The sequence below is a fragment of the Polynucleobacter sp. 31A-FELB genome (assembly GCF_018882405.1).
In the GTDB taxonomy this organism is placed as follows: Bacteria; Pseudomonadota; Gammaproteobacteria; order Burkholderiales; family Burkholderiaceae; genus Polynucleobacter.
In genome coordinates this window covers 57,071-112,612 of record NZ_JACVOO010000007.1, presented here as the reverse complement: position 1 = coordinate 112,612, position 55,542 = coordinate 57,071, and the positions used below count along the sequence as shown (strand labels likewise).

Sequence of the window (55,542 nt, the reverse complement as noted above, 5' to 3'; positions counted from 1 at the left end):
CCTGCTCGCGCACCGTGTTGATGATGTTGCTGTCGCTGGCAAAGCTGTCGATGTTGATAACCAAAATTTGCAGCGAATTGGATGCCGCAAAGTTGCGTAGGCCATTACGGTTCTTGCTGTCCCAAACCGTGTAATTGGCTGGGACTCCATATTGAGCCTTCATGTCCTTGGCGGTGATTTCCAAGTTTTTCAGAGTGCCCTCACGAATGGCGACACTGGGCACCACAATGACAAATTTGCAAAAACCATAGACACGATGAAGTTCATAAATCGTGCGAATATAGGTGTAGGTCTTGCCTGTGCCCGTCTCCATCTCAATGGATAAATTCAGGTCAACGGCTGAGGAAGCATCATTGGCTTCATCGTTGGCTTCATTGGTGGCTTCGCTGGTGGCCCTTGGCACAAGTGCCGCGGACACCTCCAATTCATTCTCTTTTTGAACCTCTTGGATATTGGCTAAAAACTGCTCTTTGGACAACCCTAAACGGTTGCCAATGCCTTTGTCACCAAACTCTACAGAACCGACTTCACCACGGGTATTTTCAAAAGCGGTGCCCGCCTGTGGCTGGCCTTTGAATACCTTCACTACGGCATTCAGGGCCGCCATTTGGTGCGGTGCGTGGTGGTCAAACTTGAATTCCATCATCAAGTCGCCCCTTACAGCACTTCAAGCGCAATGTCTGCGTCTTGAAGTTGTAGGCTGAAATTGGTCAAAGCCTGGCTATCCACAAAACACTTATTCAAACACAACACCTTCACAGGCTTGGCTTTCAGAATGAAGGCCAGAACATCTCCCGCATGGTTTGCGGGGGCCTCAAAGAACATCGCCACATGCTTGCCGCTGTCGGGTTTTGCCATATAGACCGTGGCCGCAGTCGCAGCATCGCCCACTTTGTGGCTTTCAATAGGTGTGGTGATCGGCAAAGCCAACTTCAACAACAACTCATATACCATGCCGCCCGCTTCGCTGTCGGGCTTGGCGCTGTCAACGTGGTATTCCAATTGCGCCAATAAATCAGCTTCATTATCAACATCAGTGCGCCACTCTTTAAAGTTCGATGGGGCAAGTTTGAAGGCGTTAAATCCTAGCGCTTGCTTTTGCATATCGTCTTTTGTAAGAACCCCCTGCGCCGAACCCTCTAAGCGCTTGGACTCAATTTTTTCAATTACCTTGGAAATGCGGGCACGGCCAATGTCGGCGATGGTGCGATAACCCACCTTATATGCCTCACTTGATTCATCCAATACCTCGGGCATTTGAACGCAAATGAACTGGCGATTACCGCCGTCTTCTTCGTTAAGATCGAGAACGGCTTGGGCGGTTGTGCCGCTGCCTGAGAAAAAGTCAAAGATTAAGTCATTGCTTTGAGTTGCCGCATTGACTAAAAAACTTATTGTTTTAGATGGTTTTGAATGGACAAAAATTTTTGCCATATCGAAAAGCTCAGTCAATTCTGCCGTTCCGTCTTCGTTTAAACCATGCTTATCCCACCAGCTCTCAATTTTCAATCTTTTAGATTTTCGTTCATTTAGGAAAACTTTTTGAACGGGTCTAGCATCACCACTTTTTCCAAAAATTATTCGACCATCTTTAATTCTTTTTAAAGTCTCCGTTTCATTAAAAACCCAATACCGCCCTCTGGAAGGAAGAAAACTTTCCTTTGTTTTAGGATTGACAATCGGATAATATGGACCCTCATGATTTGCAGATAAATCCATTGTTGTCCATAGCCCTCGTTCGTCACCATCAGGATTTGAATAATTTTTTGAAATGAACTCTTCACTCAATGGAAGTCCAAAATTGTCCTCGGGAATGCTTTTTGCATTTTTTGCATAGGCAAAAATAAAATCATGAACGGGAGGGATTAGACCCATATTATTTCCGTTTGTTTTCTTCTTCCATACAATCTTTCCAATAAAATTTTCTTCTCCAAAAATTTCATCCATCAACAGCTTCAAATCAGCCGCTTCGTTATCGTCAATAGAGACAAAAATCACGCCATCATCACGCAATAAATTACGGGCCAGAAATAGGCGGGGATACATCATGGACAACCAAACGCTGTGGAATTGGCCATTCTCTTTGGTGTTCTTTTTCCAAAGCGTCTGCTTATTTACAAAGCCTGCTTCGTCGGTTTGACCTGTGCGGGCTTGGTATTCTTTCAGCGTCTCGGTGTAATCGTCTGGATACACAAAGCTGTCATTGCCCGTGTTGTAGGGCGGGTCAATGTAAATCATCTTGACCTTGCCAAAGTAAGCTTTTTGAAGGGTGCGCAGCACCTCCAAGTTCTCACCCTCAATATTGAGGTTTTGCGTGGCATCCCAATTCACGCTGTTCGCCGTATCAGGCCGCAAGGTGGCCGTGGTGCGCTTTTGGATTTCAGCCCTAGCATCGGCTTTGCCTGCCCACGAAAGTTCATAGTTCTCTCGGCCAGTGGCTACGTTCTCGCCCAGAGTTGCAGTCAAACGCTTAATGTCAATCTTGCCTTCGGTGAAAATCTCGGGGAAAAGTTGGCGCAATTGCTCCATCTTTAAGTTGGCCACATCGAGACTTTGAGATAGATCCCCAACTTTGGAGGTCTGATTAGATTCTGAGTTGTTCATTTTTTGCACTTAAGGTTGCACGTCACGTTTGACTCCCAATTATGCCGTAGCGCATGGGGCACCTGTGGCATATCTACCTCCTACCTAGACCAATTACAAGGCACTTGCCAGCCCAGTAGGCTTACCTCTAGATAATTGGCCCCTTGCAAATATGCCGGATTTAGTTGGTCATAGGGCCAATGAAAGGCTGGGGGCTGACCACTTCTTGGCCATCAAATCTTCTCAACTAATTTAAATCGGTTGTAAAGATAGAGAACATTACTTACATAGGCTTGCGTCTCAGCATATGGCGGGATTCCCCCGTATTTCTTGACTGCTCCAGGACCGGCATTGTATGCAGCGATGGCCAGCGGCCAGCTTCTAAACGTGTACCATTGAGCAGCTAAGTAATAAGCCCCTGTAGCAAGGCTTTGGCGGGAGTCCCACATTGCATCAGGGTGTTGACCTAGAGAAACAGCGGTGCTGGGGATTACTTGAGTAAGCCCTCTGGCCCCAGCTTTACTGACAGCATTCGGGTTATAGGCCGACTCAACCGCCACCAGGGATTTTAATAATGCAGGTTCCAAGCCCTGCTGTTTAGCGACCTGATTGATTAGAGGCTCGATAGCCCAGTAGCGGCCAACAACAGCGTTACAGCTATTGCCCCGGTACCTAGCGTCCGCTTGCAAACAACGTACCAAGCCTTCAATACCCGAGGATTGGGCTTGAGCATGAGCGGGTATGAGGATAATTAGGATAAAACAAGCGCTTACCAGTAGAGCCCTGAGGCCACAGTAGCATGAAAGTAAATTAATCCTCATGCGGTCTTAATTTAAACGCCTACCCTTGGCAGTATTGAGCCACCAGAAGGTTCGTAGCGAACGCGGAGCGCCGCCAATAGGGCTAAGGTAAAAAGAATGCCGAGTAGATCAAATAAAAATTGATTTGTCGTAGAGCCTTTAGAAAAGGCAAGTCCAATATTGAATTCCCAACAAAAACTAAAAACCAAATATGCTAACGGCACTAACAACATAATGGCTCTAAGGATGTAATTACAAGCCTTAACTGGGTCCTTCTTCCCTTTGATTAGCAAAACAGAAGAAAGTGCACCAATCACAAAAAGGCAACAGCCAATGGCTGTTATGAAATGCTCTAAATTTACAATCCAGTCGCGATTGATGAATCCTAAGCTTTGCAAAGGGATCCCAGAGAACTCTAGGCCACGGACTACTCTTAAGGAAAAGGCTGAGAGAGTCAAGGCTGACCCCCAGAATATTGAGGTGGGTACAAATTTAGAAAGTTTCATAATTAAAGGGTATAAAAATAGCTTCGATTAACTGGACCTAAGTAAGCTTAAGAGGTAGCCGGCCTAATTAAGTCATCAGCACTTCTAGTCGCTTGATATCTTTGTGATCGTGAAAGGCAATAAATACATCGCCACTTACTTCGATACCCGCCTGCAACCAAACGCATTTGATCGATATTTTTAGTCATCATGCAGGACGGGCAAAACTTTTGTGAAGTTCTTTGGGTGGTTATTTGATTCATCGGAACAAGTAGGAGCGTTTAATTAAAAGCGATAGCCTACACCCAATTGCAACACTGGCAATAAATTGTATTTTGAAAGAGTGCTGTTAATTGATTGCTGTTGAGCTGCAATGTCGGTAGCCAGTTGTGCGCAAGTTGATGCTGCGGTTCCCGCTGAGCAGTTAGCAGATAGCGTAACTTTCGGAGCCCCGCTAAATATTACGCCAACGTCTGACGTGAAATACAGCCCGCCATCCGTCGCGCTATTAAAGCCATCGTAACCAAGACCAAGGTAAGGCTTAACGCCACTATATTTAGCACTACCATCGAACGAGTTCACCTGAGAAGTTGAATAGGTATTGCCATTAATAGTGTAAGAACCAGCGCCTGTTGTGGCACCAGTCAAGTTCAATTGTGTACTTGGAATATAGGCTCCGGCACTCACTCGGAAACCATTGGCAAAGGGATGTGCATCAACCAATAGATCCCATCCACCTAGCCCCAGCTTGCCATTAAATTGGGAGCCATCATTGGTAAAGTTGCGGCTAAAGTCCATCTGACTATAACCACCGCGCAATTTGAAGTGCTCATTAATACTATAGGTCAAATCAATACCAAGACCCATCGTTCCCCCTTTGGCAGAGATGCCAAAGGGGGAAGCGGGAGAAGCTGTTGTTGCAATCCCCTGTGCAAATGTTGCATTTGATACCCCAATCGCTGCAATCAACGTTGCATAGGTTGCAGCTTTTCTAAAAAAATTAATGTCCTTCATGAATACTTCCTTTCTGTATAAAAAACTTTCGAACTAATAGGGCTTTGCTAATACATCTCTGCCCAGCTATATTTCCCAAAACGGCCAGAGGTCGCGCGGTAGCAACTACCTGGCGCAACAATTCCAAATGCATTTAAATAACCTGAGCCACCGTTCCAGTTACCTACGGAGTACTCAATAAGGACTCCATCTATGTACAAAGCAAGATCGCCCCAGCCTGGTGAAGGATTCGGGCCACCACTTATGCCTACAGCAATCGGATAAGTAAATCCATTGCAATAAGTCGTTCCGAAAGAGCGGGCAACGGCATGCCATGTCTCGCCACCTAGACCAAGACCCTTGGCGGATGCTGATTTCCAAGCGCCCCACCCAGCACCCGCGACTCCGGATTGCTGAACCCTTGTATAAGGAATGCCCACATTCGCGCCTGTCATGGCGTATGCGGTTTGTACAGCGTAAAAGTTGCCACTGTTCACATGGCGATAGGTATCAACAAAGTACCAATCCGCTGAAGGTGCATTACCCATGCCAGCACCATTAACGCAGCTCTTAGTTCCGGCTAATCCTTCAAGAACATTTAGATCGCCCGAATATTGTGGGCAAGCTATATTGCTTGTCCAAACATTGCTTTGGCACGTTAAAGCTAAGCCAGTGCCATTTTGAGCAATCGCTCCATTAGTTGCGCAAGCACCGCCAATGGTTTGAGTAGACGCCATAATGATGGGCGTATTCATCGTATTCAGGCTGGTATTGCCTACGTTATTGCGATAAAGATAATTGCTAACGAATTGACCGTTGCTAAAAGTAAGGAGCGAGGCAATATTGCCTCCAGCAATTCCAGTAAAACCTGCCGTAGGTAAGCTCCAGCCCGCATACGCACCTTGTGCTGTTGCGGTGCCAGTGGGCCATGTACCCGAATCATTTAATGGGATAAATCCTCCAGGGGCACCGATAAGGGCAGCCACTCGTGAAGCCACCTGATCAGTTAATTGGGTGCCTCCAGTACCTAGCGCTAACGCGTTAAGATTTCCGGCGGTAGGCTGCAACACTTGCGCTTGCCAAGTTTGGCCAAATGGGTTTGTGGCGCTAAAGGAGCTTGGTAGCAATCCTACGGCAGGCGCTTGGAGCATAGCTACTGTAATAGTCGCCGGTGTTGAAGCCGTGGCTACCGCAGAGATATTGCTACTGTATTGCGTGATGTAGGATTGAACCGCAGTATTAAATTGCGTGGCTTGCTGCGCTGTGGCGGCAACCTGCATATTTAAATTACCTTGTTTTTGATAATTCATAAACAAGATGACAAATGCCACCGTCAATACTCCAGCCAAAAGCGACCCTAGTAGATCTCTCATTTAAATTCTCTTAAGTGTTTTCATTACAAATCGAACCCAATAACCGAAACAATGTTTCCGCTCGCAATTGGTGTGGCCAGCGGCATTGCAGCAGTTGAAGCGCCCACTGCCGCGCTCGTCCAGGTAGTTCCATTGGAGATTCCAAAGGAGGCATCGTTATTGGCAGCGATCGAGGCTTGCTCAGCTACGCTTTGGGTAAAAGGCGCATAACAAATCACCACCCTGGCATTACCCACTCCGGTCGCAATGACAATGTTATTGACCTGCCCTAAAAAGCTGCTGGAAAAAGCACCGCCAATAGCGATAATTTGCGCCACCGGTATCACGCCGGCAAAGCTAGGATTATTCTGCTGATAAGTCATCACCGCATTGCGGTAAGCCAAAAAGGATTGACCATTACTTTGTATCTGAGCCGAAGTAGTGTTGATTGCAGCGACTTTGGACTCTTGGCCAAAGATGGCCAAAAATCCTAAAAACATGACTGAAAAAATTAGCGGTGCAAAAAATCCCATTTCCGCCCCTTAAGATCGACTCTGCAGCATGTGATTGCGCTGGCGCGAAATCTCTGAAGAAAGCATTGAAAAATTACCGCTACGAACGACGGATGCTAAGGCTGTGCCTTCAGGCCCCAGGAACCATAAAAAATCAATTGTGAGTTTTTTACTTTTTCTAATGCTAGCGGGTGAGCCAGATCCCCGCCCATCGCTTAAGGGGCTTGCAGACTTTAGTGACAAAAGTTCTGTTTGATCTTTGGTCTCACACAGCTCCAAATAGGCCACTGCAGAAAGTGCATCGGCCAATAAATTGTTATCCCCAATAAAGCCTGCAAAACGGGCTAAGGCACCTACTAATGAATGGCCATGAAACGTGGTGATAACTAAATGGCCTGACAGGGCTGCCAGTACCGCTTCTTTGGCCACAAAAGCATCTCTGATTTCTCCAAGAAAAATAATATTGGGAGAGGTTCTCAGAAAATTGATCACCGCATTAGCCATCTCTTGATCGCTACCAACCTCATGCGAAAAACACATTCCATCACCATGGCGACCTGCAATTTGTAGCTCTACAGGATTTTCTGCGGTAACGCAAACACCACCTAAAGTAGTTAGACGCGCCACAATCATGCTATTGGCTAAAGTCGTTTTACCAGATCCTGCTTTGCCGCCCAGCATGCATAAACCCTGCGTTAATGTTGGGCTTAAAAGGCGTTCAATGATCGGCTTAGGTACCCCCAAATCTGCTAAGGTGGCCACTCCCTGTCGATAGCGCCGAATATAAAAAACAGTCTGGTCATTACTGCCAACTAAATTAGTCACCCGAAGACGCATAGCGCTTTGTGTGGCAGCGGGCCATAAGGCCGTCATGCTCCCCGGCGCACTATCATCACACTGCTCACCAAGATAACGGTAGAGTCTTGAGAGCTCTTCGTGCAATGGCGCTTCGAATTCACGCAAACGCAGTGAATCGCTTGACTCTTTGTAGCGGCAGTCCCTGGGATTCGCAAGTAAATAAATGTCTGAGAACACCAGGTCTAAGAGGGTTTTAGGCATACGAATTTGACTCTTGAAAATAAAAGCAAAATTAATGGCCGAAAGTAAATACGAGTGAGTTGGAATTGCCTGTGCAGGTACCTGCAACCACACTAGGGTCTGCTGGTAGAGTCACGCTGGTACCGTTAATAGAAAGAGCGCCTAAGTTGCTAATGGCGGTCGCCATTTTTACGCAGGCATCATTGGGAACTGAAGGTTCGGTAACGGTAAAAAAGCTCGTGTTGGCCGCAGGAGCAACGGTCACATTACCGCCCCAGGGGTTAATGAGCGCTGCGCCAGAGATCATCGTAGCTGGTGCTAAATTGCCGTTGACAACAACAGTCGCTGAGAGATTGGTGTAGGACGGATGACTAATATAAGTCGCTTGAATTGACCCAACCATAGAGGTTAGATCCGTTAACGCTTGACTGGACTTATTGCTACTGGTGACGTTGTTGTAAAGAGCGATTAAAGCCACAATACCAATGATGGTTACTAAAGCGGCAAAAAGACCGCCAATAAGATCACGCATTTTGATTCTCCTAAAGGGTTGTTACTGCCAACTACTGATTAAAAGGTTGAACTGCTTTTTTATAACTACACTGCCGCACTACTTCACTACGGTGCCAACTTGATTTGATAGATCTTGAACTGCCAAAATTAATATCGCCATTCCAAACATCATTGAATACTCAAAAAATTTGGAGGTGGTATTGGCCAAGGCCAATGTACGAGCCTCAATTTGAGAAGCCCACGTCGCTACAAGTTTGGTAATGCGCTCCGGAAAATTAGCAAATCCATAAAGAGCAATAATTGATTCATTAATTTCTGGCGATGGGAAATTCATCGATAGTCCACCCTGTCGTGTTGGTGAAATTAAGGCTTCTGGCAAGCTCATGCCGCCACTACGCAAGCGATGAAATAAGAGTGAAAGACGCTCTGAAAGATAGGGGCTTGCACCTTTAGCCTGCATTTGCAAAATTTGCATATCAGAAATCCCGGAGGCCAAAAGAGTAGCGAAAACCATTAGCCATTGGTAGCCCACCAAATCACGGTAGTAGCTATACGGAAAGTGGCGTTCGGCAACGAGGCGTGTTGGCCCAGTCCACCGGGGTAGCGACCACAGCAAGGCCGCTAATGCAGAGCCAATGAAAACGGGGATTAGGAAAATCCAGGCCGAATTAACAAAGCCACTAATAGCGTACAAAAAATGGACTAATCCTTGGGCTTTTGCTCTTGGTACGGCAGACTCTAAGCCTGGTATCACAGCACTTGCCAGATACCACAACACCGCGCAAGCAATGAGTAAATGCCCCACAGTGCTTGAGAGTCCTTGTCGTAACGTCTGCTTTAACCGAACACTGCGCTCACGCTGCTCCAATATGAGCGATAGAGCAAAAGGCAACTTACCGCCAAGCTCACCCGCACTGATGATTGCGAGTTCTTCGCTACCTACTAATCCCTCTAAGCTTTCTGAGAATTTTTTACCATTTTGTAGCTTTTGAATAATCAGCAAAATGATTCTGGCATATGCATGCTTTTTGGTACGCAGCATGCGATCTCTAAAATGCACTAAGGCTTTTTCTAAAGCAATCTCATTGCCCACCTGGTCAACTAAGTGCTGATAAAAGGGGCCCCTAATTTTCCAATCTAATTTACTTTTCCGGCTAAATGCCCCCTGCAGTTGCAAAGGCAGTAGCCCTCTTAAACCTTCGAAATACTCAGATGCAAGAGACTGTGTTAGGCGGGCTTGACTGCGTTTTAAAAAACCCATTTGTGAGTTTTCCATCACACAACCAATCCGTAAGGCATGGAGCTGGCAGGGTTAGAGCTAATTAAGTCAACGGTTTTTTCCACCGCCCGAGGGTCAACCTCACCAGCAAAAACTAAGTGCAGCGCTTGCTCCAATAAGGGTCGATCCGAATCAACTCTTGCGCGATAATTTTTCCGCGCAACGCTTGTGCCATGATTCACAAAATCATCCATCAAGACCTCATCACATAGAACCACTTCCGCAATCGCCACCCTTTTGGATTTGCCGGTGTAATTGCAATGCTGGCATCCACCCTCTTTTTCCAGATAAACCTGATTAACATCACACCAAGTTCCCAAAGCGGATAAAAGACGCGCATCCAATGACAAGCCCGAAGCTGCGCTATCACTCAACGAAACCTTGCAGTGGGGACAAGCTCTTGGGATTAATCGCTGCGCAATCAACCCGCGAATGATGGTGTGATCGCAAAAGCGTTTACGCGGCAATAGAACGGGGTCCATTGTTTCGATACGATCAATCGCTGCAAACGGGTCAGGAGTATGCAAAGTAGACCATGCCTGGTGACCTGTTAAGGCTGCTTCAATGACGGATGCGGCAACTGCTGGCCCTCGAATTTCTCCTAAAAATAAAATCTTAGGGGCCATACGCAACGCCCCGCGAACCAAGTTGGCGTACTCGATGCCCACTTCTTCATCGTTTTTGGCGTTGGTGATCACCATTTGCACCGCCCAGGGCATCGGGTTTTCAACTGGATCTTCAACAGTGACCTGGCGGTTATAGGGCTTGATTCTGGCTAGGTGTTGCAAGATCTGAAACAAAGTAGTGGTTTTACCGGAACCAGTAGGCCCAGTAAAAAGAACAACCCCCGCCGGGGTATTCATCAAAATGTCTATTTTTGCAATTTGTGCTGCAGAGTAACCCATCTCCGCCAATGCAAAGTGTCCGGCGGGACGTTCTGGATAGAACAAGGGGTCAAGCCCATCTTCTTTTTTATGTCCTGCCAAATATTGCAAACGGATTGTCATAAATCCGCCGCCTTGTGCGCCTAAAGAAAAAGCTGGCCCTCTAAAAATACGGCAAGAAGATAGTTTGCATTCTGGCGGAAACTCCGAGCCGGAAATTTGCGCATTTTGATATGCAAGCTCTTCATACATTGCAGCCTTAGTTTGGGCAATGCCTTGAAAAATCGCTCTGGCAATAGCGCCACCTTCATTGTGAAATACTGTCAGAAAGTGATATAGATCGCCACCAATTTCAAACTGCACATCCGCATGGGTACCACGCATCATGATATGAATATCAGATGCACCATACTTGCTAGCCTGGGCAATCAGATCGAGCGCATAGTTACGCACCAATAGCTCACTTTTGTCGCCACCAATCGCTTTTTGAGCAAATCCTTGTTCGTGCAATTGAGCGATCTGGGCGATTTCGCGAAGCTCTACCGTTATTGAGCCATCATTACGCTTTGTCTTATTTAGCCAAGTCATAAAGTGTGGGTTGCCTGAGGTGCGTAGATCTGTAAAGACCGTTTTAGTCTTCACGTCTAGCGCAACTTTATCCAAAAGACGAAGCGGTAATAACTCAAACTTAAAACCCATGGAAGGTCTTGAACCATTAAAAGAATTTAAAACAGATTTTCTAGTATCCATAAACCATGCCCTCTAATTTGTACCCTGCACTATCGACCAAACTGCTAGAAAGATGAGTCATTCGCATTCCCGGTACGCTCGAAAAATCAATTGAAAATGGAGCTGTTGAGCTAACCAAAGTGAAACTTTGTTTTTGCAACGGCTTGACTTGAGAGGCGGCGTTATTGACTTGTTGCGCCATTTGATTAATCTGGCCTGGTAAGGCGTTTGCGGCAGTATCAGTCGGCGTTGTTAGCTCCAAGCTCATGCCGGTGCTTTGCGCAATAAAGCGCAAAGCCAGAAGATTGCTTTGCAAAGTGCCTGGTGGCTCGATAGAGGGGCTATTCTGGCCAGCGCTCACCCCAAAAGATAGGGGCAGTAGTTGTGAAATATTTGCGCCATCGTTACTGAGCGCCCCTTCTGGTCGATTTTTTACCGTTGCACCAGGCGCTAATTTCCACTGAGCCAGCGCTTCATTATTCTGACAATCTATTCCCACTAACTTCCAGCCAGATTTAGTCAGGGGTAGTGCATACACCACTGCTTTACAGGCAGTAAGCCAACTATTGGGCATGGGCGCATTCAAAGGCGCTAATGCTTGGTCAGCCATCTTTTGCTGTTGCGCTGCTAGCACCTGAGCAGCATGAATGCGTGCCTGCTCTTCTTTTTGCAAGGCATGCCAATAAAACCCACCCCCTACCAGTCCGGCGCAAACCAATCCAATCGTGACGCCCTTCCAGGGCAACGCTTTGCTTGCCCCAATGGCATTGACTGTAACAAGCTTACTTTTAGCAACAATCCCAGTAGCCTCGCGCTGGGCAATATTGGCAAGTAACTCATTTAAGGCACTTAAATCCCCTTCAACACTTTTCCAATCTTTAAACCCTGCATGCGCTGAGCGCACTTCATCAATCTCTTGTGCAGTGCCAATAATGTCGCCATCCGGGAGAATGGAATACCCATCTCGAACGGCAATGTACCAATACACACCATCGCCTAGCTGAAATATGCCAAACCAAGGCTCAGCAACGGCGCTTGCTAAGCGGGCTGCAAGCGAATAGGTCTTATTGGACTTTTTAGTAAGCGCTCCATCGCTATCGTAAGCAAACCCTGCTTGAACTGCGAGTTCGCTAACCCGCAATGCGTAAAGATTGGCTCCATAATGCTGCGCTTCTGTTTTGATTTCGCTAAAGTTGGGCGCTGTATCAAAGGCATTCCAATGCATGCCAAGATACCAACGAGTTTTGCCAAGCTGAAGAATCATTTGGCTAAATCCTCACCCGTCTTTTGGCTCTCTACTTTGAGGGCCGAAGTTGTCTTATCAGGGCAGCAACATGGGTTAAGCTCCCTCCTATTGCCAACCTCAACTTCAGCATTAACGGCATTAAACACGATGCCAGCCATGTGTAGTGCCTCAGTCATATCCGGCACCAGCGTAACGGTTCCGGATGAGTCATCGACGACGTAGTTGTGAGGCTCCCCAATGCAAAAGGTAAAGGAGCCTTCAGCGCCATCAAGAAATTCCATAACCAGCCATTCCGCACCAGAATATCGGTAAGCCCAAAGGCGGGCTTTAACCCTCTGGCCATTAGATTGCTTTTGCAAAAGCGCGACAACTGTTTTGGCCCAGTCGTAAACAGGGCTTAATGTATTGCTAGCCCCACTAGGGGGAAGATGACAACGCTCCGCATCTTCTATGCGGGGTTGATTGGCGTATTCTTTTTCCATAAATGCCTGCTCTTCAGGCGAAAAGTCCTGAGATTCTGGTTGGCAAATTTCTTGGTTCATTTTTCCCTTGTTGATAAGAAAATAAAAGTTAGTGAAAGATTGAGGGTTGCTCAAGAGCTGCTTTAGGGTTAACTTCCTGATGCACTTTTGCCGATATTTCGACTAAAGAACCATTCGCTTTTTTTATAGACCCCAATTTATAGGTGCTATCTAGAGCAACAACCATGTTTGAAATATGATGAAATGTTTCAACATCTGGCAATTGAATTACCCCATCGCCCCCATGAAATTCACCCAAGCTTTTTAATTCTGAAAGCGTGTAGTCAACATCCAGAACCATGAATTGAGATGGAGAAGTGCTTGCGGGTCCAAGGCTAAGCAAAACCCGATCCCCAAGAAAAACTTTTTGGGCAATAGCATCATTTTGGATGCTACCGTCAGGCCTAATGGTTGTGGTAGAGCCCGTAAGGTAATGCGGGGTGGTGCCATTTTCAACGAGGCTGGCACGTCCATCTGCAAGCCTTGTCTCTGAATAAGCTATTCGCTCTTTTCCATCCTGATGGATGGAAAAGCCAACGGTATAAATATCAATGCTTTCCTCTGATGAAGAATTGGCATAGGAATGTCCAGCAAACAAAGCGCTAAAAATAATGCCGATACAAAAATGTTCTAAGCGTAATTTTTTAATCATTCTTATTGCCCCATGACAAAATCAGAGTTGGCGCTATTACCAACCAAGGGTATAGATCGTTTGGCCTTACCCGAGCCAAACAGCACTTCATTTGGTGTGATGGCGCTAACTACGCCATAGCCAGCAATAACAGTTCCTACTGATGCTGTAATAGTCTGGCCATTTGGCATCGATACATTGGCACGGTAATTATTCTCGCCACCGGCAATCATTAGAACGCGAGGTCCTCTCGCTGAGTTAGTGGGGCCTGGGCTTTGCGCTGCGTTGGGATTGGGTGCCCCAGGGATGCCTGGGACACTACCTTCTTTAGCAATTTTTGTTTTGAGCTCGGCATTTTTTAGTTGCTCGGCAAGCATGGCATTTTCAGAACGCAGTTTTTCTAGATCACCTAAAGTTGGGGCAGCCCAATCGGCAGGCGTAGAGGATTTAGCGTCTGGAGAACCTATAGCAGCAGAGGCTTTTTTATTCGCCACAGTCCCCACTCCGTCCTGGCCCGGCTGTGTAGCGGTCTTCACCACTTCTTCATTCTTGGCTAAACCTGATGCTTCAGGCTTGCTTGTAGCCGGGACATTAGCCGAGGTTTCTGGGCTTAAATCCATGGCCGCCTTTGCATCAGTTTGGACTTGAGTAAGGACAAGCCCTCCTGACTGTACTACGCTCTGCGGCCTCTTTTGAGTCGGCTTGTCAACACTACTATACAAATATATGGCAGCAGCAAGAATGGAGCAAATCACTATAACTAGCGCGAAGCCAATAATTTTGTTTTTTGGAATAAGAGAGAGTTTCATTAAAGTACTTTCGCTGTAACAACGATGGCCATAATTTGCTTGCCTGCAGTCGAGTCAAATCCACCTCCGAGCAAATAGAAGAAAGGAGAAAAGATTCCTGAGTTTTGGTTTGAGCCAGTCTCTTTGGTAAGGCTGGTGAGAAGCAAAGCATCGCCAGGCGTTAAAGTCACCGTATTTTGGAAAGTGCTGGTATCAATGTCGGGTGTTTGAATAGAGGCTTGCGAAGAACCTGAGCCACTGGTGACCGTCTTAAGGGAGACTAATGCGCTATTGGTCATCGTCATGGCCAGCACAATCTTGCCGTTTATGATGCGCGGCACAAACATCGCCGTGAAACCAACTGTGAAGGTCCCTGGCGTAAGTGACGTTGTAGTGCCCACGTTGGCAGACGTTGTTGAATTAGATGAGGCAAGGTAGCTTTGCTGTCTTGCCAATTGCACCGGTGTTGGTTGACCATTCATTGCAATTGCTTGCTGATGGAGTTTTTCAGTCACCTTACCAATTGTTGATAGCGCATTTAGAGCCGCGGTAGATCCAGCATAATTCGATGAATTAATGACTGATGCACCAATATTAAATGGCGTCATGCCGCCAATCACTGCTGGGGTTTGAACGCCGGTAACGTTAAAACCCAGATTGCCAGCTGATTTAAAAATCACACTAGGGTTCCAGCTGTAGTTTTCTTCACTATTAACCGCAACCGTATAGATGTTGACGTCAATCTGAACCTGTTGGGACAACTGGTCAGATAAGGTCTTTACCCATGTTTCCATATGACGAACTTCTGCGGGCGAACCAGTCACCGTAATGGAGCCAGCGGCAGCATTAATAGCTACTTCAGCACCCTTACCCACGACCTTGGCAGTGGTTTCAATATCCTTCCAAAGATCTACGTCATAACGGGAAGTGCTCTCAGCACCAGAAGAGCTGCTTGCTCCCCCTGAGACATTGGCACCACCAGAGCCTGATGATCCTGAAACTGAAGCTGAGGTAGTTGTGATGGTTGAGCTACCCTTAAAGCTACGGGCAATAGTTGGAAGATAAAAAGTTTTTGATTCGCTACGAAAGAACATGGCCTTACCATCTGCAAACTTCCACCACACCCCAGTCTTTTGCGCCAACTGATCTAAAAGACCGTTTAAGGTGCCCTCGTAATTCAGATTCATTGGAATCTGTAATGGCAGGCGCGCTAACTGCGTATTCGTTGGAGCTTGAAAAACGCCGCCGGTATTACTTGCGGGCGCAGAAACACCAAGCGGAGCCGGCAAGCCAGCGCCCCCCGATAGATTGGAAGCAAGCGCTGTAGCAGCGCTTGGCAATGCGCTGGTGTTAAGCGCTCCAGGCATAGATGTGCCGGTGGATTGGGTCGTCGTATTAACCTGCAATCCCGTTAAATCCACAACGATATTAAATTCTTCGCTAATCCAATGAGCAACGTCAGGCAACATTACGGAGCGACTCGGTTTGTAAACCACCTTCTTTTTAAGAAGCGGCGACAACTGCTCTGCAACTGTAATTTTCTCTCCAGCAAGGTAAGCCCCAGTTGATTTAATCACCACAGGTCTTGCGGGATCAACATTGCCCTGTTTTGCAATTTGCTCTTCATATTCAGCCTGACGCTGATTATTTTTGACCCCAATAAAGCCTGAGCAAGCAGTAATAAAGACACAGCCAACTAACAGCGAGGCCAATAGTACTGATTTTTTAGTTTTTGAAATGTAATTTCTCATTGTGGCGTGACTCCCGGGCCTGTAATTACTAAAGTTTTGTTTGCGCTATAGAAATTAGCGTGAATAAGAATTCCATTGGAGGAAAGTGTTTCAATCACTTTGGCGGCGGCGATATCAAAGCTGCCAGTAAATTCTGAGTTAGAAGGAATTACCCAGTCTTTATCGAACTGCCAAACCAGTGACCAATTCGAATCCTTCGCCCACTTGGTAAGCTCGGATCGAATGGTTTCTCCCTTTTTGAGCTGCCAAATCTGCTCAGGCTCTGGCGTTACTGGAATTACGATATTGGCCTTCGGGATTGTTGAGACAGCTGCAAGCCTCACCTGCACTTCAGCTGGCGAGTCCTCAAGAGTTAAATCAGGAACTTCCGTTGAAGGGATTGTGTTGATGGGTTCATTTATGGCGATCCGCGCTTGCCCATCAGGCAGTAAGACCGGTCTAGGACCGCTTGAGCAGCCGGCAATAGCTAAAACCGCCATGCTGGCAAAGCATAGTAATAGCAAACGCTCAATGACAATAGAAGCGAACTGCTTATAAAAAACAGACATGTTAATCCTATCAAGTTATGGTGCGCGCTAACGCATACACCTATTTTCACTCATAAAAAAATACTTGGCAATACCTACAGCTTTCCTATTAAAAATTTTTGTCAAATGTCGTTAATACGCCCATTAATGACCATAAGCCAACTCACGCTTCTTAAACGGATCAAAATGAATCTCGGTCATCACCCTTTTCTTCCCAATTAGCTGATCGCCTTTAAAAATAAATCGAGCTTGCACATGAGCTACAACATCGATCGTCATTAAAAATAATTTCGCGATTTCGGCTTGGGTATATGCAGCGGCTTCCTGGTGCTCCTTTGCCATGAAGACAAACCTTGGGATTGCTGTTGGGCAGCTTTCAGCATGGAATGAAGTCAATGAGCCACTATGGCCCGTGGTCAAGAGCTTAAGAAAGTCGTAACTCTCTGACCCGCGTAACTCAGCAAGAAGAACGCGATCGGGCTTCATGCGCATATTGCTACCAATCAAATCTGCGGGGGTAACGTTTGCCTTACCTTGACCACCTTTTGAGTAAAGTAAATTGACTTGATTTGCTTTATCTTCCATAAACAGCTCTCGAACATCTTCAATGGTGATCACCCTCTCCCAGCTCGGGATATATTGGCAGAGTGATTTCATAAAAGTGGTTTTGCCAGAGCCTGTATCGCCAACCACTGCAACGTTTAAGTGGTTTTCCACAGACGCCTTTAAGAATTCAGGAAAGCATTTGCTTTCAAGTAATTTCATTAGCTTCTGACTATTGGGGTCAAGCTTCTCAATGTTGCCCTCTGGCTTGCTCCAAAAAGTATCGTCAAAATATCCTCCATCAACATATGCTGACATGGGAATTACCTTCATTTGAGGGCGGCGAATTGTAAAACTAATGCAGTCTGGTGGAACCGCTGGCTCCATTACTATTTGTACGCGCTCTTGACCCGGGAGCGTGGCCGATAGAATTGGGTGTGATGAAGATATTTTTTGATCAGTGAAGGTAGCAATGCTTTGCGCAAGCTGTCTTAGATGGAGTAATGTCAGTCCAGGCACCGAATGGAACTCCCAACCATTATCTGATTCAGTAACTAACTCTCCAGGACGATTAATAACCATCTCCGTAACGCCATCCTTGAAATATGATTGCAGGGGTAGCATTAATTGCTTGACCATCGAATCTTTGCCAAGAGAATCAATTGGTTTAGAGGCATTGTTCATGGCTGACCTGTTGGAAGTTGTGTTTGAGAATTGGAACCCTGAGAGCCAGATCCGTTGTTTTGAGGTACAAAAAATTGCTGTGGCGCAGGCGCTTGCGCTCTATCGCAAGTTGGCCAAGGGCGTTTATTTCTTAGCGCATCATAAAGACGCTGCATAACCGGAACGCACTCAGGAACCGCTGTGGCTCCAGCTGGATTGGCCATGCATAGCGCAACTTGACAACCCCAGTCGTCAGCCTTTGCCAATTGCGGGAAAAGCGCTGACGCAGAGAGTAAAAAGGCTAATAGGCTTGATTTGAAATTAATGCTCATGACCAGCTCCTTCGTTTGAATATGAATTTCCCTGTAATTGAGGAAGATTTGGTAACGGTTCGTTCAGTTCCCAGATCCAGCTATCCATATCGCTATTGGCGATTAATTCGGTTTGCTCGTTGATGAAATTTGACTGATTAACTTCTGATGGCGTCAGGTAGAGTGCCGTTGGCTTTGGACCTGTGTCCGATAGAACTGCACTTGCTAGTGGCTTATGAATACTTAAGTTGTAACGCATTCCTTTTACAAAGGTGCGCTCCTGCTTTACCAGCAAGCTTGTTAATGCTGCATCGCCCATAGACTCAACTGGTAGCCAATTTTGGTCGACATACATTAACGCAAGTTCTTCAAATTTGGCCGTCAAGGAATCATTTATTCCAAAGGTGCCAATAACCATTAGGTGCCCCTCTGGAAACGCATTGCGTAGGGTCAGCTCTCTCTCAAAATGCTTCAAAAGCTTTCGATGCACATCTGCATCCATGTAAAAAGGAATGTGTGGAATTTGTTTAATCGCCATCGAGTATCCAAAACGAGACTCGGAAATATTTTTAACTTCTCCAATTAGAAGCAATAATTCCTTTTGATTAGAATCAAACTGAGAAGCCTTAATCCATCGCTCCTTCCGGCGCATTTCATTTTCAATAAATTTAGGATCGGTTTCTTCTAGCCATCTATGAGGCAAAAAAGATGACTCAGAAAGAGAAAGGTGCTTAACCATAGATACATTGAGCGCCTCATTTAAATACTTTCTAATCACTACCCAATTACGCTTACCCTGCATCTTTGGAGTCCATCGATTAAAGCCAGCTTCTGCCCACAAATATTGCAAGAGGCTTCTAAACCCTAATCGCTTCCCTTCGGCTTTAACGCTAGAAACTGATGCATCGGGATTGGCGACTGGGGCTGCTCTACCCGGCATTTTGCGCAGTGGAAAGCCAATCTTAAGTGTTGTAGTACCCAGCTTGGTGTTTTCGATAATTGCGGTTCCCAAAAGCTCACCAAGCCCCGATAGCTCAATTGGCGGCTCGTAGGAGTCGCAGTGGGGGGCATGTAAAGCCCCGGTACCAGGCATGCGCTTTAGAACGTATTCATCACTAAATTTTGATAAGTACATCGGAGGATTGCGATCATTGCAAAGGCAAATCGGGTGATCACCAGCCTCATATGCCTTGCATAATAAACTTTGCCAAACATGGTCTGATGGGCTTGCAATACGATTGTTAGATCCTTCAAACTTATATCGCATATTAATTGGCCTTTAACTCATAAACACTACTAAAGTCCAAGTCACGGGCCACGGAAATTGAAATTCGATCGCCTTGATTCTTTTGAAGTGTCGGCGGAATTCCAATCGAATTACGAACAATCTCTGTCGCTAAAGAGTTTCCTGATGACTGCGTGTTTTGTATAACGCTGGTGCTATTGCTCCCAGTGCTTGCTTTCGCAATGCCATAGCCCACAACATCCTGAAACATGGAGACGAGAAAAGCAGCGCCAAATCGCTCCATAAAGTGGTTGTCGACATCCCCGGAAATTCCGCCGCGACCCAACGAATCGGCTCCTGGAGAATCCAAATCAATCACTACCCCAGTTGGGGTCTTGATTCGCGTCCATAAAACAAAGACGCGTGTTTGGCCTTGCTTAATACTGGTGCCGGATTCGCCGGTTGCTTTTGATCCTTTGTCGATTAACACAACCTTTCCGTCATCGCTATACACATTCTTCGTAACCGTGCATGACAGCTGACTTGCTGCATCAGAAGAAAATGCGGTGTCAAGACCGCAATCAATCGAAGCTCCTTTGGCCAACATTAGATTGCGATTGCCTAGTAACGTAGCTGTGGCTTTTGGTGTTTTGCTAGGGGTTAATTGATTACCAAATGCACCAACAGGTTGAGTTGGTTGTGCTGGCATTATTTTTGATATATCAGGGAAAGCAGGCATCGTAGGCTGCGCAAGCCCACCGACTCCCTGAGAAGTGCCAGCTGAGACCGCTCCTCTGTTTGCCCCAGCCATACCCGGCATGGCTGATGAGGCTGAAATACCATCCTGCATTACCAGCGGGGAATCAAATCGTGATCGCGGAATCATTGGTACATTAGGGTCAACAGCCCCGTAAGGTGGGGTTGGCGCTAAGGGCTGTCCAGGGCCGCTTTGTTTTAATGCTTGCGAAGAAGATAGCGGTCCAGGAACACCAGCCCCAGGAGCAGTTGATCCATCCTTGGCCTGCGTACTGCCCTGCTCAGTTGGCTGACGGCCTGGTGGGGTTGCGCCTCCAAAGCCATCGGAATCAACCCCTAATGTGCGTCGTGTACTTGTTGGTTGCCCTGCTGTTGCACCAGGTGCAGCATTGTTGGAATTTACTTCACTCGCCTTATTGCCTAAGGCGGCCAAATGATTGGCGCGTGATTTTTGATAAAACCAATATCCACCAGCTATAAAAGAAGCTATGAAAACTAGCGGGATAGCAACCTTCCAAACATTTGTTTTGCGCTTAAGGGCAGTATTTGAGCCAATATGGGATCTGCCTCCCCCGGCCAAGTACTCATCCTCTTCGTGCGGCTGATCCCCGGACTCAATTTGATTAAGCTCGCTCACTTTTGGACCCCTTTCACAACCCTCATCACACCTGGAATTGTGGTTCCGTTTACTGCAGGCACGCCATCAGGATCGTAGCTCTCATTCCAAATGCCAACGACTTGATTTGATAGGCGCAATACCCAGCGCGGCGCTACTTGGTGAGCAACCAGGACATCATTTTCAAGATGCGACTCAACCATTGATTCTTGATTGTCAGGCGCAACTTTAAAAATTGTAGGAATTGAGCGGTTGTTTGGAATTCGAATATAAGTAAACCGACCGTCATCCCAAACTTGGTTTGGAATAATTTCCTCGGTACCTTCGATTTTCTGCATTGTGTAATTCGTATTACGCTTGATGCGTACAGAGCTATTTAAGCGCTCATCTAACAAGACGCGGCCCTTTTCTGCAGGCGACTGCTCTATAGATGAGTGCTGAAAAGCAATGGTCCAATTCCCATTTTGCTTTTCCTTTTCACCAAGCACTCGCAAATCAAATGCATAGCGATATAAATTGGTTTTTACCAACAAATTGGTATTAGCTGCAGCTAAGCCAGGCTTTAGAGTTATCGAATCATCACCTACCTTCCCAAGCAAAACCCAGCCGTCAGAATCACCACCAAAAACACATGGTGTTGAGCCCGCAGCACAGGCTTCAATTCGCTCCCCTGGCGCAAAAAATAACTGCGTTGCAAATCCCAATTTAGTCAGAACGGGCACCACCGTAGACTGCGAGTCTGCGTCATAGTCGACATTTAGGATTTTTGGAATTTCAGGGGTTAAGTTTGGCTTTTTCGCCATCACAACGACTTTAGGGGTTACAGCAACCTCTTTCTTTGGTGCACTTGCATCCTCACTCTTGGGTTGGCTGGTTTGCGCATGAGCCACTTGAGAGGCAATTAACAGCATGATTGACATGCAAAAAATTGTTAATAATTTCGGTGAGTTCAGCGCCAATCTAATTGACCCGGACATCATGGGGTCACCTTGGGTCCAACGCCGGTAAGTTCGGCATCAACGACATATCCATTAACGGTAAAGCCTAACGGGTTATCAATAGCGAAACCTGTTTGAACATTGTTTGCTAGTGGCTTATAGGCGTAACTAAGAGTCGCTATTAACTTCTCTGGTGGCTTATCAACACCACCCTGTCTGGTTACGCGATCAAATCGAACCACCGCCTTACCAGGCTCTCCGGGCGGAAGGGAAACGGTTAAGCGTGTTATGCGCTGATCCGTATCCGACCCAAGACGTTTATCCTTGGCATTTATTCCCTCAAATTGAGCGTCATACATCCTACCGGTTCGCTCATCCGATAAATTCATCACATGATCATGGTCATGTTGCAGTAGAGTCCAAACATAGCGCTCACGAGAAGAAACGTAATCAGCTATGTAGTGCTTATCAATTAATTCGTTTGTTTGTACTGTGGATGAACCGGTAGCATCAATTAATTGAGTTTCACCAGTGGTCTTGTCCACTTGGAAAACAAGAGGTATTACCTTATAAAACGGCAACATTATCAACAGCCCGATAAGGCATAAGAGGGTAATTACTACAGCTACTCGAGCAATAATCCACGCCCTACCCTCTGATTTTTCGAGCATCTCTTGGCGACTGGTTTCCCAGTGAGCTGCCGCATCGTAAAATTCACCGTCTAAAGGCTTTTTGCTGGCCATGAAAATCCCATCAAGTTAATTGCGAAGGGCGCTAACCCTGTTGGTACCGCTATTTAAAAAATCAGTGCTTTGATATTTAATGAATTGCCAAGAGGCTTATCCTATCAAGTTCAACGCGCTAACGTTTGGTAATCTAACGAGAATAATTTTACTACACTCACAAATAAATTCAATAATTTATACAGTATTTATTAGAGTTTATGAAGCTCAACAGGGCCCAATCCAAAAAACAAAAAATACCCCGTTTTAGCAGTGAACTTTCCCTCTTGAAAACTCGTAGGCACTTTGAAAATAGCCACGTAACTATTGCCAAGTCCTTCAAAAGAGTCTGTAAAGGTGTGCCTCAACAGTTTTTCAAACTCTGACCGTGAAATTGGCTTGAGCGTTTGTTTTGATTGCACCCATGCACCCCTCCCATTTTTCTCCGTCAACACAAAAGCGCCATCAACCTTACTTATTTTTACAAGCTCCGTAAGGCCCTTCTTTTCCATGACGCCATAAGTGCCGATTAGATCTGCCTCTGATGCATGGGCTACCGTAATAGCAGCCAAAAAAGTTAAAAGAGTAACCAATTGCTTCAAAATAACTCCTACTATAAGATTTGAAAAGATTTAACTTGTCAACAATAAGCGTTAACCAAGCGTTAATATACTAAAGTTAATTCGCAATTCAATAAAGGTAGAAAATGAAAACCAAAAACTCTCTTGTTGTCGCCCTCTTTCCATTACTGCTTCTTGCTGGATGTGACGATAGCAATGAAGCAAAGCTTAAAAAGCAGGAAGAGTCTGTAAAAGCATATCAAAAATCGGCTAAAGAAAATCAATCCGAGGATCAGCAGAAGGCGCGAGACTTTCTATTTGGCAAGACGCCGACAAAATCAATTGAATTTTCAGCGCCAGCAGCCCCAAAAAAGCCTTAACTTCGATCTCGAATCATAGCCCTACCCCGCGTGGCAATTCTTCTAAGATTTTGCCCCATCCGCTCAGATCTTGATTGCGAAGCGGGGCCAGCATTGGCAATTGAACCACCCTTACCTCCCCCGCTATCACCCCCTGGGGCCTCTGGCGTTTTACGCCTACCATTACCAATCTTGCCCAATATTGTTCGCGTTGCCATGCCGCCAATAAACGCCCCTACAGAACCACCAGAGGCAGAAGAGTTTGATAGAGTAGAAGCGATGCCAGAAATACGTGTCCCGATCCAGGCTAGTATCAAGAATAGTGAAAAAACCTGGAGCACAAAGTCAAAAGGGTCCATTTGCTGACCCTGTAGCGCATCCACAAGATCAGTGCTGGAGCCAGTTAAAATTGTTGGGGCTGCTTGCATAAGTATTGAATCAACAATTGAAATCGACATGCCCAGGAAAGCAAAGATCAGCATTGAAAAGATGCAAAGGTAACCGATTTTTGAAAGCCATCCATCAAAAAACTTTTTCGTAGGCTCAAAGGCCAAGGCGCAAATAAAAATTGGTCCAATGCCCAGCAGAAGCTGCAAGGCTAAATGGCAGTACAGAACTTCAACACCCAGAATTATATAAAAAATGGTAATCCCCATGGAGAGGAGTACCCATAACACAACCAATAAGAAAGTCGAGCCAATTCCGAGACTTCCGAAAACACCCCCAATACTGTTTGACAGCGCCTTTGGAAATCGCATTTGATTAGAGACATTGCAGTCAATCATTTGGAAAACTTGGCTCGCACTGAAATTGCAGTTAGAAGATCCTTGTAGCGAAACAATTTTTGAGAGACTTAAAAAAACATCATTCACCACAGGAATTATCTGAGACTGGTAGGTGCCAACGCTAAGTCCTAGCCCTAAGATCATGGCAATTTTGGTTGCCTTCCAAGTAAAGTCCATTACCGGAGCCTGAGCCTGACCTCGCGACACCGCAAGACCGTAATTAATGATCCAGATTGTTACCCCTATGCCAACAATAGGGGTAATAGCTGTGATGATTGCGGTCGAAGTTTGATTAACATAAATGTTGACCGCATTCTCCAGTCCTGCACTTACTGCGCTATAGGTTGTAGACATATCAGCGCCCTATTTGGAAAGTGAAAAGTTTGGCGGCTGAAACTTTACGGTACCCGTATGAGACATTGCGCTTTGCATGTATTCATTTTTCTCTTGCTCAATCAACTTTGTTTGAGTCTTAGCTAACTCAGTTGCGATACTTAGCTTGGCCATTGCGTTCTGCTGAAATGATTGCTCAACTGTCAATCGCGCCTGCAATTCTGCGATAGCTTTAGGATCTTGAGTAAAGTTAATTTGAGCCATTAGGTCAGCGATTTTTTTATCATGTAACTGAACCTGTTCATAAGCTTGCTGAAACAAGTCTTGGTCAGCAAAGTTCTTATTAAGGCTACTCATGCAGGTGTTTCTTGGGATGCCAGCCGGAACAGACTCGCAACTAAAAATTGTCTTGGCATTCCTAGCTGCTTGTGCGGCGCTATTTAACGTAATCCAGGGGTTTTTAGTGTTGATCGCCGTATATACGTTACGAATATCTGCCGGCAAAAATTGCTGCAGCTGTGGATTTGATAACAACGAGCCATACCCTCTAATGCCTGTAAGAGCTTGGTATTGAGTTACAGACTGGTCGTATTGCTGTTTCATCGCCGCAATCTGCTGCTGCCATGCAGTAATTGTTTGAATCATATTGGTGTAGTTGGCCGCGTCAAATACCGGGATTCCCTGCGCATGTGAATGTGCGCTCATCGACAATACGCTCGCAAGCAATAATGGTTTAATTATTCTGACAATACTTTTTTTTGTGCAAAACTTCATAGTGAAAATCCTTATCAAGTAATTTAAATACTCCGCGCTAACGTCTTTATTGCATCTGATTTATTGCTTACGAAGACTCTTTTCTTTCTCCATAGCTTTTCGTAACTCCATCTTTTCTTTGAAGATGGGCATCCAGATCTCGGGATCATCACCTACCTCAGCTCGAATTTCATCAAGCACAGCTAGGTTGTCCGTCGAGGAGCTCAATATATTTAGATACTCACCCAGTCCGCCAAGGTCAAGGGTCACTATCGCAGTTCCATGACCTTGCTTGATTAGCATTTGTCGGCTATGAGGTTCGAATGATTTAATCGTTTCGAACTCAGCCTTAGTAAGCGAGAAGCCGTTTACATAATCGTCATAGCTAGCCTTTGGGTTGGGGAGAAATATTTGTGTTGCGCTTTGCTCAACCATTGCCGCTACGTGAGGAGTTTTTAAAATTTGCGCTGGTGATTGGGTATCAAATACGCCAAATCCATTTTGCTTGCGAATGGTGTATTGCTTGTTAACAGCAAAATCAGTACAAGCTGGCAACTCAAGTCGCTTCCAAAACTCAGCCATGAAATACATGAACCTACGCCCATCTATCAATGAATTGCCCATGTGTAGCAAGATGGAGGTAATAGGATCAAGCACCTCTGGTGACTCTAGTAAATCAGTGTCATCGAATCCCAATAGGTGGTCAGATGAAAAATCAATTGTGAGCTCTGGGTTATCCGCAACCCACGCTAAACTACCCCCTGTAGTAGCGCACCATTTTGCCAAGTGCGCGGCTACGCCATCGTCATCCGTATTAGGTAGCTGCTGGTGAACCATGGAGAGACGCCTAAACTTCATCTCCATTTTTAGAACTTGGGTTACTGCCGCAGTGATTTGCTCCTCTTCTTTGGGTGTTACCCTTCTTGGCACTCGTTCTTTAATAAATTCAATGTTATAGGCAGTGTTCTGCGGATTGACTGGAAGCTGCAGTGGATTTAATCCGGTTGGAACGCCCCTTTTAAAGGTTCGGTAATTTCCACCCAACGCACGAATTGCAATCTCAGCACCCCTATCTTTATCCCAAAAAAGAATGGTTGGCTTATATTTCAGGCTCATCATCATGAGAAAGAGCTCTACAACTGTTTTACCTGTACCCGTGGCCCCGATAATTGTTGTGTTCCCTGGCGCTTTATCATCAAAACTATCAACATCATCACGAGTCGCGTGCCAATTGAAGTAGTACGGGTTGCCGTTAGGCGTCTTCAAAACTGTTACCGCCTCACCCCAAGGGTTTCCATTGCGTTTCCCCATTGCAAAGCCATGAAACGCGCTCATGCCGCAATAATTTCTACTGGTTAATTTAGCCTCTCTTGGTCGATACTTCCAATTGCCTGGCAGTTGGGAAAACCATGCTCCATCTGCGAGTAGATCTATCAATGCAGTTTGGAAGCCAGCCTCCTCTAGAGTGGTTCTTGCTCCGGACAGGTTTTTTCTTGCGGCTGCAGGCGAATCTCCAAAAACCGCAAGGCTGTAATGGAACTCCCCATAACAGAATACCCCGTCACCCAAATCGTCTAGCGCCCTATTGAGGGCCTCTACTTGAGATGCAGCAATATCTTCGGATGCTCGCAATTGTTTTTGCTGAAGCTTGATTGCTCCTTCAGCCTGCCTTTTGCTCATGATCGTAAAGCTCATGGTCTCAATGAACTCATAATCCAAGTACAGAAGCAAATTAATAATTCCAGGCGATGTTTCTGGCGGGTAATCCTGTAAATCTAGTAGGGCTACATACTTAGACCCTTTTGGTCCGCGCAGCTCAATTAATTCGTCCTGGACAAACTGGCGAGTCGTAGGCAGCGATTGAGAAATTGACTGGTAGCTAGCGCTCCTGACGGGCTTCCAGTAGCCATTTACCAAATAGGCATAAAACTCCCTTTGTCTATTAAAAGTATCGCCCTCATAAACATAGTCACCCAGTAATGTAGGGTCATATTCTCGAAGGCTAGAATTCATTTTGTTAATGAATTCAGCCATCTTTTTTAGATCTTCAGCCTCATCATGTCTAATCTGTTCTAGGCTTCGCATTGCCTGACGAGAAAAGAATCTTGATAATCCTTCGGAAGCCTGTTTGGCTCTTGGTGGCTTGTAAACTAAAGTCAAATAAAATTCATTGGCCATCATTCGATAGCCCTGGAAGGTTTGGTAATATTTGGTTGCAATCTCTTTGGCGACAGGCTCTTCATAATCCGTTTCAAGACGGTCGCTAATCTTGCGGCGTACTCTATGAGACCAGAGCGCCACACCAAATCCCAAACTTCGCACCATGCTATTGAAGCCATCATGACGCAGCTCAATGTCCTCCGGGTCTTGGGCCTCAAAGGAGATGCCGTCAAGCCTCCATGTAGCTAAATACGAGCCATCACTATTCTTAACAATGCTCTCAGTTATTGGAGTATTAAATGGTATGAAGTCGCTTAGACAAGCCTCTCTTGTTGCTAGCTCTTCATGTCTTGGTATTGCGCCCATAGTTATTTCCGGTTTCGTTTTTTATATTTGATTGGGGAGTAAGTTATTGCCCCCCAATGTTTGGCTGATACATGCTTTGCAACCCTTAGCAAAAAGCGTTTTAAGAGCTGTAATAGCCGCTGGTCATCATGACTACTAACTTTGCGCATCCAAAAGTAAACAAACCCTAATAGGCACAAGCAAACCAAAGTAAGGTATGGACTTATAAATAGAGACCAAAATGAGAGCAAAATTAATGGCATGGCCACAGCCATTAGCGGGAGCATTGGAACTCCCGCCAATAGCGATGGCCTTGTGCAACCTTTAAATACAGAGTCCACGATCTGCCTTTACCTTACGGAGCCATTAAGTAGCCACCGATGGCAGTTGCACCACCAGCGAGTAGGCCACCACCCAATAGATGAGACACATCACCAAAGCTTGCGCCCTTAAACATCATTTTGTAGCCCGTCCACAACGACGCGGATGATCCGGTTGCAATGCCAACCGACATAAGCGTTGTGGACACCGTATTAGCAAATGTGGAAGCTCTAGCAAGCTGTGCAAACGCTGGGCTTGCCTCAAGGGCGACACCCAACATTGCAATTTGGAACCCCGCATGAACAAGACTGATATCACTAGATTTACGATCAAATTGATTTTTGGTGTTTCTTAAAAATCTTTTGCCTTTAATGGTTAATGCATTTTTAAAAGTCTTCATAACTACTCCTATCAAAGAGACTCCCCACTATTTCCGAGTGGGGTTTTCGGTTTTTCATTTCTCTTCGATGGAGTCGTTGGGTTACTTCTATGGTGCTTCTTATGGTTTATTTATTGGCGGACTGAGTATTCCCTCCTATCTCGCTCGTATTGCTCGTAGGGTATTTGTCGGTAAGCTAAAACCCGGAACTTAAATTCCGGGAAGGGCTCACCAGGGTGAGGTTTGCACCCTATCCGATTCGCTTCATTTTCAATGCCAGCATCAGTGACATACCATGGTGCAGCATTGAGGCCAGAACCATTTCCACTCGCTAGGGCACTAGTAGACTTTCCCGCCTTACCTGCAGAGGCGATGATTGAATCCAAATAACCAATGGTTACCGGAGCTGGGTCACCCTGCTTTTGACGTTGAGCGACCGCAGTGTCGTAGGCTGCCTTAAGGGTGTTAGAGGAAACCCCGACTTGAAGCCAGTAGGAAATTTTTGTGCGATCACTTGGTGAGATTTTGACCGTCTTACCTCTACCCTGCTCCCAAGTGGAAACTAAGCTAATAACGCTTTCAAAGTCATTCCCTGCCACTGAATTTGATGTTTGGTTTTCAGGGTTGTGGATAACTTCATTCTCTGACGTCGACGACGATATAGGATGGTTAAAAGGATGGTTATGGGTGAACTTTGTTCGGGGTGGGGGTGAACTTTGTTCTAAATTTGGAACAAAGTTCGGGGGTGAACTTTGTTCGGGGGTATCTACAGAATCAGGGTTTCCTGTCGGGGGTGAACTTTGTTCGGGGTGAACTTTGTTCGGGGTGTCATTCTGACGGGGTGAACTTTGTTCGGGGCTGTGGATAACTTTCGCACCATCTTGGTGATCATCTTCTGAGGTTTCGGCCTCAAATTGCCTTTTTAACTCTGCAATTTTTGGAAGATAAATAGTGAAATAAGTTGATCTGCCGTAACGCGCATTACGAGAAATTAGTCCACGCTCCTCTAATTTTTTTAGATTTTTTTGAATGGCTCTGTCCGTTAAATTGCACTTGGCTGCCAAATGAGCAATGCTTGGCCAACACTCTTTACCAAAGTCATTCGCCTGGTCAGCAAGCGCCAGAAGAACAAATTTCTGGTTGTGCTCAATATCAGCATCCCACACCATTGATTGAACCTTAACGCTCATGATGCATCCTCCTCTATGAGGGCTTTACGGAGTTCAGGAGTCCATTTAGGAAATAATTCCGGCTTAATTTGATAGGCAGGTCTAAAGGCTATTGATCCATCTGGGCTACGTACTGAGATCGATCGATCTTCAATGATTCCTTGGGCGGTCAAGCTGGTTAAGTATTTTTTAACTTCTTCCTCGGTGAAGCTTGTATCACTAGCCAGCTTTTCCAATGGAAGAATAGCCAGGGCATCATCGGTTGCAGAAAATGCCAATCGGACTAGAACCAACTTTTCCTCCATACGGAGGGCGGAGTCCATCACTCGGTTATAGAGATAAAGGCTCATAAAAAGCTCCTAACACCAAAATTAGGGGTGGTTGAGTTTCCTATGTAGAATTTATTACTCACTTCTTTCCGTGCGGGTGGAGCCGCAATACGGGAACGGTGGGTAATTTTCAGAACCCTACTTCGATAAGGAAACTCAACCGTGGACAAAGCCTTAGAAACGATAATCTTATTGGTAACTATGTTTATGTTCGGAGGAGGAGTTGTAGTTTTGGTTCTTGTGGGTGCAAGTCTTTTTTGGAAGTGGCGGTTAAAAATACGCATTATTAAATGTTTTAGTCTTGGCTTAGAAAATGCACTCACGGTAGAGGAAATTTTTATTCTTGCTAAAAGACGATCTCTAAGTAAATTTGAAATCCAAAGTACTTTAAAAGGGGTGCTAGATGCAGCAACCAAACTCAACAATTTGGAGTTGCGGAAATACTGCTTAAGAAATCTAGTTGCACTGGATGAAGGCACTGTATTTGATGACCTGCCGGATACAATCCGCAATAATCTTTTAAAAATTAAGGGCGAATTAGGCGGCGCAAAGGAGATCCTAGTAATAAATTTGGCTGAAAACTTGCAAGATTTTTCCAAGAGAAAGACCGCCCAAAAAAGGAAGCAACTATTTTTGTCCTTTGTTGGGAGCGTAGTCGCAGCATGGTCTGTTCCATGGAAGGCAGTCGTGGATGCGTTCATGAATTTTCTCCATTAGCGCTTGGAATGAAAATTAATGCTACGCAGAGCCACCCTGGAAAAGTGGTCAAAAGTATTAATTCTCTAATTTGGCGATCTATTTCAGCGGTTACCAAAATAAATATCAAGTACAACAAGAAGGTGTTAACAGAAGCGAGCCATTTCCAGACGAACTGCAGGCGTTGCCAGCCGATAGATCGTTGGTCATAGGTGCCCACTAGCAACCCAATGGCTACATTGAAAATTGCAGCAAGACCAGCCATCCAACCTTGATTAATAAAATAAGATTCGAAGACTTTCGCTGCAATTGGCGCGACAACTAAAAACTGTATAGCCACAATATTTTTCCAAAACATAGTGCTTCTCATGCGGAAATCTCCATAAAACATCCATCTCTAGACAGCGCTTTTGGAAGTTGTGGTTTTTGAGTAAACCCACCCCTAGCCTGAGTGGCTCCCTCTGGGTGATGCCCAAGGGGACGCTTCAAGCGTACTAAGGGCTGACCAACACCGATCAGCCTGGTTCCTATAAATGCGGGGGTGTAGCGCATTACAGGCCTCCCAACCATCGCAGTAATGCCGGCCTTAGCGCTAACTAATTTAGGCATATCAAACCCACGATGGGCCAAGGTACCGTTATCAGCGGAAAAATTCACCACTGATAAGAGGGTAGTTCTGTTCTGGGGGTACAAATTTAGTGGCAATTTGCAACAGTAGTATTTCATCGGTACAATTTCAACAACCACATTGCGAACAAAGCCTTTGCGAGGTGATATCTTTTTAAAGACCGTCACCGTCCTATCAAGGGGTGGAGTTCCTTTTTGGCCAGGGTAAAGAGGGTGCGCTAACACCCTCTTCTTCCCGACTTCCCTACTCAATACTCCATATTTAGCCGATAAACTGGCTATACTGCTCCCAACCAAAGTGCGATTGCAGCGGTCAACAGGGGGTACAGGATTTTTTGCTTCCCCCGTCCTATCAAGCCGTTGTAATACTCTTTGGCCAGGGGTCGGAGGGTGCGCTAACACTCTCCTCTTCCCGCCGCATTGGGAAATATCGAATAACTGGCTCATCTCGATATTCCCTTCTTCACAGACTCCAACTTTGCAGCATCAAATATTTCCGAATCATTAATCGCGGGTGGCTCGATCTTGATTGCCTCGCCTTTAGGAACCGGGAAATTGCTTGTTAAATGCTTAATCTCCTTAGCCTTAAGGTAAGTGCGGCTGCTGCCAGGATTGCTTGGTCTTGGCCAGTTTTCAATGCTGCCCGCAACTCTTAAGAGCATTCCTTTTTTTAAGAAATCGGCCGAGGTGCTGGCCAGCCGACGATAGGCATAAATTATGTGCCAATCTATTTTTTCATTTAAGGAGCCATCCAAACCTTTCCAGCGGCTTTGTGTAGCAATTTGCAAGATGGCAACCTGCTCACCATCTGGCAAATTCTTAAGCGCTGGAGCATTACCCAGATAGCCAATAATTTGAAATTGATTCACGGTTGAGCTCATTTAGTCGCCAAAATAGTTAGTTAGAACTAAAGCCTCAATTCGGCTCAACGCTACAGCGGAAGGGTTTTTTGTTAATTGCAGTTTGATGTTGTGTATAACCCCTGCAACATCTACCGAAAGACTCTTGTTGATCACAACTTCCTCTTTCGTTTTGACGGGAAGAGGCCTAACAGTTTCATGATCTTTAGTTTCCACTTGAGGCTCATTGCCTTCATCAGCCTCATCATTATTTTCAGATGGAATTTCACGAAGAATATGCTTGCGAGACGTCTCCAAAATTTGGTCTTTAGCGCTGATTTCTTCTACAGATTTATTGACAGATTCAGTGGGAGAGTTTTCCAGAGTTGACTCGTCTTCGATTGCCAAAGATTTTGATGTAGCCCCTATCATTTGCCGTGTCACATTTTCATTTTCATTTAACAGCGATAACGCAGCCTTGGGTGATTTTTCATAGAGAAGATTTAGTTGGTAGATCGTTTGAGCACTATTAAGTTTTTTTGCATTAATTGCGGCAAGAATTTCAGGAGGGCTGCTTAGAATAGAAAGGTGGCGCGTAACGTACTCTTTTGGTTCGTTGAGCTTCTTCGCAATCTCAACATTAGTCTCACCCTTATCTTTTCTCTTCTGGATAAAGCGAGCTATATCAATTGGAGATAGGTTTGCGCGCTTAGTATTCTCAGCCACTTGTGAATAGTCATCAAACAAGATTTCATCTGATTGAACAATTGCGGGAACCGTTTCTTTGCCAGCCAAAACGCTAGCGCGATAACGTCGAGCACCTTGAATGATTGTGTAGAAGCCATTGTTGGCGGGGCGAACAGATATGGGCTGTTGCACCCCCCTGATTAGAATATCTCCAGCAAGGCTTTCCAGCTGCTCTTGGTCGAATTCAGTTCTCGGTTGATCCTTGTCTTCGCAAATCTCGGCTACAGGAATTGATAAAACAACAGCCACTTGGTTGTCAGCAATCGCTGGCGTATCAAATGCTGATAGATCAAACATTGGCTTTTTATTGACAGCATTCATTATTCGTCTCCTGTCAATTCTTGAGCTTTAGTTTGCTCAATGACTGCTATGTCATCGGTCTCAACCTGGCTATCAGGTCCATAAAGTTTTGCCAGCTTTGCTTTTTGCTTTGCTGCTTGTTGCTCAAGATCCTGCTTTTCTTTTAAATCCTCCAGGAGCGCTGAATAACCCATTCTGTCCAAAACTACATCAAAGACATTGCGTAATTTCCACCATGTTTCACGAGCACCATTGTTGGTGGAGGTCATGCTGGCAAGGGACACACCCAAGCCTTGAGCCTGCCTAATACATTCACGCTTAGGAATAACCATCAACTTGCCGTCGTTATCTCGCAAGAAGTGCTTTCCTAGAGACTCGGATAAGTCGGCCAACGCAGTCTTCTGCTTTGGGGTTGACTCAACCATATTGGGCAAAAAGCCTAAAAAATCCAACTTCGGGTTGGTGGTTCCCTTGATGCGCAAAATTCCTCTAGATGCGTTAAGCGTAGAGGCCATTCCCTCAATAGATTCTTGGCTTAATTGAATTGGGCAGATCACATGACTTGCCAATGCAAGCGCCATGGTGACGCGTGTATCCAGAGCTGGAGGCCCATCAATAATGCAAATGTCGTAGTGGTTTTTTGCTGAGTCCAAAAACTTTGAAAAGTTTTGGTGTGCAAGTGTTGCAATCTCGATGGCCACGCCATCTTGATCAGTCTTTAATCTTGCCCGTTCAACCAGCTCTGCGGTAACCTTGCCATCGGCCGGCAGCAGATCAAATGTACCGTTAAATTCTGGCAGATCGCCTTTTAGGACTTGGGTAATCGTATTTTTCAATACGTTCACATTTGTCCTAATAAGCCCCTGACTAAAGTTGCCCTGATCATCTAAATCGATCATTAACACGCGAAGGCCCAATGTGCCGGCATAGCGGGCAAGTTGCCCGGCTATAGTCGACTTGCCTACGCCGCCTTTATTTATGCTTACTAGTAGTGTTTGCATGTTCATGCTTTTTTCCCTCCTCTGGGGTGGTTTGGTTGATAAGTAAAGTGGTTGGTTTGTGCTTGTTGTTCAAGACCGGCTCAGCAGGCCAATGGACGTGCCAATCCAAGGGGCGGAAACGCTCCTTTTTAATTAGCCCATTGCTGAGCTTTTCTATGGTTTTTGCTGTAGTTACGGGGACAGGGTTCTTGAGGCTCTTCCAGGCAGATATGGCTGCAGAGCTGATTTTTAGACGACGCGCAAGGGCTGCTTGCTTTCCAAAGAATTGGATAGCGTCATCTATGGCAAGTAAGACTTGCTTTTGGTGCTTCTTTGTTAGTTTTTGAGAGGCTTTAGAATCAAGAACCGACATTTAGTCAGTTCTAGTTTTTTCTTTATCTAGATGTAGATCTTAAGAACATCGCATGAAGTGCGAGTATTAATGATTATACGCAATTAATACATATGTCACTTATGAAGGAGTCTTCTTAGGACCGCCTGGATATGGCTGTTTATAGAGCTTCTCCCATCGGGAAATCAAACCCTCGCGTATATCTTCCTTACTAAATAAAGTAGCTACGTCAATGGCTGAATAGCCTTCATGATTACGCATGCGTAAGTCAGCGCCGTTATCCAATAGGAACTTAATTAGCTGCTCATTTCCAGAGCTAACGGCCATCATTAATGGCGTTGTATCGCTGGTGCTTAATGCATTCACTTTGGCACCATTAGCTACCAAGAATTGAGCCACGCTTAGCCTTCCAGTTGTACAGGCGTAATGTAAAGGCGTCCAACCAGACTTATTTACATCCGCCTTCTTTTTGAGCACTAAAGTCTCTACCAAAGGAAGTTCACCCTCAATAGAAGCCATCATCAGAGGATTTTCACCGCTTTTATTGGCAAGATTGATGTCAGTAGCTGGATTTGCAATTAGGAGGTCTGCAACCTTGAGGGATTTATCTCGAATGGCAACAATCAGCATCGGATTGCCCTTGGGATCCAATGTATTGGGACTAACGCCAGCCTTAATAAGGGATTGAACCTCCGAAATGTCGTCAAATTTAGCCGCTTTAGTGAAATCCGCGATTTGATCTGCTGTTTGAGCCAATACAAGGCTAGAAAAGCCTAGAAAAGCAGCGCTCAATGCGCAATGTAATTTAAATGAATTTCTCATGAAACCGGTCTATTTATATGAAAACATTGGAAAAAATTACTAGAAGTTTGCTCTGCAAGCCGCTCAATTGAGACGCCCTTTAAATCAGCAACAAATTCACCAACTTTAGAGACCCAGGCAGGCTCATTGGTCTTACCGCGATATGGAATTGGAGCTAAATACGGTGAATCCGTTTCAATCAGCATGCGCTCTAAAGGGACCTGCTTGCAAGTCTCCTGAAGATCTTTGGCGCTCTTAAAAGTCACAATTCCAGAAAAAGAGATGTAAAAGCCCATTTCCATGGCCGCCTTGGCAACCTCGGTAGATTCTGTAAAGCAGTGCATCACACCACCAATTTGATCAGCGCCCTCTTCTTTTAGGATTCGGAGCGTATCGGCTGAAGATGAGCGCGTATGAATGATGAGGGGCTTTTTAGATGCAATAGCCGCCCTGATATGGGTCCTGAAGCGTTCTCTTTGCCATTCCATGGATTCATAGCTACGATCACCCATTCGATAGTAATCAAGCCCGGTCTCACCAACGGCAACAATTTTGGGGTGTTTTGCCTCTTCAACTAGGAATTCAAAGCTAGGCTCTGGCGTATCTTCGTAATCAGGATGCACTCCAACAGAGGCATACAAATGAGCATGATCCTCAGCAAGCTTTTTCACATTAGGAAAATCAGGAATATCAACTGATACGCAAAGTGCATGGCTTACCTTGCAGGTGGCCATATTGGCCAAAACCTCAGGTAAGCGAGTTTGAAATTCTGGGAAATCGAGGTGGCAATGGGAGTCTATAAACATGACTCGCCATTTTAGTCTTCAAATACCTGCTGGTATTGAGAAAGCAAGGCTTCAAGCTGAATGCGAGTGGCCAGAGGGTGATTTTCATGGCGGCGCGCCTGAATTAAGGACTTCCAGAAACGCAGTAGCTTGGGTAGGCGTGCTTGTTGAGCAAGAGTCTTTATCGCCGCTTCATGTTTAGGGTAATAGCGAGGAGAACCCATTTGAGCGCAACTTTGTAAGTCAGAGACCCAGCGTTGCATCGTGGCTAACAAAATTGAATAACGAGCTTTTTGCGTCTTATCGGCAGCATCTAACCAATTAATTCGAGCGCCCTGTGACATTGCTTGTAATAAATAACGGGATGCTTGAATTGCAATGGTGAGCTCATCTTTTTCATCTTTGTTGTGACGTGCAATTAATGAATCCAAAACGGCATAGGGCGCCCCACCCTGCTCGTCATAAATGGATTCAATATCAGCATCACTAATTTTCATGCCAGGAACTGAGGCGAGTTGATTGCGCAACCAAGTCAATCCACTGATTCGATCTGGGCGTGGTGCTAACAACAAACGACAACGCGATCGGATAGTTGGCAAAACGCGATCGAGGCGATCTGCTAGCAAAATAAAGATTGTATTTTTTGGCGGCTCTTCAAGGGATTTGAGTAAGGTATTTGCAGAGTCTGCCCTGAGCATTTCCAGTGGATAAACTAAGATAACGCGATTGCCTCCGCGGTGCGTCCCAATCGAAAGACCTTCAATTGCACTTCGTGCATCTTCAATTGAAATACTTTTCTTCTCTTTTTTCTCGGATGCATCGCCATCGCTATCTGCTTGACTCGCCTTTGATTTTTTGGGTGAGTCGGATTCAGAATCGAAATCACCATGAGGCAAAAGTTTGCGATGTGTTTCGGGGACAAGCGCAATAAAGTCTGGATGGTTAGCTGAGTCGAACCACCTACAAGCCTCACAGTGATTACAGGGCTTTGGACCTTCAGAAGTCTCGCATAAAAGTGCCTTAGCTAGCTCAATAGAAAACTCAAACTTACCAATGCCGGATTGGCCATGGATTAGAACGGCATTGGGGAATGAAGAAAAATTAATTCCATCCCAAACAGACTCAAGCCAAGGAGCTATTTTTTTCGCAGACTCATGCGGAAACATCTGATCAACCATTTACAGCTTGATCTCTAGTGATTCAAGATCATTCCAAATGACATCTGGCGTACGGGTCGCGTCTACTAAATAAAAGCGTTGTGGATCAGCCTTTGCTCTGCGGAGATATTCTTGACGAACCTTTTCAAAAAAATCTAAATCCATCTTTTCAAACTTATCTGGCTCCCTCACCTTGGATCTTCTGGCCTCAGCAACGGAACCGGGCAAGTCAAATAAGAAGGTGAGATTAGGTTGCAGCAAAGAGCCATCAGGACGACCTTGCACCCAACGCTCTAGATCATTTAACTTCTCGAGACTTAAGCCACGTCCACCGCCTTGATAAGCAAAACTAGCATCCGTAAAGCGATCGGAGATAACAATCTTTCCAGCCATTAGTGCCGGCTCAATTACTTGCGCAATATGTTCCCGTCGTGCAGCAAACATCAGCAGTGCTTCGGTTTCTAGATTCATGGGGGCGTCAAGCAATAAAGCGCGTAGCTGTTCACCTAACTGAGTGCCACCCGGTTCTCTTGTCATAACAACATCGCGATCTGGATGACGTTCCTTTAAAAGCTTGGCAAAGGAGTCAATATGCGTACTCTTCCCTGCACCATCGATACCTTCAAAACTAATGAAATAACCTGGAAATGGAGTTGTCATAACAATTACTGTGAATTCGATTTAGTGGTTACATTACGTTTGCGTTGAAATTGATCAACAGCATTTTCATGCTCTTTTAAGGTTTTGGAAAAATGGCTACTGCCATCACCACGGGCGACAAAATAAATAGCATCACTCTTTGCTGGATGAATCACGGCTTGAAGAGACTCCTTGCTCGGCATTGCTATTGGCGTTGGTGGTAAACCTTTGTGCATATAAGTATTGTAGGGACTGTCTTTACGCAAATCCGCTTTTCGAAGATTGCCGTCAAATTTAGGGCCAATACCGTAAATTACGGTCGGATCGGTCTGAAGGGGCATATTGATCTTGAGGCGATTAACAAAGACGGCTGCAACAAGCGATCTATCACTAGATCGTCCCGTCTCTTTTTCAACGATAGACCCCAAAATGAGGAGCTCGTATGGGGTTTTTAATGGCGAAGTAGCATCTTTTTGCTCCCAGGCGGATGTCAGTTGCTTTTGCATGGCTTGAGATGCTCTGCGGTAAATAGAAATATCTGAGTCGTCTGGATCAAAAATATAGGTATCTGGATAAAAAAGACCCTCATCGCCAGGGTAAGAAAGGTTAATAGCCTGAAGCAATTCTTTAGAGCTCATGCCCTTGGTTTGATGAATCAGTGCTGGATGACCATCTATTAGGCTTCTCAGCTGCCAGATGGTCATGCCAGGAATAATGGCAACACTCTCCCTGACCCGGTCACCATGGGCAATTTGCAGCAAAATATTTCCCAAGCTTGCGCGGGGCGCCAGTAGATAGGTGCCCGGCTTTAGCTTGGAGCCAACAAATAGCGCTCTTGCCGCAATCTGTAGAGTCAGTGGATTAGTGGATATACCCTGCTCAGATAACTGGTTTGAAATAGCCGATAGTCCTGATTGAGGGGCGATCTTGACTTTGTAGGCGGAACCCCCTGGAATATTGGATGCGGCCGGCACAACAGGCCATAAGAAGATGGCTCCATATAGAAGAATAAGAAAGCCGGCCAAGTAGAGTGCATAGGATTTCCATGTCCCACCGTTTGAGTGGTTTGTAAAAAGAGTTCTTCTCTGAAATTTTCTACTCATCGAGCTATGATAAAAGGACATGAACCAAAGCCCAGAAAACACCCTAATGCCCGCAATTAGCCTAAATCACGGATTAACCAGCCTAACCAATTGGGGCTTAATCCTGGTTGAGGGTTCCGACGCCGCCACCTTACTTCAGGGTCAGTTAAGCAATTCAGTCACCAGCCTAAAACGAACTCTTGCGGGTGAAACCGCCCAAGGTCCTGGAGCTGTTCGCCTTGTTGGTTACTGCAGTCCCAAAGGACGGCTTTTGGCCAGTGCTTGGCTTGCCTTGTTTCCGGAGTCTGCTGATTCCGATGATCGCTTTGCTCTTTTCATCTCTAAAGATATTGCAGCGAGCACTGCTAAACGATTGGCGATGTACGTTCTGCGCTCGAAGGTAAAGGTGCTGGATGTTTCAAACGATTGGGACGTATTTGGCTTCTATCAAACCTCTCAAGGCGAGCAATCGATCGCTCTTCCCAGCGATGTTCTCGCATTGCGCATGCCCGATGTACTTGCACAAGGCCAATCCTTTCAGCGTACTCTAATTGCAAAAAGGAAGGTTGATGGCAATACATCCGCCATTGATGAGTCTGCCCTAATGCAGTGGAATTCTTTGGAGGTATTGAGTGCAATTCCGCGCATTGTGCTGGCCACCCAAGAACAGTTTGTTCCACAGATGATTAATTTTGAATCGGTTGCTGGCGTGGATTTCAAAAAAGGTTGTTACCCCGGACAAGAAATCGTTGCTCGGAGTCAATATCGTGGCGCAGTAAAGCGTAGGCTACAACTCGCACATACTGAAGCAAGCGAATCGTCCTTAGATCTCGCAAAGCCTGGCGTGGAGTTATTCCATGATAGCGATGTTAGCCAACCTTGCGGTATGGTGGTTCTGGCAGCCAGCAACCCAAACCATCCCGATCGGATTGATCTTCAAGTGGAGTGCAAGTTAGATGCTCTTGAGTCAGGGCAAATCCATCTAGCCATGAGCAATGGCCCTGTGTTAAAAATAGACCAACTGCCCTACCCTTTAATAGAAATTTAATTTCATTACCGTACCAATTTTTTTGACATGTGCCTAATTCTCTTCGCCTGGAAATCACACCCAGACTATCCTTTGGTTGTGGCAGCGAATCGAGATGAATTTTATGAGCGCGATACTGATCCAATGGGATGGTGGTCAGAACACCCTCACGTCTTAGCAGGAAAAGATAAAGCAGATGTATTGGGCAGTCCCGGTACATGGCTTGGCTTTACCAAAACTGGCCGCTTTGCTGCACTCACCAACGTAAGAGCGCCGAGTGAAAAAAATCCTGACGCAAGAACACGTGGAGAGCTTAGCCTACGCTATCTCACAGGCCAACACAAACCCCATGCCTACATACAAGAAAATGCAAAACGGTTTGAACAGTACAACGGTTTCAATCTATTGATGGCAGATCTCAGTGATCCAGAGAATGCAGAAATGCACTGGGTCAGCAACCGCCTCATGATGGGTCAAAACATTCGCCCACGAAAAGTATTTCCTGAGCAGGCGCTAAGTCCTGGAGTCTACGGTCTATCGAATGCCATGCTGGATACCCCATGGCCTAAAGTAAATCATCGAGTAGCAGCATTTGCTCAAACATTAGCCATGGATAGCGGGCAACTTAAGAATGCTGATCACTATTTACGTGTATTGGCAGACACACACGAAGCAAGCCCTCAAGAGTTGCCGAGTACTGGCGTGAACCCAGATTGGGAGAAGGCCTTATCAGCAGCCTTTATTAAGACCCCCTCTTACGGCACGCGATCAAGCACTATTTTGCGTGTTCGCAAGGATGGTCAGTTTGAGATGGTGGAAAGGCGGTTCGATGCAAATGGCACCGTGGGCCACGATGTTGTCACTGGCGAGCTTAGCGCTGCCCCAGGATCTAATCTCTCCGTTTAAGCAATCAATACGGTTAAATTTTTACTTCTGACGCGAGTCTTCGTTTACTACTCGCTCGCCATTTGCATCTTTAGTAGCCAGTCGTTTTAGAAACTGGAATGTACCTGTTGCCATACAGCAGATTTCACCTTGATCGTTATAGAGCTTAGCCTCACAAAAGGCCATCGTAGCTGTACGTCGAACAGTATCTGCTTTTACCCTCAGGATGCCATTGGCAGCCTGCATAAAATTATTCTTCATCTCCACAGTTACAACGCTGCGATCGCCAGGATCACTGGAACGGGCAGCCACGGCCATAGCAACGTCCATCAGAGTAAGCAATACGCCGCCATGGGCGACGTCCCAAGTATTGGTGTGCTCAGGCTTAAGGGCTAGGAGTATTTCGCCTTTACCCATCTCGGCGCTAATCAGACGCACACCAAGGAGTTTTAAAAAGGGAACATTGAGCTCTTCACCCAGATTGGCAAGCTGAGTTGCCGCATTCAGTTGTACTTTATTTGTCATAGGGTCATTTTAGAGGCTTCTGCGACGCTTGTGAATTACCCATAGAATACAAAATATGCCTTTTAATCTTCGTGGCGATGATGTCTGTCAGCCTACCCCACCTACTCCACTACCGAATCCCTATTGGGTGGCATTTTCGCCTTCTGTCGCTAAGCTAATTGGGATAGAACTTGGGGCAGATAACTTTCCCAAAAACCCTGAGTGGCTAGATGTACTGGCAGGAAATCAACTCAATGCTGGAGGGTTGGTATTTTCAAACCCAATTTCTACAGTCTATAGTGGCCATCAGTTTGGCTCTTGGGCAGGACAGCTGGGTGATGGTCGCGCCATCTTGCTTGGAGACATCAATAATCTCGAGCTCCAATTAAAAGGTGCCGGTAGAACTCACTATTCCAGAATGGGTGATGGCAGAGCAGTTTTGAGATCCTCTATTCGCGAGTTCTTATGTAGTGAAGCAATGCATGCTCTTGGAATTCCTACCAGTCGAGCTCTTGCATTGGTGGGGTCGAAGCAAGCCGTTAGGCGAGAAACTATGGAAACCGCAGCAGTCTGCTCTCGTATTGCCCCAAGCTTTATTCGGGTTGGGCACTTTGAGCACTTTGCATCATTACAAAATATTGTGCGTCTGAAAGAATTGGCTGATTTGCTGATTTCTGAATTCTATCCAGAGTGCCTTGCCAGCAAAGAACCTTATCTAGATCTATTCAAAGAGATTAGTGCTCGCAATGCAAAATTGGTTGCTCAGTGGCAATCTGTTGGATTTTGTCATGGAGTTTTAAACAGTGACAATATTAGCGCCCTAGGGCTTACTATCGACTATGGGCCTTTTGGCTTCTTAGATCACTTTGAAATTGACCATATCTGCAACCATAGCGATCATGGTGGTCGATACGCTTATCATCGCCAACCTCAAATCATGCATTGGAATATGGCCTGCCTTGCTAGCGCAATGCTCCCATTGCTAGAGCTCGAGCATTCCGCAGAAGAATCTCAAGACTTTCTCCGCTCCGCGCTCGAAGAATTTCCAGTCATTTATGCAAAAGAGTGGCAACAGCTATTTCGCTCTAAATTAGGCTTACAGTCAGTGGAAGATACTGACACTTCATTAATTGAGCGTCTTCTGCAAGCGATGCATGACTCAAAGGTAGATTTCACTAATTTCTTTCGGAGGCTCAGCAATCTAAAGAAAGATTCCAGGCCGGCAGAGTTCATCCAGAGAAATGAGTTTGTTGATCGTGAGAGCATCGATCAATGGTTTACTGACTACATTAATAGACTGCAATCTGAGTCTTTGAGTGATGCAGAAAGAAAAGGCTTGATGAATCAAGTCAACCCTAAATATATCCTACGTAATTATTTGGCTCAAGCTGCTATTGAAAAAGCCCAGCAGGATGATTTTTCTGAAGTTCAAACATTGCAACAGATACTCATGCATCCGTTTGATGAACAAGAAGCATTTGAGCATTACTCAAAGCCGCCGCCTGTCGATATGCAAGCCACTGCAGTTAGCTGCTCCTCATAACTAAATACTTTCACCACTATGACTAAAAAAACAGATCAAGAATATAAAAACTCACTAAGCGATATTCAATATCGCGTAACGCGAGAGGCGGCAACCGAAAGGCCTTTTACCGGCGAGTTTTGGGATCACTGGACTACCGGTCAATATCGCTGTATCTGCTGTGACACGCCATTATTTCAATCTTCCACTAAATTTGATGCAGGTTGCGGCTGGCCAAGCTATAACGCACCAGAAAACAACGCGGCAATTACTGAAATTCGGGATAGTTCACATGGCATGATTCGCACCGAAGTGCGCTGCACTGAATGTGATGCGCACTTGGGACATGTTTTTGATGATGGCCCACAGCCAACGGGGCTACGCTACTGCATTAATTCGGCGTCCTTGAAATTTGAGCCTTCTGAGAACGCCGCCCCCAATAAAGCAAAATAATTTTCAAATAGCTGGATAATCACTGCATGAAATTTCTATTCGACCTCTTCCCTATCATTCTCTTTTTTATTGCCTTTAAATTCGGCGATATCTATACCGCAACTATCGTAGCTATGGTCGCTACCATCGGTCAAATTTTGTGGGTGTACTACCGCCATCGCAAAATAGATGCAATGCAATGGGTCAGTCTTGTCATGATTCTGGTTTTTGGTAGCCTAACAATCTTCTTGCATGACAAAACCTTTATTCAACTGAAGCCAACTGCTCTTTACTGGTTATTCGCTGGCGCCCTATTTATTAGCGCGCAGTTCTTTCAAAAGAATTGGATTCAAGTGTTGATGGGTAAGCAGATTACCCTCAAGGAGCACAGTTCCAAATCTGTTTGGCATCAAGTAAATATGGCTTGGGCAACATTCTTCTTTTTTATGGGTGCCCTCAATCTCTATATCGCCTTTGAATATTCAGAGGAAACCTGGGTCAACTTCAAGCTATTTGGCAGCACAGGTTTACTAGTAATTTTCGTCATCCTTCAAGGGGTCTGGCTCAGTCGCCATATGGAGCACCCTGCAGAATGAGTGTCAATCAAGATCGAATTGCCTTGTTTGAGTCAGATCTAAAGTCGGCCTTTCAGTTAACCCAGCTGAATATTGAAGATGAGAGCCATCTCCATGCAGGCCATGCTGGAGCGGCTTCTGGCGGTGGACACTTCAAGCTCACCATCGTAACCCCAGAATTCGAGGGAATGAGCAAGGTAGCTCGCCATAGAGCCATCTATGCCGCCTTAAACAAGCACTTCCCTGCCGCCATCCATGCCCTTACTATCTTGGCATTCACACCTAGTGAAAGCACCAATTAGCCCCAGATTGCATTAAGATTTCTCCTTTACACATATCTATTTCCCAACACATGTTGAATACACGCCAAATTTTGACTATCAGCGCATTTAGCGCTGCCCTTCTCTCAACAGCTGTTTATGCGCAAAATGCTGCCATCGTTAATGGCAAAGCCATTCCTAAAGCACAACTCGATAAATTGGTGCAAAAATCGAATCAACCTGATAATCCTCAAGTGCGAGATCAGGCAAGAGAAATGCTCGTCACGCGTGAGCTCATTTTGCAAGAGGCCAATAATCGAGGCGTGACGCAAAAAGAGTCAGTTCGTGAACAGCTTGAGCAATCCAAAATGGGTATTTTGATTGCGGCAGTATTTGAAGACTACGTTGAAAAAGAAGGTGTTGCAGAGGCTGAGCTGAAAGCTGCATACGAACAAGTCAAGAGCCAGTACACCGGCAAGGAATATCACGTAGAGCATATTCTGGTTGAAAAAGAAGCTGATGCGAAAGCAATAACAGCGCAAATTAAAGCTGGCGGTAACTTTGAGCAAATTGCCAAGGAGAAGTCAAAAGATCCAGGTTCCGCTCCTAATGGTGGCGATCTTGGCTGGGTAAGCGACAAAGCACTCGTGCCTGAATTTTCCAAAGCGATGGTCCAGCTCAAAAAAGGTCAAGTTACTGACAAGCCAGTCAAGACTCAATACGGCTGGCACATTATTAAATTGGATGATGTACGCGATGTGAAAGCGCCTAGCATGGAAGAAATTAAAGACCAGCTAAAGCAAATGATCACTGCGGACCAAAATTGGCAAAAAGCTAAATTCTCTGAATTAATGCAAAAGCTCCGCGCTAAGGCAAAGATTCAGTAAAGCAAGACTGCCTTAAGTCCACAAACCCAGGCTTCCCCCTGGGTTTTTTCATGCCCAACGAGAAACTACATTTACCTTTATATTTGAACCATGATAATCCTACACACCATGCTTAGAGTCGGCAATATGACTCGCTCGATTGATTTCTATACCAAAGTTTTAGGCATGAACCTCCTACGCACAACCGAGCGTCCAGAGCAGAAATATTCTTTGGCGTTTGTAGGCTTCGGCAAAGGAAATGCAGATGGGCAATCTGAAATTGAGCTGACCTATAACCATGGTGTTGATAGCTATGACTTGGGCACTGCTTATGGTCACATTGCAATCAGTGTTCCTGATGCTTATGCTGCTTGCGAGAAGATCAAGGCCTCAGGTGGCAATGTGACTCGGGAAGCGGGTCCAGTAATGGGTGGTGACACCATCATCGCATTCGTTACTGATCCAGATGGTTACAAGATTGAGATAATTCAGGACTGATTTTCTTTTTTCAGTTGAAACAAGATGCCATCCAACTTCGGGTAATTCAAAGCCTTTCAGAAATTGCTGAGGCCGACTGGAATGCATTACTTTCGCCTGATGCTGGACCATTCCTAAAGTATGAATTCCTATATGCTCTAGAGCTTACTGCATGCGTAGGTGGCAATACCGGCTGGCAAGTAGCCCACCTCTTAGTTGAGGACTCAAACTCAAGACTTCTTGGGGCAATGCCCCTCTATCTCAAGCAACATTCCTATGGTGAATTTGTTTTTGATTGGGCATGGGCTCAGGCTTATGAACAGAACGGCATGTCTTATTACCCAAAGGCGCTATCTGCAATTCCATTTACACCCGTTCGCGGACCAAGACTTCTTGTGTCAGCAAATGCAGATAAAAGCGCCATTCAAGAGGTCCTAGCCTCGGGCTTGAAAACGCTAGTAAAGCAAAATGCGCTCTCCTCTGCACATGTTCTTTTCCCAGAGGCTAGCGAACTCGACGAACTCAAGAGGCAAGGATTCATGCTGCGTGATTCTGTACAGTTCCATTGGCATAACGCTGGGTACCAAGATTTTGAGCAATTTCTTGCCGACTTAACAATGAAGCGCCGTAAGAATATTCGGCGAGAACGTGCTGCTGTAGAGAATCATAAAATTAGCTATCGCCATGCTCCCGGATCGATTGCAACACCTGATGATTGGGCCTTCTTCTATCGCTGCTATGAAAACACCTATATCGAGCATCGCTCTTCACCTTACTTGACGGAAGAATGCATTCAATTGCTAGGTAGCAGCATGCCTCAGAATTTCCATCTCATCATTGCTTCTCAGAATGGCAAACCTATTGCATCATCATTACTTGTAGTCGATCGCCTGACTTCAAAAGCATATGGTCGCTACTGGGGCGCTATTGAGCATATTCCATGTCTACATTTTGAATTGGCTTATTACCAGGCAATTGAATATTGCATCAAAGAAGGTATTGAGATATTTGAAGGTGGCGCTCAGGGTGAGCACAAGATGGCCAGAGGATTTTTACCCACCACCCTACAATCCGCCCATTGGATTGAAGATCCCGGCTTCTCCAATGCTGTGAAGCGCTTCTTAGAGCGTGAACATGAGGGTATGGCAGCGTATGTTGATGAGCTTGAGCAACACATTCCCCTGAAATCGTCTAAAGTACTGCCATGACTTTATCCAACAACTCACCGGAGCAAGCAGGAGCCAATTCCTTAGCGGTTGGTGACGATGCCTCTGACTCACCCTGCATTGGAGTTTGTACAACTCTGTATGACGAAATCTGTCAGGGCTGTGGTCGCACTCTAGGCGAGGTCAGCAATTGGGTATTTTTTAGTCAGGAAGAAAAGGATTCAGTCTGGAAACGCATTCGTGCCGATGGCACTGCAATGCGATTCCAGCGTCAAGCCAAAGAAAATACTTAGCCAGCTAAAGCTTGGCTACGTAAATACTCTTCATAAGTTCCGGAGTAGTCAGCAATTGTTCCATCCATCTTCACTTCGAGGATGCGATTAGCTAAAGCAGAAACAAACTCGCGGTCATGGGATACGAAAATTAAAGTGCCTTCGTATTTCTCAAGAGCGATCTGCAAGCTCTCAATCGATTCCATATCCATGTGGTTGGTTGGCTCATCCATTGCAAGAACGTTATATTTTTGAAGCATCAATTTGCCCCAAATCATTCTGCCCTTCTCGCCACCAGATAAAACTTTGACGGACTTGCCAATATCATCACCTGAGAATAGCAAGCGTCCTAATGTGCCACGAATCACTTGATCATCGTCGCCTGTATTGCGCCAGTTATTCATCCAATCCATGAGCAATTCGTCTTTAGCGAACATCTCTGTATTGTCCTGAGGCATCACGCCCACAGAGGCGTTTTCTGCCCACTTGACATCACCACTATCAGCGGCGATTCCATCAAAGCGTTTGCTCAAGATGGTTTTTAATAGCGTTGTCTTACCTGCGCCATTTTGACCAATGATGGCAATCTTTTCACCGGCACGAACGCCTAGCTTAAAGTTTTTGAAGATGGTGCGGTCATAGGCTTTAGTTAGTGCGTTGCACTCAACAGCCATGTTGTGCAACTTCTTTTCAGAATCAAAACGAATAAATGGGTTCTGGCGCGAAGAAGGTTTGACTTCAACAATCTCAATTTTCTCTAACTGCTTTTGACGTGAAGTAGCCTGACGCGCCTTGGATGCATTTGCAGAGAATCGGGCTACGAAAGCCGCTAATTCAGCAATTTTTTCTTTAGCTTTAACGTTGTTGCTGAGTTGCTGTGTTCTTGCTTGAACGGATGCCAGCATGTATGAATCATAATTTCCGGGATAGACCTTCAGTGTTCCAAAGTCCATGTCAGCCATATGAGTACACACTTCATTGAGGAAGTGGCGATCATGGGAGATGATGACAATCGTGCTCTTAATTTGATTCAGAATATCTTCAAGCCAATGAATAGAGTGAATATCCAAGTTATTGGTTGGCTCATCCAATAGCAGCACATCTGGATCAGAGAACAAGGCTTGCGCTAACAATACGCGCAACTTCCAGCCTGGGGCTACGGCGCTCATTGGGCCATTGTGTTGCTCAATTGGAATACCAATACCTAGCAACAACTCCCCTGCTTTTGCCTCTGCGGTATAGCCACCATATTCGGCATATTTACCTTCGAGCTCAGCAGCCTTCATATAGTCTTCATCGGTCGCATCTGCATTGGCGTAGATAGCATCGCGCTCAGCCGCTGCCTTCCACATTTCTTCGTGACCCATCATCACCACATCAAGTACGCGCACATCTTCATACGCAAACTGATCTTGACGCAATTTACCCAAGCGAATACCGGGATCCAAGCTCACGTTTCCGCTGGTTGGCTCGAGCTCCCCACCCAAAATCTTCATGAACGTGGATTTACCGCAACCGTTAGCGCCAATCAGGCCATAGCGATTACCGCCGCCAAACTTAACGGAGATGTTTTCAAACAGGGGTTTTGCCCCAAACTGCATAGTGATATTAGATGCTGACAGCACGGATGTGTTCTTACTTTCTGATAGGTCAAATACGAGGGTGCGGATGCAGGTTTTGCATCAAAGACCGTTATTTTAACGGCTTAAGCCCAAAAAAGCCGTAAATTAGACTTTTAGCTTAAATGGCGTGAAATCGGTATGAACGTCATAGTGATCCTGATTTTCCCTGCGCTTCAGAAAACCCACTACCCAGTACGTTAAAGGGGTCGCTAGAACCTCCCAGGCGGTCTTGAGGACATATTGAGAGGCTGCGACAGCCAAGACCTCATTAAGTGGCCAGAGCCCGTAAAAAGCCAGCATATAGAACAAGGATGAATCCACGAGTTCCCCGCTGGCTGTAGACCCGATCGTACGCATCCAAAGGTAGCGGCCTTGGGTCAGAATTTTCATTTTGGCCAAGGTGTAGCTATTAACAAAACTACCGCACCAGAACGCAATCATGGAGGCAAGGGCAACTCGCCACGAGTTACCAAATACTGTTTCCATGCCCTGTTGGTAATTAGCCATATAGGATCCAGGCGCTACAGGCAAGGCAATGACGAGTTGAGCCATGATGGCGGCAAATGCAAGAGCCGCAAAACCAGCCCAAACCGCTCGGCGATCATAGGCATAGCCATACACTTCGGTCAAAATGTCGCCAAAGAAATAGGCAATCGGGAAAAAGAGAATCCCAGCCCCAAAGGTCACATTGCCAAAATATGGAAGCTCTAAAGATGCAGCCTTACCGGCGCCGATAAAGTTGGAGCACAGCAGGACTACGACAAAGGCTGTCAATATCAGGTCGTAATAACGATGGTGACGTCTTGGTGCGTCCATAAGTCTAGAAAAATGGATAATAGAAATAAGAATATCTGCATTCCTGAAAATTCACAGGGTGCATACCAAAAACCAAGATAGGACGACTAAGAATCATGAGTAAAGCTAGTTTTAACTGGGCAGACCCCCTACTCCTCGACACTCAATTAACCGAAGATGAGCGCATGGTACGCGATGCTGCCGCTGAGTATGCTCAAGGCCGTCTCATGCCGCGCATTCATGATGCTTATCGCAACGAAACAACTGACCCTGCAATCTTCCGAGAAATGGGTGAGTTGGGTCTTTTGGGAATCACTATTCCTGAGCAATACGGTGGCGCAAACCTCAATTACGTTTCTTACGGATTAATCGCACGTGAAATTGAGCGCGTGGATTCTGGTTACCGCTCGATGATGAGTGTGCAGTCGTCCTTAGTCATGGTGCCTATCAATGAATTTGGTAGCGAAGCTCAGAAACAGAAATACCTCCCAAAGTTAGCTACCGGTGAATGGATTGGTTGTTTCGGTTTGACCGAACCCAACTTTGGTTCAGATGCGGGTGGAATGATCACCAGAGCGAAAAAGGTTCCAGGCGGCTTCTCGCTCACGGGCTCCAAGATGTGGATCTCCAACTCCCCAATTGCAGACGTATTTGTTGTATGGGCTAAAAATGATGAAGGCTTGATAAGAGGCTTCATCCTAGAAAAAGGCATGAAGGGTCTATCTGCACCCAAGATCAGCGGAAAGATGGGTCTACGCGCCTCCATTACTGGCGAAATCGTGATGGATGAAGTGTTTGTCCCAGCAGAAAATGAGTTCCCAGAAATTACTGGCCTCAAAGGTCCATTCACTTGCCTGAACTCAGCACGTTATGGCATTGCCTGGGGTTCGCTTGGCGCTGCTGAGTGGTGCTGGTATGCCGCACGTCAGTACACAATGGATCGCAAACAGTTTAATCGCCCTCTCGCCGCTAATCAGCTAATCCAGAAAAAGCTTGCTGATATGCAAACTGAAATCACGCTAGCTCTTCAAGGCTGCCTACGTTTAGGCCGTATGAAAGACGAAGGAATCGCCGCGCCAGAAATTACCTCTATGATGAAGCGTAACTCCTGCGGAAAATCTTTGGATGTAGCTCGCATGGCTAGAGACATGCATGGCGGGAACGGTATCTCAGATGAATATGGCGTAGTGCGTCATATGCTCAATCTGGAAGTCGTTAATACCTATGAAGGTACGCATGATATTCACGCCCTCATTTTGGGTCGTGCACAAACTGGAATTCAGGCTTTTAGTTAAAGGGCAAGTTTGGTGATGAGGTCTTTTGCAGTTTTTGCAAAAGCTTCATCACTATCATTTTCAAGTTGTACGAAGTGATCTTCGCGATAGCTCGGAAAGTTACGAACGATTGAAGATTGGTACGATGGGTCGTAATGCATCACCAATAACTCTTCAACCAAACTCTCAAAATCCCCCGCATCAATTGCCTCATGCCATTTGGTAATTTGAACCTTGCCATAACGCGATGTTAACAAGCCAAGTTTTTGCTTAAAGCTATCGGGATTAGATAAAAAATGACGGTACTCACGCAGAAGCCATGAAACTCGCGTAGCGGTACTTGAGCGAAGTTCTATGCATTGACCTTCACGAATCCGCTCCATTAATGGATCCGGAATATGTAAGCCTCCCACCTTTTTACTTTCAGACTCAACAAAGACAATCTTGCTGGAGTCTAATTTATTCAAAGCATTCCACAAGTTAGTTTCAAAACCTTTTTGTGAAGGCTGCTCAATGTTTGGTTCATTACCAAGAACTGAGCCGCGGTGAATAGCCAAACCCTCAAGATCCAGTATTTGCTGCCCAATTAAGCCAATCTCCTGAAGGATGCGAGTCTTGCCGCTGCCAGTCATTCCGGCAATTACTTGAAAAGAAAAATCTTTAGCAGCCTGATCGAGCCCATCAATCACAACACGACGAAAACCTTGGTAGCCGCTTTGTAGTTGCATGGCCTTCCAGCCGATGCGATTGAGAATATGGGTAAAGGCACCACTGCGTTCACCACCACGCCAGCAGTAAATCAGAGGACGCCACTCTCTCGGAAAATCGATCAATGAATTTTCTAAATGATTAGCAATATTGCGAGAGACATAGGCTGCGCCTAATTTCTTTGCCGCAAATGGCGATACTTGCTTGTAAAGAGTGCCGATCTCTATACGCTCTTCATTATTCAATACAGGCAGATTAATGGCGCCAGGAATATGATCTAAAGCAAATTCAGCTGGTGAGCGAACATCAATAATGGCATCAAACTCATTTAAAGAAGATGCTAATTTTTCAATGCTGAGAATATGTGGATTGCTAGGTTGCAAATAATGTCCTAGCGCAGCTTATTGATCACGTGATCTGGCCAAGGCGTTGATTTACCAGTCTTCAGATTCACCCAGACCATCGTAGCCCCGCCAACCGCGGCCAACGAATCGGGTTCAGTGCTTAAAGCCATAGTTGTGAAGACATCTAAGCTTGACCGTCCAATATTGCCGATATACGTCTTTAGTATCAGCTCGCCGGGATAAGAAAGCTGTTGATGAAAATTACAAAAACCATTCATCATCAACATGGATTCATCGCCAGGGGCAACGCTATAACCAAGAGAAGTGATCCACTCCACCCTAGCCTGCTCCATGTAACGAAAGTACACCGTATTATTGACGTGACCAAATGCGTCCATGTCACCCCAACGAATTGGCATGTTCATTTGATGAACAAACTTTTTCTCTTCTGGGATCTCAATGCGCATAAGTGCTTAATGAAAGATTAACGAACTTGTAGAGCCATTTGATACAAATTAGTAGAGCGGGCACCTGAGCGGCAAAAGGCCAAAATGGGGCCAGGCATTGTTTTTAACAAACGCGCCATCTCAACAACTTGATCTTGTGTAAATGCACCAGGTATTACTGGCAAATAAGCGTAGTTCAAGCCTAGCGCTTCAGCTTGGGCCTGAATTTGTGCATTAGTAGGTTGATCGGGGCCACCTTCAAAATCAGGGCGATTATTGATTACGCTTTTGTAACCCTGTTTAACGATCTCAGCTAAGTGGCTTGGGTCGATTTGACCGAGCGTACCGAATTGATCGGTATGGCAAGCAATAGGAAGACTCATTTAGACCTCAAAAAGTAAAAAAGTATTTAAAAACTAATAACTTAGATTCTAAATCAGACTTACTTTTTATGACCCGTAAAGAAGCGGTTGCAAATAGCCATGCCAGCCAGCATCGCCAATATGAATACTAGAGCCTTGATGTGACCAGCTCCCAAGGCAACAATTGCGGGGCCAGGACAAAATCCAGCGATACCCCACCCTGCACCAAAAATCAGACTACCAATGACGAGAGGCTTAGAAATATCTCTTCTGGTGGGGATATGGAGAACGCCACCAAAAAAAGCTTCTGTACGCTTAGAGACCAAATAAAAGCCGCCTAAGCCAACCAGAATTGCGCCGGCCATCACAAACATTAAAGATGGATCCCAGTTACCAGCAAGATCAAGAAAATTGAGAATCTTTTGGGGATTACTCATGCCGGAAATAATCAGGCCGATACCAAATAAAACGCCAATCAAATACTGGCTATAGAAATTGAAATGTCTTCTCATGATTTATAGACCTAACACATGACGAATGACAAACACTGTGATAAATCCAGCGCCCATGAAAGACATGGTGGCCACTAAAGATCTTGGTGATAAACGGGATAAACCACAAACACCATGTCCGCTAGTACAGCCCGAGCCATAGTGGGCACCAAAGCCTACTAGAAATCCAGCAATGATGATGGCAAGCCAATCCGCATCAATTACTGTTGTGGTGTGCAGGTCAAGCAACAAGCTTGCCCAAAACGGTGCGCTTAGTAAACCTAATATAAGACTTAAGCGCCAATTAACATCGCCCTCTTTAGGCGTAAGCAGACCAGAAACGATTCCGCTGATCCCAAGGATGCGACCATGCAGAATCACATATAAGGCCGCAGCAATACCCAATAGCATTCCACCGAGAAATGCGGGGCCAGGTGTAAAAGCCAACCAATCTATCTGCATCTGATTTTTCTTAATATAAAAGGGTTAACTGCAGGGATTGGGAGCATTGCGTGACTCCAGATAACGTAGAGCCAAATATGCGCCAAAGATAAATCCTGGTAAGGCAAGTATTGAGCCGATCGCTAACGTAGAGATACCACTCAAGCCCTGGCCTACGGTGCAACCGAGTGCTGTCACGCCGCCAAAGCCCATCAGCGTAGCTCCAATCAAGTGATTGGCAGTGTCTTCTGTATTACGAAAGCTCTCCCAGCGAAAAGACTTAGTAAATATAGAAATACATGCTGAACCTAAAATCATCCCAATCACTGCGGCAATACCAACGGTGATGACCTTGGAAGTATCGCTGTACATCATTAGCCAATCCAAGGAGTAGGCATAAGGCGCAACGAAAGAAAGACTCTCCATTCGACCAGAGTTGGTGACTAAGAAGACCTCTGCTAGGGTATTTGGATCCTCGGCAACATAACCCAGGTTCCCGGATACCCACCATACGGCACAAATGGCGAGACCAACAAATATGCCTGCAAACAAATTTTCTGCCGTCCAAAAGGCCTTGCTTGCTAAAGCGTATGCAATAAAAGCAAAACCAATTATTAACCCAAGAGCTAAATGTAAGTTAGCTCGAGCAATGCCAGTGATTGGACTCAAAATACTTGGCAAATCTTGTGGCGTATTAAGTGCTACGAAAACAGAATCCAATGTATTGATGCGAATGACGCCAAGAAAGCCCTTCATAGTCATGTAGGCGGAAAGCCCAAGAACCATAAACACAACAATGGACTTCAGATTACCGCCGCCAATGCGAACTAGAGTTTTGCTTCCGCACCCAGAGGAAAGCACCATACCAAAACCAAATAGAGTGCTACCCACAATGGTAGATAGCCATAAAAACTTGCTACCGGTATACATACTTTTTAATGGATCAATCAAGCCAACATAAGACATCAGAGCAAAACCAACAATAGCAACTCCAATGGCCAAGAACCATTGCTTCAAGCGACCCCAGCTAGACATAATAAAAATATCTGACACTGCACCCATGCTGCAAAACCCAGTTTTCTGCATAACCGCACCAAGCAAAAAAGTAATTGCAAAGGTAGCAAGCAAAACGGATTTGCTAAGCGAGGAAATATCTACCGCATCCATAATGAAAATTCTTTACTGAAATTATTTAAATTTATAAAACTGTTTATTGAGAAAGGCTGTGACATCAGCCTCATCCTCAGGGAAAAGATCGAGACGGAGCTCTGTATTGCACATTGCAACCATCGACTTTAAATTCTGGAGATTTTTAACCTTGCTATCGCTACGCGTGTAGATCATGTCGCCATTACCAAAACCAGATTTCTTGGCATGGCAAGCGTAGCATTTCTGCTGATCAATTTTTTTGCCATTTGCCAGATCTGGCGTTGCGAAGGCAGATAAATGCAGTCCAAGGGATGCAAAAATGGCAATGCCGAGCTTTATCAGTGGTAATTTCATTTGAAATCAGTCATTTAGCGAAGTAAACGACTATTTTAAAGCCCAGACGACAAATCTGCCCTATTCCGCCTGAATTGAGAGGTAAACGTTATAGGCATTCATGCGGTTTGCAGCCCTAAATAAGGGCATTCCTTCGTATTCTGACCAATCAGCCTGCTGGTAGGCCTCCTCGAAAGGATCCATATTTACAGCCGATTTGGTCATGGATTCACGTAAATACTTCAAATACTCCCTGGTAAAAAGGATATCTTCAGCTGGATTGCTTGAATAGGCGCCATGACCTGGAATGACAATGCTGGGATTCAATGCTTGAATTTCATCCAAAGCATGCAACCACCCCCTACTATCCGCATTGCCCACAAAAGGAATGCGGCCCCGGAATACTAAATCTCCCGCAAAAAGGACTTTCTCGGAGGGGACGTAAATAATCAAGTCTTCAGGAGCATGAGCAGGGCCAACCCTCCCGATCTTGAATTCAATTCCGCCGACTGTCAGCGTATAACTTTGATCTATCCATACATCAGCACCCATCAGCTTAGTCGAGGCATTCACCCAGGGGGCGAAATCAACTCGTGAAGCAATGAGTCGTTGCTTGGCGGTTTCGGAGGAAAGGTAATTTCTACCCTCGCCTTGCGCATAAATCTTTGCGCCAATATTTTTAAACTC

Annotated in this window: 66 protein-coding genes (2 of these 66 only partly in view); 13 read left to right on the top strand and 53 right to left on the bottom strand. The window is 45.6% G+C overall.

Annotation, left to right across the window (positions count from 1 at the left end):
• The 24 genes from ICN30_RS06355 to ICN30_RS06240 all read right to left on the bottom strand — a co-directional run.
• Positions 1–646 carry the 5' end (the start) of a DEAD/DEAH box helicase family protein gene (locus ICN30_RS06355; protein WP_216274142.1) on the bottom strand. The gene continues 2,096 nt to the left of window position 1, outside the view, so 646 of the gene's 2,742 nt are visible here — the first part of the coding sequence; its start codon is at positions 644–646; the stop codon falls past the left edge of the window.
• An 11-nt stretch (positions 647–657) separates the two neighbouring features.
• Positions 658–2,529: a site-specific DNA-methyltransferase gene (locus tag ICN30_RS06350; RefSeq protein WP_216274140.1), complete on the bottom strand. Its 1,872-nt coding sequence runs from the start codon at positions 2,527–2,529 to the stop codon at positions 658–660.
• Positions 2,530–2,816: 287 nt separating this feature from the next.
• The gene (locus ICN30_RS06345; protein ID WP_216274137.1) at positions 2,817–3,404 is read right to left on the bottom strand and encodes a lytic transglycosylase domain-containing protein; all 588 of its coding nucleotides are present in this window, start codon (positions 3,402–3,404) and stop codon (positions 2,817–2,819) included.
• Positions 3,405–3,415: 11 nt separating this feature from the next.
• Positions 3,416–3,841: a hypothetical protein gene (locus ICN30_RS06340; RefSeq protein ID WP_216274134.1), complete on the bottom strand. Its 426-nt coding sequence runs from the start codon at positions 3,839–3,841 to the stop codon at positions 3,416–3,418.
• A gap of 312 nt (positions 3,842–4,153) precedes the next feature.
• On the bottom strand, positions 4,154–4,882 hold the full coding sequence (locus tag ICN30_RS06335; protein WP_216274132.1) for a hypothetical protein: 729 nt from the start codon (positions 4,880–4,882) through the stop codon (positions 4,154–4,156).
• Between the two features lie 47 nt (positions 4,883–4,929).
• Positions 4,930–6,234, bottom strand: a complete 1,305-nt coding sequence (pilV, locus tag ICN30_RS06330; protein ID WP_216274130.1) for a shufflon system plasmid conjugative transfer pilus tip adhesin PilV — start codon at positions 6,232–6,234, stop codon at positions 4,930–4,932.
• Between the two features lie 23 nt (positions 6,235–6,257).
• Positions 6,258–6,746: a type IV pilus biogenesis protein PilM gene (gene pilM, locus ICN30_RS06325; protein ID WP_216274127.1), complete on the bottom strand. Its 489-nt coding sequence runs from the start codon at positions 6,744–6,746 to the stop codon at positions 6,258–6,260.
• Between the two features lie 9 nt (positions 6,747–6,755).
• Positions 6,756–7,784: an ATPase, T2SS/T4P/T4SS family gene (locus ICN30_RS06320; RefSeq protein WP_216274126.1), complete on the bottom strand. Its 1,029-nt coding sequence runs from the start codon at positions 7,782–7,784 to the stop codon at positions 6,756–6,758.
• A 31-nt stretch (positions 7,785–7,815) separates the two neighbouring features.
• Positions 7,816–8,295, bottom strand: a complete 480-nt coding sequence (locus tag ICN30_RS06315) for a type 4 pilus major pilin (protein WP_216271972.1) — start codon at positions 8,293–8,295, stop codon at positions 7,816–7,818.
• A gap of 78 nt (positions 8,296–8,373) precedes the next feature.
• A complete protein-coding gene (locus ICN30_RS06310) occupies positions 8,374–9,552 on the bottom strand; it encodes a type II secretion system F family protein (RefSeq protein WP_216274124.1) in 1,179 nt (392 codons plus the stop codon).
• Positions 9,552–11,189, bottom strand: coding sequence for a GspE/PulE family protein (locus tag ICN30_RS06305; protein WP_216274121.1), 1,638 nt, complete (start codon positions 11,187–11,189; stop codon positions 9,552–9,554). The genes ICN30_RS06310 and ICN30_RS06305 overlap by 1 nt, the downstream gene beginning before the upstream one ends.
• Positions 11,179–12,432 (bottom strand): type 4b pilus protein PilO2, encoded by a 1,254-nt coding sequence (gene pilO2 / locus ICN30_RS06300; protein ID WP_216274119.1) that lies wholly within the window; start codon positions 12,430–12,432, stop codon positions 11,179–11,181. Before pilO2 ends, ICN30_RS06305 begins: the two co-directional genes overlap by 11 nt.
• Positions 12,429–12,956 (bottom strand): hypothetical protein, encoded by a 528-nt coding sequence (locus tag ICN30_RS06295; protein WP_216274117.1) that lies wholly within the window; start codon positions 12,954–12,956, stop codon positions 12,429–12,431. Before ICN30_RS06295 ends, pilO2 begins: the two co-directional genes overlap by 4 nt.
• Before the next feature lie 28 nt (positions 12,957–12,984).
• Complete coding sequence (locus tag ICN30_RS06290) at positions 12,985–13,587, bottom strand: hypothetical protein (protein ID WP_216274115.1); 603 nt, start codon at positions 13,585–13,587, stop codon at positions 12,985–12,987.
• A 2-nt stretch (positions 13,588–13,589) separates the two neighbouring features.
• On the bottom strand, positions 13,590–14,375 hold the full coding sequence (pilP, locus tag ICN30_RS06285) for a type IV pilus biogenesis protein PilP (protein WP_216271976.1): 786 nt from the start codon (positions 14,373–14,375) through the stop codon (positions 13,590–13,592).
• Positions 14,375–16,105 (bottom strand): hypothetical protein, encoded by a 1,731-nt coding sequence (locus tag ICN30_RS06280; protein ID WP_216274114.1) that lies wholly within the window; start codon positions 16,103–16,105, stop codon positions 14,375–14,377. The genes pilP and ICN30_RS06280 overlap by 1 nt, the downstream gene beginning before the upstream one ends.
• The gene (locus tag ICN30_RS06275) at positions 16,102–16,653 is read right to left on the bottom strand and encodes a toxin co-regulated pilus biosynthesis Q family protein (RefSeq protein WP_216274113.1); all 552 of its coding nucleotides are present in this window, start codon (positions 16,651–16,653) and stop codon (positions 16,102–16,104) included. Before ICN30_RS06275 ends, ICN30_RS06280 begins: the two co-directional genes overlap by 4 nt.
• Before the next feature lie 123 nt (positions 16,654–16,776).
• Positions 16,777–17,859 (bottom strand): P-type DNA transfer ATPase VirB11, encoded by a 1,083-nt coding sequence (gene virB11 / locus ICN30_RS06270; protein WP_216274112.1) that lies wholly within the window; start codon positions 17,857–17,859, stop codon positions 16,777–16,779.
• Positions 17,856–18,170, bottom strand: a complete 315-nt coding sequence (locus ICN30_RS06265) for a hypothetical protein (RefSeq protein WP_216274111.1) — start codon at positions 18,168–18,170, stop codon at positions 17,856–17,858. Before ICN30_RS06265 ends, virB11 begins: the two co-directional genes overlap by 4 nt.
• Complete coding sequence (locus ICN30_RS06260) at positions 18,160–19,416, bottom strand: DUF1173 family protein (protein WP_216274110.1); 1,257 nt, start codon at positions 19,414–19,416, stop codon at positions 18,160–18,162. The genes ICN30_RS06265 and ICN30_RS06260 overlap by 11 nt, the downstream gene beginning before the upstream one ends.
• Before the next feature lies 1 nt (position 19,417).
• A complete protein-coding gene (virB10, locus tag ICN30_RS11750) occupies positions 19,418–20,767 on the bottom strand; it encodes a type IV secretion system protein VirB10 (protein ID WP_216274108.1) in 1,350 nt (449 codons plus the stop codon).
• Positions 20,764–21,666, bottom strand: a complete 903-nt coding sequence (locus tag ICN30_RS06250) for a TrbG/VirB9 family P-type conjugative transfer protein (protein WP_216274106.1) — start codon at positions 21,664–21,666, stop codon at positions 20,764–20,766. The genes virB10 and ICN30_RS06250 overlap by 4 nt, the downstream gene beginning before the upstream one ends.
• 56 nt (positions 21,667–21,722) lie before the next feature.
• Positions 21,723–22,427: a virB8 family protein gene (locus ICN30_RS06245; protein ID WP_216271984.1), complete on the bottom strand. Its 705-nt coding sequence runs from the start codon at positions 22,425–22,427 to the stop codon at positions 21,723–21,725.
• A 191-nt stretch (positions 22,428–22,618) separates the two neighbouring features.
• Entirely contained in the window at positions 22,619–23,008 is a 390-nt protein-coding gene (locus ICN30_RS06240; protein ID WP_216274104.1) for a hypothetical protein, read from the bottom strand.
• Between the two features lie 104 nt (positions 23,009–23,112).
• On the opposite strand from ICN30_RS06240, the gene ICN30_RS06235 reads away from it, so the two are divergent.
• Positions 23,113–23,346 (top strand): hypothetical protein, encoded by a 234-nt coding sequence (locus ICN30_RS06235; RefSeq protein WP_216274102.1) that lies wholly within the window; start codon positions 23,113–23,115, stop codon positions 23,344–23,346.
• Here ICN30_RS06235 and ICN30_RS06230 read toward each other — a convergent pair.
• The 7 genes from ICN30_RS06230 to ICN30_RS06200 all read right to left on the bottom strand — a co-directional run bounded on the left by ICN30_RS06230 (position 23,343) and on the right by ICN30_RS06200 (position 29,920).
• Complete coding sequence (locus ICN30_RS06230; protein WP_216274100.1) at positions 23,343–24,464, bottom strand: type IV secretion system protein; 1,122 nt, start codon at positions 24,462–24,464, stop codon at positions 23,343–23,345. The two genes, ICN30_RS06235 and ICN30_RS06230, sit on opposite strands and share 4 nt — an antisense overlap.
• A gap of 9 nt (positions 24,465–24,473) precedes the next feature.
• A complete protein-coding gene (virB5, locus tag ICN30_RS06225; protein WP_255533138.1) occupies positions 24,474–25,217 on the bottom strand; it encodes a P-type DNA transfer protein VirB5 in 744 nt (247 codons plus the stop codon).
• A gap of 60 nt (positions 25,218–25,277) precedes the next feature.
• On the bottom strand, positions 25,278–27,722 hold the full coding sequence (locus ICN30_RS06220; RefSeq protein ID WP_216274095.1) for a VirB4 family type IV secretion/conjugal transfer ATPase: 2,445 nt from the start codon (positions 27,720–27,722) through the stop codon (positions 25,278–25,280).
• 2 nt (positions 27,723–27,724) lie between these two features.
• Complete coding sequence (locus ICN30_RS11745; RefSeq protein WP_216271989.1) at positions 27,725–28,042, bottom strand: VirB3 family type IV secretion system protein; 318 nt, start codon at positions 28,040–28,042, stop codon at positions 27,725–27,727.
• A gap of 14 nt (positions 28,043–28,056) precedes the next feature.
• Positions 28,057–28,422, bottom strand: coding sequence for a TrbC/VirB2 family protein (locus ICN30_RS06210; protein ID WP_216274093.1), 366 nt, complete (start codon positions 28,420–28,422; stop codon positions 28,057–28,059).
• Between the two features lie 110 nt (positions 28,423–28,532).
• The gene (locus tag ICN30_RS06205) at positions 28,533–29,591 is read right to left on the bottom strand and encodes a helix-turn-helix domain-containing protein (protein ID WP_216274091.1); all 1,059 of its coding nucleotides are present in this window, start codon (positions 29,589–29,591) and stop codon (positions 28,533–28,535) included.
• Entirely contained in the window at positions 29,588–29,920 is a 333-nt protein-coding gene (locus tag ICN30_RS06200) for a hypothetical protein (protein WP_216274089.1), read from the bottom strand. The genes ICN30_RS06205 and ICN30_RS06200 overlap by 4 nt, the downstream gene beginning before the upstream one ends.
• Positions 29,921–30,061: 141 nt before the next feature.
• Between ICN30_RS06200 and ICN30_RS06195 the strand changes: the two genes are divergently transcribed.
• Positions 30,062–30,616 carry a hypothetical protein gene (locus ICN30_RS06195; RefSeq protein ID WP_216274087.1) on the top strand — a complete coding sequence of 185 codons (555 nt, stop codon included), beginning with the start codon at positions 30,062–30,064 and terminating at the stop codon, positions 30,614–30,616.
• On the opposite strand, the gene ICN30_RS06190 is transcribed toward ICN30_RS06195, so the two are convergent.
• From ICN30_RS06190 to mltG, 11 genes are all read right to left on the bottom strand, one after another.
• The gene (locus ICN30_RS06190) at positions 30,597–30,965 is read right to left on the bottom strand and encodes a hypothetical protein (RefSeq protein ID WP_216274085.1); all 369 of its coding nucleotides are present in this window, start codon (positions 30,963–30,965) and stop codon (positions 30,597–30,599) included. The two genes, ICN30_RS06195 and ICN30_RS06190, sit on opposite strands and share 20 nt — an antisense overlap.
• Complete coding sequence (locus ICN30_RS06185; protein ID WP_216274082.1) at positions 30,962–31,204, bottom strand: hypothetical protein; 243 nt, start codon at positions 31,202–31,204, stop codon at positions 30,962–30,964. Before ICN30_RS06185 ends, ICN30_RS06190 begins: the two co-directional genes overlap by 4 nt.
• 461 nt (positions 31,205–31,665) lie before the next feature.
• The gene (locus tag ICN30_RS06180; RefSeq protein WP_216274080.1) at positions 31,666–32,103 is read right to left on the bottom strand and encodes a single-stranded DNA-binding protein; all 438 of its coding nucleotides are present in this window, start codon (positions 32,101–32,103) and stop codon (positions 31,666–31,668) included.
• Positions 32,104–33,129: a ParB/RepB/Spo0J family partition protein gene (locus ICN30_RS06175; protein ID WP_216274078.1), complete on the bottom strand. Its 1,026-nt coding sequence runs from the start codon at positions 33,127–33,129 to the stop codon at positions 32,104–32,106.
• Positions 33,129–34,115 (bottom strand): ParA family protein, encoded by a 987-nt coding sequence (locus ICN30_RS06170; RefSeq protein ID WP_216271998.1) that lies wholly within the window; start codon positions 34,113–34,115, stop codon positions 33,129–33,131. The genes ICN30_RS06175 and ICN30_RS06170 overlap by 1 nt, the downstream gene beginning before the upstream one ends.
• Entirely contained in the window at positions 34,081–34,461 is a 381-nt protein-coding gene (locus ICN30_RS06165) for a Cro/CI family transcriptional regulator (RefSeq protein WP_216274076.1), read from the bottom strand. The genes ICN30_RS06170 and ICN30_RS06165 overlap by 35 nt, the downstream gene beginning before the upstream one ends.
• Positions 34,462–34,560: 99 nt before the next feature.
• Entirely contained in the window at positions 34,561–35,262 is a 702-nt protein-coding gene (locus tag ICN30_RS06160) for an ankyrin repeat domain-containing protein (RefSeq protein WP_216274073.1), read from the bottom strand.
• On the bottom strand, positions 35,259–36,047 hold the full coding sequence (locus ICN30_RS06155; protein WP_216274071.1) for a TatD family hydrolase: 789 nt from the start codon (positions 36,045–36,047) through the stop codon (positions 35,259–35,261). The genes ICN30_RS06160 and ICN30_RS06155 overlap by 4 nt, the downstream gene beginning before the upstream one ends.
• A gap of 11 nt (positions 36,048–36,058) precedes the next feature.
• Complete coding sequence (locus ICN30_RS06150; RefSeq protein ID WP_255533134.1) at positions 36,059–37,204, bottom strand: DNA polymerase III subunit delta'; 1,146 nt, start codon at positions 37,202–37,204, stop codon at positions 36,059–36,061.
• Positions 37,205–37,843 carry a dTMP kinase gene (gene tmk, locus ICN30_RS06145; protein ID WP_216274069.1) on the bottom strand — a complete coding sequence of 213 codons (639 nt, stop codon included), beginning with the start codon at positions 37,841–37,843 and terminating at the stop codon, positions 37,205–37,207.
• Positions 37,844–37,848: 5 nt separating this feature from the next.
• Positions 37,849–38,925: an endolytic transglycosylase MltG gene (gene mltG, locus ICN30_RS06140; RefSeq protein ID WP_216274067.1), complete on the bottom strand. Its 1,077-nt coding sequence runs from the start codon at positions 38,923–38,925 to the stop codon at positions 37,849–37,851.
• Between the two features lie 19 nt (positions 38,926–38,944).
• Between mltG and ICN30_RS06135 the strand changes: the two genes are divergently transcribed.
• Positions 38,945–39,952 carry a folate-binding protein YgfZ gene (locus tag ICN30_RS06135; RefSeq protein ID WP_216274066.1) on the top strand — a complete coding sequence of 336 codons (1,008 nt, stop codon included), beginning with the start codon at positions 38,945–38,947 and terminating at the stop codon, positions 39,950–39,952.
• A gap of 27 nt (positions 39,953–39,979) precedes the next feature.
• Entirely contained in the window at positions 39,980–40,837 is an 858-nt protein-coding gene (locus ICN30_RS06130; protein WP_216274064.1) for an NRDE family protein, read from the top strand.
• 21 nt (positions 40,838–40,858) lie between these two features.
• Here the strand turns inward: ICN30_RS06130 and ICN30_RS06125 are convergent, their stop codons facing one another.
• Positions 40,859–41,341 carry a PaaI family thioesterase gene (locus ICN30_RS06125; RefSeq protein WP_216181357.1) on the bottom strand — a complete coding sequence of 161 codons (483 nt, stop codon included), beginning with the start codon at positions 41,339–41,341 and terminating at the stop codon, positions 40,859–40,861.
• 55 nt (positions 41,342–41,396) lie between these two features.
• Here ICN30_RS06125 and ICN30_RS06120 point away from each other — a divergent pair, with 55 nt between their 5' ends.
• The 8 genes from ICN30_RS06120 (at position 41,397) to ICN30_RS06085 (ending at position 46,911) form a co-directional block, all read left to right on the top strand.
• On the top strand, positions 41,397–42,863 hold the full coding sequence (locus tag ICN30_RS06120) for a YdiU family protein (RefSeq protein WP_216274062.1): 1,467 nt from the start codon (positions 41,397–41,399) through the stop codon (positions 42,861–42,863).
• 18 nt (positions 42,864–42,881) lie between these two features.
• Positions 42,882–43,295 (top strand): peptide-methionine (R)-S-oxide reductase MsrB, encoded by a 414-nt coding sequence (gene msrB, locus ICN30_RS06115; protein WP_216274060.1) that lies wholly within the window; start codon positions 42,882–42,884, stop codon positions 43,293–43,295.
• 26 nt (positions 43,296–43,321) lie between these two features.
• Positions 43,322–43,870, top strand: a complete 549-nt coding sequence (locus ICN30_RS06110) for a septation protein A (protein ID WP_216229055.1) — start codon at positions 43,322–43,324, stop codon at positions 43,868–43,870.
• Complete coding sequence (locus ICN30_RS06105; protein ID WP_216274058.1) at positions 43,867–44,151, top strand: BolA family transcriptional regulator; 285 nt, start codon at positions 43,867–43,869, stop codon at positions 44,149–44,151. Before ICN30_RS06110 ends, ICN30_RS06105 begins: the two co-directional genes overlap by 4 nt.
• Positions 44,152–44,201: 50 nt before the next feature.
• On the top strand, positions 44,202–44,996 hold the full coding sequence (locus ICN30_RS06100) for a peptidylprolyl isomerase (protein WP_216274055.1): 795 nt from the start codon (positions 44,202–44,204) through the stop codon (positions 44,994–44,996).
• A gap of 90 nt (positions 44,997–45,086) precedes the next feature.
• Positions 45,087–45,473 (top strand): lactoylglutathione lyase, encoded by a 387-nt coding sequence (gene gloA / locus ICN30_RS06095; RefSeq protein WP_216274053.1) that lies wholly within the window; start codon positions 45,087–45,089, stop codon positions 45,471–45,473.
• A gap of 14 nt (positions 45,474–45,487) precedes the next feature.
• Complete coding sequence (locus ICN30_RS06090) at positions 45,488–46,660, top strand: GNAT family N-acetyltransferase (protein ID WP_216863404.1); 1,173 nt, start codon at positions 45,488–45,490, stop codon at positions 46,658–46,660.
• Positions 46,657–46,911 carry a DUF1289 domain-containing protein gene (locus ICN30_RS06085; protein WP_216274051.1) on the top strand — a complete coding sequence of 85 codons (255 nt, stop codon included), beginning with the start codon at positions 46,657–46,659 and terminating at the stop codon, positions 46,909–46,911. Before ICN30_RS06090 ends, ICN30_RS06085 begins: the two co-directional genes overlap by 4 nt.
• Here ICN30_RS06085 and ICN30_RS06080 read toward each other — a convergent pair.
• Both ICN30_RS06080 and ICN30_RS06075 read right to left on the bottom strand, forming a co-directional pair.
• Entirely contained in the window at positions 46,908–48,515 is a 1,608-nt protein-coding gene (locus ICN30_RS06080) for an ABC-F family ATPase (RefSeq protein ID WP_216181338.1), read from the bottom strand. The two genes, ICN30_RS06085 and ICN30_RS06080, sit on opposite strands and share 4 nt — an antisense overlap.
• A gap of 102 nt (positions 48,516–48,617) precedes the next feature.
• Positions 48,618–49,328 (bottom strand): queuosine precursor transporter, encoded by a 711-nt coding sequence (locus tag ICN30_RS06075; RefSeq protein WP_216274049.1) that lies wholly within the window; start codon positions 49,326–49,328, stop codon positions 48,618–48,620.
• Positions 49,329–49,423: 95 nt separating this feature from the next.
• On the opposite strand from ICN30_RS06075, the gene ICN30_RS06070 reads away from it, so the two are divergent.
• Positions 49,424–50,602: an acyl-CoA dehydrogenase gene (locus ICN30_RS06070; protein ID WP_216274047.1), complete on the top strand. Its 1,179-nt coding sequence runs from the start codon at positions 49,424–49,426 to the stop codon at positions 50,600–50,602.
• On the opposite strand, the gene mnmH is transcribed toward ICN30_RS06070, so the two are convergent.
• The 8 genes in view from mnmH to ICN30_RS06030 are tightly spaced (at most 60 nt apart) and all read right to left on the bottom strand, a layout consistent with a single transcriptional unit that may run on beyond the window.
• On the bottom strand, positions 50,599–51,672 hold the full coding sequence (gene mnmH / locus ICN30_RS06065) for a tRNA 2-selenouridine(34) synthase MnmH (protein WP_216274045.1): 1,074 nt from the start codon (positions 51,670–51,672) through the stop codon (positions 50,599–50,601). The two genes, ICN30_RS06070 and mnmH, sit on opposite strands and share 4 nt — an antisense overlap.
• Before the next feature lie 8 nt (positions 51,673–51,680).
• Entirely contained in the window at positions 51,681–52,100 is a 420-nt protein-coding gene (locus tag ICN30_RS06060) for a thioesterase family protein (protein ID WP_216274043.1), read from the bottom strand.
• A gap of 17 nt (positions 52,101–52,117) precedes the next feature.
• The gene (locus ICN30_RS06055; RefSeq protein WP_216133300.1) at positions 52,118–52,462 is read right to left on the bottom strand and encodes a TIGR01244 family sulfur transferase; all 345 of its coding nucleotides are present in this window, start codon (positions 52,460–52,462) and stop codon (positions 52,118–52,120) included.
• Between the two features lie 59 nt (positions 52,463–52,521).
• On the bottom strand, positions 52,522–52,953 hold the full coding sequence (locus tag ICN30_RS06050) for a DUF6691 family protein (protein WP_216274040.1): 432 nt from the start codon (positions 52,951–52,953) through the stop codon (positions 52,522–52,524).
• Between the two features lie 3 nt (positions 52,954–52,956).
• Complete coding sequence (locus tag ICN30_RS06045; protein WP_216274038.1) at positions 52,957–53,394, bottom strand: YeeE/YedE family protein; 438 nt, start codon at positions 53,392–53,394, stop codon at positions 52,957–52,959.
• Between the two features lie 24 nt (positions 53,395–53,418).
• Entirely contained in the window at positions 53,419–54,540 is a 1,122-nt protein-coding gene (locus tag ICN30_RS06040) for a YeeE/YedE family protein (RefSeq protein WP_216274036.1), read from the bottom strand.
• Positions 54,541–54,561: 21 nt separating this feature from the next.
• Positions 54,562–54,876 carry a hypothetical protein gene (locus ICN30_RS06035; protein ID WP_255533132.1) on the bottom strand — a complete coding sequence of 105 codons (315 nt, stop codon included), beginning with the start codon at positions 54,874–54,876 and terminating at the stop codon, positions 54,562–54,564.
• Positions 54,877–54,936: 60 nt separating this feature from the next.
• Positions 54,937–55,542: the 3' portion of an MBL fold metallo-hydrolase gene (locus ICN30_RS06030; protein WP_255533131.1), read on the bottom strand. Its footprint extends 327 nt past the window's final position; 606 of the gene's 933 nt are visible here — the last part of the coding sequence; its start codon lies beyond the right edge, outside the window — the gene reads right to left on this strand; its stop codon occupies positions 54,937–54,939.

Excerpts from the sequence above, each read along its gene's own strand:
- ICN30_RS06160 (WP_216274073.1), bottom strand. The coding sequence starts at position 35,262 with ATGAGAAATTCATTTAAATTACATTGCGCATTGAGCGCTGCTTTTCTA.
- ICN30_RS06125 (WP_216181357.1), bottom strand. The coding sequence starts at position 41,341 with ATGACAAATAAAGTACAACTGAATGCGGCAACTCAGCTTGCCAATCTG.
- ICN30_RS06205 (WP_216274091.1), bottom strand. The coding sequence starts at position 29,591 with ATGAGCGTTAAGGTTCAATCAATGGTGTGGGATGCTGATATTGAGCAC.
- ICN30_RS06310 (WP_216274124.1), bottom strand. The coding sequence starts at position 9,552 with ATGGAAAACTCACAAATGGGTTTTTTAAAACGCAGTCAAGCCCGCCTA.
- ICN30_RS06280 (WP_216274114.1), bottom strand. The coding sequence starts at position 16,105 with ATGAGAAATTACATTTCAAAAACTAAAAAATCAGTACTATTGGCCTCG.
- pilO2 (WP_216274119.1), bottom strand. The coding sequence starts at position 12,432 with ATGATTCTTCAGCTTGGCAAAACTCGTTGGTATCTTGGCATGCATTGG.
- mltG (WP_216274067.1), bottom strand. The coding sequence starts at position 38,925 with ATGAGTAGAAAATTTCAGAGAAGAACTCTTTTTACAAACCACTCAAAC.
- ICN30_RS06210 (WP_216274093.1), bottom strand. The coding sequence starts at position 28,422 with ATGAAGACTTTTAAAAATGCATTAACCATTAAAGGCAAAAGATTTTTA.
- ICN30_RS06155 (WP_216274071.1), bottom strand. The coding sequence starts at position 36,047 with ATGTTTATAGACTCCCATTGCCACCTCGATTTCCCAGAATTTCAAACT.
- ICN30_RS06230 (WP_216274100.1), bottom strand. The coding sequence starts at position 24,464 with ATGTCTACAACCTATAGCGCAGTAAGTGCAGGACTGGAGAATGCGGTC.
- ICN30_RS06130 (WP_216274064.1), top strand. The coding sequence starts at position 39,980 with ATGTGCCTAATTCTCTTCGCCTGGAAATCACACCCAGACTATCCTTTG.
- ICN30_RS06165 (WP_216274076.1), bottom strand. The coding sequence starts at position 34,461 with ATGTCGGTTCTTGATTCTAAAGCCTCTCAAAAACTAACAAAGAAGCAC.
- ICN30_RS06135 (WP_216274066.1), top strand. The coding sequence starts at position 38,945 with ATGAACCAAAGCCCAGAAAACACCCTAATGCCCGCAATTAGCCTAAAT.
- ICN30_RS06150 (WP_255533134.1), bottom strand. The coding sequence starts at position 37,204 with ATGGTTGATCAGATGTTTCCGCATGAGTCTGCGAAAAAAATAGCTCCT.
- ICN30_RS06235 (WP_216274102.1), top strand. The coding sequence starts at position 23,113 with ATGAAAACCAAAAACTCTCTTGTTGTCGCCCTCTTTCCATTACTGCTT.
- ICN30_RS06055 (WP_216133300.1), bottom strand. The coding sequence starts at position 52,462 with ATGAGTCTTCCTATTGCTTGCCATACCGATCAATTCGGTACGCTCGGT.
- ICN30_RS06220 (WP_216274095.1), bottom strand. The coding sequence starts at position 27,722 with ATGGGCGCAATACCAAGACATGAAGAGCTAGCAACAAGAGAGGCTTGT.
- ICN30_RS06180 (WP_216274080.1), bottom strand. The coding sequence starts at position 32,103 with ATGAGCTCAACCGTGAATCAATTTCAAATTATTGGCTATCTGGGTAAT.
- ICN30_RS06275 (WP_216274113.1), bottom strand. The coding sequence starts at position 16,653 with ATGTCTGTTTTTTATAAGCAGTTCGCTTCTATTGTCATTGAGCGTTTG.
- tmk (WP_216274069.1), bottom strand. The coding sequence starts at position 37,843 with ATGACAACTCCATTTCCAGGTTATTTCATTAGTTTTGAAGGTATCGAT.
- ICN30_RS06200 (WP_216274089.1), bottom strand. The coding sequence starts at position 29,920 with ATGAGCCTTTATCTCTATAACCGAGTGATGGACTCCGCCCTCCGTATG.
- ICN30_RS06105 (WP_216274058.1), top strand. The coding sequence starts at position 43,867 with ATGAGTGTCAATCAAGATCGAATTGCCTTGTTTGAGTCAGATCTAAAG.
- ICN30_RS06185 (WP_216274082.1), bottom strand. The coding sequence starts at position 31,204 with ATGCCTAAATTAGTTAGCGCTAAGGCCGGCATTACTGCGATGGTTGGG.
- ICN30_RS06060 (WP_216274043.1), bottom strand. The coding sequence starts at position 52,100 with ATGCGCATTGAGATCCCAGAAGAGAAAAAGTTTGTTCATCAAATGAAC.
- ICN30_RS06295 (WP_216274117.1), bottom strand. The coding sequence starts at position 12,956 with ATGAACCAAGAAATTTGCCAACCAGAATCTCAGGACTTTTCGCCTGAA.
- ICN30_RS06245 (WP_216271984.1), bottom strand. The coding sequence starts at position 22,427 with ATGGCCAGCAAAAAGCCTTTAGACGGTGAATTTTACGATGCGGCAGCT.
- ICN30_RS06260 (WP_216274110.1), bottom strand. The coding sequence starts at position 19,416 with ATGCGATATAAGTTTGAAGGATCTAACAATCGTATTGCAAGCCCATCA.
- ICN30_RS06350 (WP_216274140.1), bottom strand. The coding sequence starts at position 2,529 with ATGGAGCAATTGCGCCAACTTTTCCCCGAGATTTTCACCGAAGGCAAG.
- ICN30_RS06170 (WP_216271998.1), bottom strand. The coding sequence starts at position 34,115 with ATGAACATGCAAACACTACTAGTAAGCATAAATAAAGGCGGCGTAGGC.
- msrB (WP_216274060.1), top strand. The coding sequence starts at position 42,882 with ATGACTAAAAAAACAGATCAAGAATATAAAAACTCACTAAGCGATATT.
- ICN30_RS06290 (WP_216274115.1), bottom strand. The coding sequence starts at position 13,587 with ATGATTAAAAAATTACGCTTAGAACATTTTTGTATCGGCATTATTTTT.
- ICN30_RS06035 (WP_255533132.1), bottom strand. The coding sequence starts at position 54,876 with ATGAAATTACCACTGATAAAGCTCGGCATTGCCATTTTTGCATCCCTT.
- ICN30_RS06075 (WP_216274049.1), bottom strand. The coding sequence starts at position 49,328 with ATGGACGCACCAAGACGTCACCATCGTTATTACGACCTGATATTGACA.
- pilV (WP_216274130.1), bottom strand. The coding sequence starts at position 6,234 with ATGAGAGATCTACTAGGGTCGCTTTTGGCTGGAGTATTGACGGTGGCA.
- ICN30_RS06305 (WP_216274121.1), bottom strand. The coding sequence starts at position 11,189 with ATGGATACTAGAAAATCTGTTTTAAATTCTTTTAATGGTTCAAGACCT.
- ICN30_RS06250 (WP_216274106.1), bottom strand. The coding sequence starts at position 21,666 with ATGTCAATCATGCTGTTAATTGCCTCTCAAGTGGCTCATGCGCAAACC.
- virB5 (WP_255533138.1), bottom strand. The coding sequence starts at position 25,217 with ATGAAGTTTTGCACAAAAAAAAGTATTGTCAGAATAATTAAACCATTA.
- pilP (WP_216271976.1), bottom strand. The coding sequence starts at position 14,375 with ATGAAACTCTCTCTTATTCCAAAAAACAAAATTATTGGCTTCGCGCTA.
- ICN30_RS06335 (WP_216274132.1), bottom strand. The coding sequence starts at position 4,882 with ATGAAGGACATTAATTTTTTTAGAAAAGCTGCAACCTATGCAACGTTG.
- ICN30_RS06045 (WP_216274038.1), bottom strand. The coding sequence starts at position 53,394 with ATGCAGATAGATTGGTTGGCTTTTACACCTGGCCCCGCATTTCTCGGT.
- ICN30_RS06050 (WP_216274040.1), bottom strand. The coding sequence starts at position 52,953 with ATGAGAAGACATTTCAATTTCTATAGCCAGTATTTGATTGGCGTTTTA.
- virB11 (WP_216274112.1), bottom strand. The coding sequence starts at position 17,859 with ATGAACAATGCCTCTAAACCAATTGATTCTCTTGGCAAAGATTCGATG.
- gloA (WP_216274053.1), top strand. The coding sequence starts at position 45,087 with ATGATAATCCTACACACCATGCTTAGAGTCGGCAATATGACTCGCTCG.
- ICN30_RS06175 (WP_216274078.1), bottom strand. The coding sequence starts at position 33,129 with ATGAATGCTGTCAATAAAAAGCCAATGTTTGATCTATCAGCATTTGAT.
- ICN30_RS06040 (WP_216274036.1), bottom strand. The coding sequence starts at position 54,540 with ATGGATGCGGTAGATATTTCCTCGCTTAGCAAATCCGTTTTGCTTGCT.
- ICN30_RS06315 (WP_216271972.1), bottom strand. The coding sequence starts at position 8,295 with ATGCGTGATCTTATTGGCGGTCTTTTTGCCGCTTTAGTAACCATCATT.
- ICN30_RS06100 (WP_216274055.1), top strand. The coding sequence starts at position 44,202 with ATGTTGAATACACGCCAAATTTTGACTATCAGCGCATTTAGCGCTGCC.
- ICN30_RS06085 (WP_216274051.1), top strand. The coding sequence starts at position 46,657 with ATGACTTTATCCAACAACTCACCGGAGCAAGCAGGAGCCAATTCCTTA.
- ICN30_RS06345 (WP_216274137.1), bottom strand. The coding sequence starts at position 3,404 with ATGAGGATTAATTTACTTTCATGCTACTGTGGCCTCAGGGCTCTACTG.
- ICN30_RS06110 (WP_216229055.1), top strand. The coding sequence starts at position 43,322 with ATGAAATTTCTATTCGACCTCTTCCCTATCATTCTCTTTTTTATTGCC.
- pilM (WP_216274127.1), bottom strand. The coding sequence starts at position 6,746 with ATGGGATTTTTTGCACCGCTAATTTTTTCAGTCATGTTTTTAGGATTT.
- ICN30_RS06265 (WP_216274111.1), bottom strand. The coding sequence starts at position 18,170 with ATGAGCATTAATTTCAAATCAAGCCTATTAGCCTTTTTACTCTCTGCG.
- ICN30_RS06190 (WP_216274085.1), bottom strand. The coding sequence starts at position 30,965 with ATGAGAAGCACTATGTTTTGGAAAAATATTGTGGCTATACAGTTTTTA.
- ICN30_RS06070 (WP_216274047.1), top strand. The coding sequence starts at position 49,424 with ATGAGTAAAGCTAGTTTTAACTGGGCAGACCCCCTACTCCTCGACACT.
- ICN30_RS06120 (WP_216274062.1), top strand. The coding sequence starts at position 41,397 with ATGCCTTTTAATCTTCGTGGCGATGATGTCTGTCAGCCTACCCCACCT.
- ICN30_RS06320 (WP_216274126.1), bottom strand. The coding sequence starts at position 7,784 with ATGCCTAAAACCCTCTTAGACCTGGTGTTCTCAGACATTTATTTACTT.